This window comes from Pseudomonas sp. 2995-1 (assembly GCF_002742505.1).
In the GTDB taxonomy this organism is placed as follows: Bacteria; Pseudomonadota; Gammaproteobacteria; order Pseudomonadales; family Pseudomonadaceae; genus Aquipseudomonas; species Aquipseudomonas sivasensis.
In genome coordinates, this window is record NZ_LJSA01000438.1 from 1 (window position 1) to 56,127 (window position 56,127).

Annotated in this window: 51 protein-coding genes and 1 pseudogene (1 of these 52 only partly in view); 23 read left to right on the forward strand and 29 right to left on the reverse strand. The window is 60.6% G+C overall.

Translation table 11 applies throughout. The annotated features are described in order from the left end of the window. The coding region (locus tag AOA61_RS23475; protein WP_143521242.1) for a ribonucleotide-diphosphate reductase subunit beta at nt 1–749 on the reverse strand (749 nt) is incomplete at its 3' end. A 337-nt stretch (nt 750–1,086) separates the two neighbouring features. Here AOA61_RS23475 and AOA61_RS23480 point away from each other — a divergent pair. The 5 genes from AOA61_RS23480 to AOA61_RS23500 all read left to right on the forward strand — a co-directional run bounded on the left by AOA61_RS23480 (nt 1,087) and on the right by AOA61_RS23500 (nt 5,986). Beyond that, the gene (locus AOA61_RS23480; RefSeq protein ID WP_095185848.1) at nt 1,087–2,124 is read left to right on the forward strand and encodes an isopenicillin N synthase family oxygenase; all 1,038 of its coding nucleotides are present in this window, start codon (nt 1,087–1,089) and stop codon (nt 2,122–2,124) included. A 14-nt stretch (nt 2,125–2,138) separates the two neighbouring features. Continuing rightward, nucleotides 2,139–2,933: a MetQ/NlpA family ABC transporter substrate-binding protein gene (locus AOA61_RS23485; RefSeq protein ID WP_099602817.1), complete on the forward strand. Its 795-nt coding sequence runs from the start codon at nt 2,139–2,141 to the stop codon at nt 2,931–2,933. Next, nucleotides 2,930–3,676, forward strand: coding sequence for a methionine ABC transporter ATP-binding protein (locus AOA61_RS23490; protein ID WP_099602818.1), 747 nt, complete (start codon nt 2,930–2,932; stop codon nt 3,674–3,676). Before AOA61_RS23485 ends, AOA61_RS23490 begins: the two co-directional genes overlap by 4 nt. Then, complete coding sequence (locus tag AOA61_RS23495; RefSeq protein WP_032891095.1) at nt 3,673–4,338, forward strand: methionine ABC transporter permease; 666 nt, start codon at nt 3,673–3,675, stop codon at nt 4,336–4,338. Before AOA61_RS23490 ends, AOA61_RS23495 begins: the two co-directional genes overlap by 4 nt. Before the next feature lie 223 nt (nt 4,339–4,561). After that, nucleotides 4,562–5,986, forward strand: coding sequence for a M10 family metallopeptidase C-terminal domain-containing protein (locus AOA61_RS23500; RefSeq protein ID WP_099602859.1), 1,425 nt, complete (start codon nt 4,562–4,564; stop codon nt 5,984–5,986). 1 nt (nt 5,987) lies between these two features. On the opposite strand, the gene AOA61_RS23505 is transcribed toward AOA61_RS23500, so the two are convergent. Then, nucleotides 5,988–7,412, reverse strand: a complete 1,425-nt coding sequence (locus AOA61_RS23505; RefSeq protein WP_095185845.1) for a PLP-dependent aminotransferase family protein — start codon at nt 7,410–7,412, stop codon at nt 5,988–5,990. Between the two features lie 158 nt (nt 7,413–7,570). Between AOA61_RS23505 and AOA61_RS23510 the strand changes: the two genes are divergently transcribed. From AOA61_RS23510 to AOA61_RS23530, 5 genes are all read left to right on the forward strand, one after another. Beyond that, complete coding sequence (locus AOA61_RS23510) at nt 7,571–7,735, forward strand: rubredoxin (protein WP_016968943.1); 165 nt, start codon at nt 7,571–7,573, stop codon at nt 7,733–7,735. A 26-nt stretch (nt 7,736–7,761) separates the two neighbouring features. Next, nucleotides 7,762–8,631: a sugar phosphate isomerase/epimerase gene (locus tag AOA61_RS23515; RefSeq protein ID WP_095185844.1), complete on the forward strand. Its 870-nt coding sequence runs from the start codon at nt 7,762–7,764 to the stop codon at nt 8,629–8,631. Between the two features lie 70 nt (nt 8,632–8,701). Next, nucleotides 8,702–9,334, forward strand: a complete 633-nt coding sequence (locus tag AOA61_RS23520; RefSeq protein WP_032891099.1) for a LysE family translocator — start codon at nt 8,702–8,704, stop codon at nt 9,332–9,334. A 107-nt stretch (nt 9,335–9,441) separates the two neighbouring features. Then, entirely contained in the window at nt 9,442–10,500 is a 1,059-nt protein-coding gene (locus AOA61_RS23525; protein WP_099602819.1) for a diguanylate cyclase, read from the forward strand. A 44-nt stretch (nt 10,501–10,544) separates the two neighbouring features. After that, on the forward strand, nt 10,545–11,774 hold the full coding sequence (locus tag AOA61_RS23530) for a M20/M25/M40 family metallo-hydrolase (protein WP_032891104.1): 1,230 nt from the start codon (nt 10,545–10,547) through the stop codon (nt 11,772–11,774). A 96-nt stretch (nt 11,775–11,870) separates the two neighbouring features. Here the strand turns inward: AOA61_RS23530 and AOA61_RS23535 are convergent, their stop codons facing one another. The 4 genes from AOA61_RS23535 to AOA61_RS23550 form a co-directional block, all read right to left on the reverse strand. Then, nucleotides 11,871–12,284, reverse strand: coding sequence for a hypothetical protein (locus AOA61_RS23535; protein WP_099602820.1), 414 nt, complete (start codon nt 12,282–12,284; stop codon nt 11,871–11,873). Nucleotides 12,285–12,586: 302 nt separating this feature from the next. Then, nucleotides 12,587–12,973, reverse strand: a complete 387-nt coding sequence (locus tag AOA61_RS23540; protein ID WP_099602821.1) for a hypothetical protein — start codon at nt 12,971–12,973, stop codon at nt 12,587–12,589. A gap of 151 nt (nt 12,974–13,124) precedes the next feature. Beyond that, nucleotides 13,125–16,208: an efflux RND transporter permease subunit gene (locus AOA61_RS23545; RefSeq protein ID WP_099602822.1), complete on the reverse strand. Its 3,084-nt coding sequence runs from the start codon at nt 16,206–16,208 to the stop codon at nt 13,125–13,127. 2 nt (nt 16,209–16,210) lie between these two features. Next, a complete protein-coding gene (locus AOA61_RS23550) occupies nt 16,211–17,317 on the reverse strand; it encodes an efflux RND transporter periplasmic adaptor subunit (RefSeq protein WP_099602823.1) in 1,107 nt (368 codons plus the stop codon). Nucleotides 17,318–17,418: 101 nt separating this feature from the next. On the opposite strand from AOA61_RS23550, the gene AOA61_RS23555 reads away from it, so the two are divergent. Beyond that, on the forward strand, nt 17,419–18,624 hold the full coding sequence (locus tag AOA61_RS23555; protein WP_099602824.1) for an MFS transporter: 1,206 nt from the start codon (nt 17,419–17,421) through the stop codon (nt 18,622–18,624). A gap of 78 nt (nt 18,625–18,702) precedes the next feature. Then, nucleotides 18,703–20,640 carry a TonB-dependent receptor gene (locus tag AOA61_RS23560; protein ID WP_099602825.1) on the forward strand — a complete coding sequence of 646 codons (1,938 nt, stop codon included), beginning with the start codon at nt 18,703–18,705 and terminating at the stop codon, nt 20,638–20,640. Here AOA61_RS23560 and AOA61_RS23565 read toward each other — a convergent pair. Both AOA61_RS23565 and AOA61_RS23570 read right to left on the reverse strand, forming a co-directional pair. After that, the gene (locus AOA61_RS23565; RefSeq protein WP_032891494.1) at nt 20,637–21,956 is read right to left on the reverse strand and encodes an ATP-binding protein; all 1,320 of its coding nucleotides are present in this window, start codon (nt 21,954–21,956) and stop codon (nt 20,637–20,639) included. The genes AOA61_RS23560 and AOA61_RS23565 overlap by 4 nt on opposite strands. A 20-nt stretch (nt 21,957–21,976) precedes the next feature. Beyond that, entirely contained in the window at nt 21,977–22,720 is a 744-nt protein-coding gene (locus AOA61_RS23570; protein WP_032891113.1) for a response regulator, read from the reverse strand. 180 nt (nt 22,721–22,900) lie between these two features. Between AOA61_RS23570 and AOA61_RS23575 the strand changes: the two genes are divergently transcribed. Beyond that, nucleotides 22,901–23,767: a pirin family protein gene (locus AOA61_RS23575; RefSeq protein ID WP_032891114.1), complete on the forward strand. Its 867-nt coding sequence runs from the start codon at nt 22,901–22,903 to the stop codon at nt 23,765–23,767. Nucleotides 23,768–23,936: 169 nt separating this feature from the next. After that, nucleotides 23,937–25,382: a mechanosensitive ion channel family protein gene (locus AOA61_RS23580; protein ID WP_032891115.1), complete on the forward strand. Its 1,446-nt coding sequence runs from the start codon at nt 23,937–23,939 to the stop codon at nt 25,380–25,382. Between the two features lie 21 nt (nt 25,383–25,403). On the opposite strand, the gene AOA61_RS23585 is transcribed toward AOA61_RS23580, so the two are convergent. From AOA61_RS23585 to AOA61_RS23625, 9 genes are all read right to left on the reverse strand, one after another. Beyond that, complete coding sequence (locus tag AOA61_RS23585; RefSeq protein ID WP_099602826.1) at nt 25,404–26,726, reverse strand: carbohydrate porin; 1,323 nt, start codon at nt 26,724–26,726, stop codon at nt 25,404–25,406. 125 nt (nt 26,727–26,851) lie between these two features. After that, nucleotides 26,852–27,622, reverse strand: a complete 771-nt coding sequence (locus tag AOA61_RS23590) for an SDR family NAD(P)-dependent oxidoreductase (protein WP_099602827.1) — start codon at nt 27,620–27,622, stop codon at nt 26,852–26,854. Between the two features lie 28 nt (nt 27,623–27,650). Further along, on the reverse strand, nt 27,651–28,709 hold the full coding sequence (gene rhaT, locus AOA61_RS23595; RefSeq protein ID WP_032891118.1) for an L-rhamnose/proton symporter RhaT: 1,059 nt from the start codon (nt 28,707–28,709) through the stop codon (nt 27,651–27,653). A gap of 39 nt (nt 28,710–28,748) precedes the next feature. Next, nucleotides 28,749–29,069, reverse strand: coding sequence for an L-rhamnose mutarotase (rhaM, locus tag AOA61_RS23600; RefSeq protein ID WP_178075209.1), 321 nt, complete (start codon nt 29,067–29,069; stop codon nt 28,749–28,751). Next, on the reverse strand, nt 29,069–29,944 hold the full coding sequence (locus tag AOA61_RS23605; protein ID WP_099602828.1) for an amidohydrolase: 876 nt from the start codon (nt 29,942–29,944) through the stop codon (nt 29,069–29,071). Before AOA61_RS23605 ends, rhaM begins: the two co-directional genes overlap by 1 nt. A 69-nt stretch (nt 29,945–30,013) precedes the next feature. After that, complete coding sequence (gene aldA / locus AOA61_RS23610) at nt 30,014–31,447, reverse strand: aldehyde dehydrogenase (protein WP_099602829.1); 1,434 nt, start codon at nt 31,445–31,447, stop codon at nt 30,014–30,016. Between the two features lie 10 nt (nt 31,448–31,457). Continuing rightward, nucleotides 31,458–32,258: an aldolase/citrate lyase family protein gene (locus tag AOA61_RS23615; protein ID WP_099602830.1), complete on the reverse strand. Its 801-nt coding sequence runs from the start codon at nt 32,256–32,258 to the stop codon at nt 31,458–31,460. A gap of 10 nt (nt 32,259–32,268) precedes the next feature. Beyond that, nucleotides 32,269–33,453 carry an L-rhamnonate dehydratase gene (gene rhmD, locus AOA61_RS23620; RefSeq protein WP_095184994.1) on the reverse strand — a complete coding sequence of 395 codons (1,185 nt, stop codon included), beginning with the start codon at nt 33,451–33,453 and terminating at the stop codon, nt 32,269–32,271. Between the two features lie 16 nt (nt 33,454–33,469). Continuing rightward, on the reverse strand, nt 33,470–34,765 hold the full coding sequence (locus AOA61_RS23625) for an MFS transporter (RefSeq protein ID WP_099602831.1): 1,296 nt from the start codon (nt 34,763–34,765) through the stop codon (nt 33,470–33,472). Between the two features lie 115 nt (nt 34,766–34,880). Here AOA61_RS23625 and AOA61_RS23630 point away from each other — a divergent pair, with 115 nt between their 5' ends. The 3 genes from AOA61_RS23630 to AOA61_RS23640 all read left to right on the forward strand — a co-directional run bounded on the left by AOA61_RS23630 (nt 34,881) and on the right by AOA61_RS23640 (nt 37,343). After that, nucleotides 34,881–35,822: a LysR family transcriptional regulator gene (locus tag AOA61_RS23630; protein ID WP_032891124.1), complete on the forward strand. Its 942-nt coding sequence runs from the start codon at nt 34,881–34,883 to the stop codon at nt 35,820–35,822. A gap of 91 nt (nt 35,823–35,913) precedes the next feature. Then, nucleotides 35,914–36,432 carry a sigma-70 family RNA polymerase sigma factor gene (locus AOA61_RS23635; protein ID WP_099602832.1) on the forward strand — a complete coding sequence of 173 codons (519 nt, stop codon included), beginning with the start codon at nt 35,914–35,916 and terminating at the stop codon, nt 36,430–36,432. Beyond that, a complete protein-coding gene (locus AOA61_RS23640) occupies nt 36,429–37,343 on the forward strand; it encodes a FecR domain-containing protein (RefSeq protein ID WP_099602833.1) in 915 nt (304 codons plus the stop codon). The genes AOA61_RS23635 and AOA61_RS23640 overlap by 4 nt, the downstream gene beginning before the upstream one ends. 79 nt (nt 37,344–37,422) lie before the next feature. Here the strand turns inward: AOA61_RS23640 and AOA61_RS23645 are convergent, their stop codons facing one another. Genes AOA61_RS23645 through AOA61_RS23655 form a run of 3 tightly spaced genes read right to left on the reverse strand, consistent with a single transcriptional unit; the run spans nt 37,423 to nt 39,945 of the window. Then, nucleotides 37,423–38,139 carry an ABC transporter ATP-binding protein gene (locus tag AOA61_RS23645; protein WP_099602834.1) on the reverse strand — a complete coding sequence of 239 codons (717 nt, stop codon included), beginning with the start codon at nt 38,137–38,139 and terminating at the stop codon, nt 37,423–37,425. Continuing rightward, nucleotides 38,136–38,963: an ABC transporter permease gene (locus tag AOA61_RS23650; protein WP_099602835.1), complete on the reverse strand. Its 828-nt coding sequence runs from the start codon at nt 38,961–38,963 to the stop codon at nt 38,136–38,138. Before AOA61_RS23650 ends, AOA61_RS23645 begins: the two co-directional genes overlap by 4 nt. Nucleotides 38,964–38,973: 10 nt before the next feature. After that, entirely contained in the window at nt 38,974–39,945 is a 972-nt protein-coding gene (locus tag AOA61_RS23655) for an aliphatic sulfonate ABC transporter substrate-binding protein (RefSeq protein WP_095184988.1), read from the reverse strand. 319 nt (nt 39,946–40,264) lie between these two features. On the opposite strand from AOA61_RS23655, the gene AOA61_RS23660 reads away from it, so the two are divergent. Further along, nucleotides 40,265–40,480, forward strand: coding sequence for a molybdopterin-binding protein (locus AOA61_RS23660; protein WP_003173733.1), 216 nt, complete (start codon nt 40,265–40,267; stop codon nt 40,478–40,480). Between the two features lie 44 nt (nt 40,481–40,524). Here the strand turns inward: AOA61_RS23660 and AOA61_RS23665 are convergent, their stop codons facing one another. The 4 genes and pseudogenes from AOA61_RS23665 to AOA61_RS31905 form a co-directional block, all read right to left on the reverse strand. Beyond that, on the reverse strand, nt 40,525–41,670 hold the full coding sequence (locus tag AOA61_RS23665) for a MalY/PatB family protein (protein WP_095184987.1): 1,146 nt from the start codon (nt 41,668–41,670) through the stop codon (nt 40,525–40,527). A 182-nt stretch (nt 41,671–41,852) separates the two neighbouring features. Further along, entirely contained in the window at nt 41,853–45,557 is a 3,705-nt protein-coding gene (locus tag AOA61_RS23670; RefSeq protein WP_099602836.1) for a hypothetical protein, read from the reverse strand. 248 nt (nt 45,558–45,805) lie between these two features. Then, complete coding sequence (locus tag AOA61_RS23675; RefSeq protein ID WP_099602837.1) at nt 45,806–47,116, reverse strand: MFS transporter; 1,311 nt, start codon at nt 47,114–47,116, stop codon at nt 45,806–45,808. Between the two features lie 64 nt (nt 47,117–47,180). Next, nucleotides 47,181–47,354, reverse strand: a pseudogene (locus AOA61_RS31905) (isochorismatase); the annotation flags it as partial. A gap of 217 nt (nt 47,355–47,571) precedes the next feature. Between AOA61_RS31905 and ggt the strand changes: the two are divergent. Continuing rightward, on the forward strand, nt 47,572–49,296 hold the full coding sequence (gene ggt, locus AOA61_RS23685; RefSeq protein ID WP_032891134.1) for a gamma-glutamyltransferase: 1,725 nt from the start codon (nt 47,572–47,574) through the stop codon (nt 49,294–49,296). Nucleotides 49,297–49,407: 111 nt separating this feature from the next. Here ggt and AOA61_RS23690 read toward each other — a convergent pair whose 3' ends face one another. From AOA61_RS23690 to AOA61_RS23700, 3 genes are all read right to left on the reverse strand, one after another. Further along, entirely contained in the window at nt 49,408–49,929 is a 522-nt protein-coding gene (locus AOA61_RS23690; protein WP_032891135.1) for an AAA family ATPase, read from the reverse strand. Beyond that, nucleotides 49,926–50,489, reverse strand: coding sequence for a nicotinamide riboside transporter PnuC (gene pnuC / locus AOA61_RS23695; RefSeq protein WP_032891136.1), 564 nt, complete (start codon nt 50,487–50,489; stop codon nt 49,926–49,928). The genes AOA61_RS23690 and pnuC overlap by 4 nt, the downstream gene beginning before the upstream one ends. Before the next feature lie 175 nt (nt 50,490–50,664). Then, the gene (locus AOA61_RS23700; RefSeq protein ID WP_099602838.1) at nt 50,665–52,299 is read right to left on the reverse strand and encodes a methyl-accepting chemotaxis protein; all 1,635 of its coding nucleotides are present in this window, start codon (nt 52,297–52,299) and stop codon (nt 50,665–50,667) included. A 232-nt stretch (nt 52,300–52,531) separates the two neighbouring features. Here AOA61_RS23700 and AOA61_RS23705 point away from each other — a divergent pair, with 232 nt between their 5' ends. Together AOA61_RS23705 and AOA61_RS23710 are read left to right on the forward strand one after the other, a co-directional pair. Beyond that, nucleotides 52,532–53,362 carry an undecaprenyl-diphosphate phosphatase gene (locus AOA61_RS23705; protein ID WP_032891138.1) on the forward strand — a complete coding sequence of 277 codons (831 nt, stop codon included), beginning with the start codon at nt 52,532–52,534 and terminating at the stop codon, nt 53,360–53,362. Further along, entirely contained in the window at nt 53,359–53,742 is a 384-nt protein-coding gene (locus tag AOA61_RS23710; RefSeq protein ID WP_099602861.1) for a DUF1294 domain-containing protein, read from the forward strand. The genes AOA61_RS23705 and AOA61_RS23710 overlap by 4 nt, the downstream gene beginning before the upstream one ends. On the opposite strand, the gene AOA61_RS23715 is transcribed toward AOA61_RS23710, so the two are convergent. Together AOA61_RS23715 and AOA61_RS23720 are read right to left on the reverse strand one after the other, a co-directional pair. Continuing rightward, entirely contained in the window at nt 53,731–54,087 is a 357-nt protein-coding gene (locus AOA61_RS23715) for an MmcQ/YjbR family DNA-binding protein (RefSeq protein ID WP_012723994.1), read from the reverse strand. The two genes, AOA61_RS23710 and AOA61_RS23715, sit on opposite strands and share 12 nt — an antisense overlap. Beyond that, nucleotides 54,084–54,992, reverse strand: a complete 909-nt coding sequence (locus AOA61_RS23720; protein WP_099602839.1) for a LysR substrate-binding domain-containing protein — start codon at nt 54,990–54,992, stop codon at nt 54,084–54,086. The genes AOA61_RS23715 and AOA61_RS23720 overlap by 4 nt, the downstream gene beginning before the upstream one ends. A 125-nt stretch (nt 54,993–55,117) precedes the next feature. On the opposite strand from AOA61_RS23720, the gene AOA61_RS23725 reads away from it, so the two are divergent. Next, nucleotides 55,118–55,729, forward strand: a complete 612-nt coding sequence (locus AOA61_RS23725) for an FMN-dependent NADH-azoreductase (RefSeq protein WP_032891140.1) — start codon at nt 55,118–55,120, stop codon at nt 55,727–55,729. 211 nt (nt 55,730–55,940) lie between these two features. Beyond that, a protein-coding gene (locus AOA61_RS23730) for a dienelactone hydrolase (protein WP_032891141.1) crosses the window boundary here: on the forward strand, nt 55,941–56,127 show its 5' portion. It continues 851 nt past the right edge of the window; the window shows 187 of its 1,038 coding nt (coding positions 1–187); its start codon is at nt 55,941–55,943; its stop codon lies beyond the right edge, outside the window.

Sequence of the window (56,127 nt, forward strand, 5' to 3'; positions counted from 1 at the left end):
AGCAGTTCTTTGTCGGTCTCAACGGTGCCGGTTTCGAACTTCGGATCGGAGATCGAACGGGTGTACTTCAGGCCCCAGGCTGCCTTTTTGGCGACCGATGGGATCTCGTGGTACATGTTGAAGATCTCGCCTTCATCCATGGCCAGCGATTCGATGCAGTACTGGTAGGCGTGGGTGTGGATCGCTTCTTCGAAGGCCTGGCGCAGGATGTACTGGCGGCACTCAGGGTTGGTGATCAGGCGGTACACGGCGAGCACCAGGTTGTTGGCAACCAGGGAGTCGGCGGTGGAGAAGAAGCCCAGGTTGCGCATGACGATGCGGCGTTCGTCGTCGGTCAGGCCTTCGGGGTTTTTCCACAGGGCGATGTCGGCGGTCATGTTGACCTCTTGCGGCATCCAGTGGTTGGCGCAGCCGTCGAGGTACTTCTGCCAGGCCCAGTCGTACTTGAAGGGCACGAGTTGGTTGAGGTCGGCGCGGCAGTTGATCATGCGTTTTTCGTCAACGGCGACGCGGGCGGAGGCGCCTTCGAGTTCGGCGAGGCCTTCGGCGACGTCGAGTTTGTCCAGGGCAGCCTTGGCGCGCACGATGGCGGCGGAGTCGTTGGCAGTCACATGGCGTGCTTCCAGCGCGGCAGCGGCGCCGGCACCGTCGAGGCGGTCCATGTTGGCTTCACTGGCGTGGCCGGCGTTGGCGCCCTTGATCACCGCTGCACCGGTGTCTTCGTTGTCGACTTCATCCCAACTCAGCATTGAAATACTCCCTTCTGTTCTGTTTTGACGGCCTGTAAAGCCGTCCAAAAAATATGCGATTTGCAGGCTACTAGGCATTGAAATAGTGCGCATAGTGTGGTCGGTAAATACCGATACTGCACACTATGTAGTGGTCTGTTCTGTTTGTGGGCACACTATATGGTGTGTAACAAGGTTGGTCAACGAACAACAATGGCTTGACTGTCGCAGGGGCCATGGGCCGCGGGAAGGCTCTACGGCGCGCCTAAGCTAATTCCAAAAAGATATTTATTGGAGGTTTTTAAGATCGTTTAGCTTGGATGCTTCTAACGGATTCTGTTCAAGGAGCGAGCCGCCGATGGCCCACGTGCAGTCAATCACCACTTTGCCGCTGTTGGACCTGTCGCAACTCGACGGCAGCCCGCAGCAGCGCCAGCAGTTTCTCGATGAGCTGCGCCTGGCAGCGCGGCATATCGGATTTTTCTACCTCACCGGCCACGGCATCGACCCGTCGCTGCTGGCCGAGGTGCAGCAGCAGGCGCGCGCATTTTTTGCCTTGCCCGAGGCCGACAAGCTGGCGGTGGGCATGCTCAATTCGCCGCATTTTCGCGGTTACAACCGCGCGGCGTCCGAGATCACCCGTGGCCAGCCGGACCTGCGTGAACAGTTCGACGTCGGCGCAGAACGAGAGCCGTTGGCGGTGGATCAATACCCGGCCGCCTGGGCACGCCTGCAAGGCCCCAACCAATGGCCGACCGCGTTACCCCAACTCAAACCGCTGGTACTGGGCTGGCAACAGGCGATGACACAAATGGCCCTGCGCCTGCTGCGCGCCTTCGCCCAGGCCTTGTCCCTGCCGGAAAACGCTTTCGACGCGTTGTATGGCGACAAACCCAACGAGCACATCAAGCTGATCCGCTACCCCGGCCGCCACGCCCAGCAAAGTCGCCAAGGCGTGGGCGCACACAAGGACTCGGGTTTCCTCAGCTTTCTGCTGCAAGACCAGCAGGCCGGTTTGCAGGTGGAAGTGGAAGAGGGCCGTTGGATCGATGCCGCGCCGCGCCCCGACACCCTCGTAGTGAACATCGGCGAGCTGCTTGAACTGGCCAGTAACGGTTACCTGCGCGCCACCGTGCACCGGGTGGTGTCGCCGCCGGTGGGCAGCGAGCGCTTGTCCCTGGCGTTTTTCCTAGGTGCGCAACTGGACGCGGTGGTGCCGGTGTACCAACTGACGCCCGAACTGTTGCGCGACGCCCATGGCCCGGAGAGCGATCCGCGCAACCCATTACTGCGTGACGTGGGCTGGAATTACCTCAAGGGCCGCCTGCGCTCCCACCCCGATGTCGCCCAACGCTTCTACGCCGACGCCACGTTACCCCACGCACTGTCCGCCTGATCAGGAGATCATCCATGTTGAAAACCACCACCCTTACCCTGGCGGCGTTGCTGGCCTCATTCAGTGTGTCGGCCGCTGATGCATTGCGCGTGGCCGCTGACCCGATTCCCCATGCACAGATCCTTGAATACGTGCAGAAGCTCGACCCGAGCCTGAACCTGAAGATCATCGAAATCCCCAGCGGCGTGAATTCCAACGAATTGCTGGCCCATGGCGATGTGGACGCCAATTACTTCCAGCACTTGCCGTACCTCAATTCCCAGGAGCAGGCCCTGGGCCAGAAGTTCGCGGTGGCCGCCACCGTGCATATCGAGCCACTGGGCATCTATTCCCGCCGCCATACCCGCTTCGCTCAAGTGCCGGACAAAGGCACCGTCGCTGTGCCGAACAATGTCACCAACCTCAGCCGTGCCCTGTACTTGCTGCAAGCCAATGGCTTGATCAAGCTCAAGCCCGGTTTCAACGACGCTTCCAAGGACCAGGCTACACCTAAGGACATTGCCGAAAACCCCAAGCATTTGAAGATTCTGGAAATCGAATCGCCGCAGATTCCTCGCGCTCTGGACGATGTAGACCTGGCTGTGATCAATGGCAACTTCGCCCTCGAAGCTGGCTTGGAACCGGCCAAGGATGCACTGGGCCTGGAGCAGGCCAAGGGCAACCCCTACGCCAATATCCTGGTGACCACACCGAAGCTGCTGCAAGACCCGCGCATCCAACAACTGGCCAACGATCTGCGTTCGCCAGCGGTGGCCAAGTTCATTACTGAGAAATACGCCGGTTCGGTGATTCCGGTGGCCGTCGAATGATCGTTGTCGAGGGCGTCAGCAAAACCTACGCCGACGGCCAGCCAGCGGCGCTGGATAACGTGTCGTTGCAGATCGCCGACGGCGCGATTTTTGGCATTGTGGGGCGCAGTGGCGCAGGTAAAAGCACCTTGCTGCGCTGCCTGAATCTGCTCGAACGGCCCACATCCGGGCGCATCCTGCTGGATGGCCAGGACCTGACCCTGCTGAACGACAAGCAACTGCGCCAGCAACGCCAACGCATCGGCATGATCTTCCAAGGCTTCAACCTGCTGCATTCGCGCAACGTGGCGGATAACGTCGCGGTGCCGCTGGAAATCGCCAATGTGCCCAAGGTCGAACGTGCGGCGCGAGTTGCAGAGCTGCTGGCGTTGGTGGGGTTGAGCGACAAGGCCCAGGCGTTTCCGTCACAGTTGTCTGGCGGACAGAAGCAGCGCGTGGGCATTGCCCGTGCATTGGCGGCGCGGCCGGCGTATCTGCTGTCGGATGAGGCCACCAGCGCCCTCGACCCGGAAACCACCACCTCGATTCTTGAGCTGTTGCGCGACATCAACCGACAGCTCGGCGTGACCATCGTGCTGATCACCCACGAACTGGACGTGGTCAAGGCGATCTGTGACAGCGCGGTGTCCCTGGCGGATGGCCGCGTGGTGGAAAGTGGCACGCTGCTGCAGTTGCAGGCCGACCCATCCTCGCGCCTGGGCCGCTCGCTGACGCCGAGCCCGCAAGTGGTGAGGGCCGTATGAAAACCGATTGGAACGACATCCTGCAGTTGCTGCTCAACGCCACCGGCGAAACCCTCTATATGGTGCTGCTGGCCGGGCTATTCACTCTCTTGATCGGCCTGCCCCTGGGCGTGTTGCTGTTTATCAGCCGACGCGATGGCTTGTTACCGTTGCCGCGCCTCAACCGGGTATTGGGCGGGGTGATCAACCTGGGGCGCTCATTGCCCTTCGTGGTGATGTTGATCGCGCTGATCCCACTGACGCGCCTGATCGTCGGCACCACCCTGGGCAGCACCGCCGCCGTGGTGCCGATCACCATTGGCGCGTTTCCGTTCTTTGCGCGCATTGTCGAAACCGCCCTGGATGAAGTGGACAAGGGTCGTATCGAAGCCATCGTGGCCATGGGCGGTGATATTCGCCATGTGATCCTCAAGGTCCTGTTGCCCGAAGCCTTGCCGGCACTGGTGGCCGGAGTGACCTTGACACTGGTGATGCTGATCGGTTTTTCGTCCATGGCCGGGGTGATCGGCGGTGGCGGCTTGGGCGACCTCGCTATCCGCTACGGTTACCAGCGCTTCAACAACCAGATCATGGTAGTCACGGTGATTGTGCTGGTGGTGTTGGTGCAGGGCGTGCAGAGCCTGGGGGATCGTTGCGTGCGGTCATTGGCCCATCGCCGATAGAGGTGCTGCGCCGGGTAGGGTGTGCCGCACGCCAGCGTCGTGCGGGTCAATCACTGCATGCTCAAGGGACGCGCGGGGCGGTGATTATTTCCTACCGTCTGGAGCGTCGATTGCAAGGCTGTTATCAGCGCGAACGCTTGGTTGTTGCGCACAAGCCTGACATCGCAGCTCAGGCGCAATGCTGATGATCCGGGGACCTTCCTCGCCTGATCAGAGTATGAGCATGACGACTATTTCCCCCTACACCAGCACTACCTTCCAGAACCTCCAACACTTCCTGCAGCGCGATAAACGCGGTGAGGGCATCGAGCACAACGGATTGCCGTCCAAGTCGTCGGAGGACGCCACCCAACAGCTCTGGCGACAGAGCCCTGGTTGGCCGGACAAGAATGGTGACGGTCGTACCGATGTGACCTACGAGTTTCGTGTCCCGCCTGCCGGCACCGATACACGACGGTTCGGCAGAGTCGGGTTTACTCCGATTGGCGAGCACCAGCGGCAACAGACCCGGCTCAGCCTGCAATCTATCGAGGATGTCGCCAACGTCAGGTTTACCCAAGGGGCGAGAAGTCCCAGCAGCGAGGGGCATATCACGATCGGCAATTACGGCCATATGATCGATCGCAATGGCCGTCCCTATTCCTACACCAACCATGCTTTTTTGCCTTATCCCGGCAATAAAAACAGTGGTGATGTCTGGTTTGTGAACACAAAAACCCAGTCTGCGGTGGCCAACGCGGCCCTTGGCAATTCCGGTCGGCGCACCGTTGTTCATGAGCTGGGACACGCTATGGGCCTTAGCCATCCAGGGGCGTACGGTGCCGCCGGGTTGAAGCCAGGGCAGGTCGATTCCTCAGAGGACTCTCGTAGCCATACCGTCATGAGCTACAGAGGCGAGCGCAGTACGTACATGCACCACCGCGGCTTCATGTCGTCGGCGCCGCAACTGGACGATATCAGCGCTTACCAGAAGAAATACGGTGCCAACCGTGACACCCGCAAAAATGACACTACCTATGGTTTCAACGCCAATTCGGATCGAGACTTCCTGAGTGTTCATGCCCCTGAAGACAAGATGGTGGCTGCCATTTGGGATGGCGGTGGTGTTGATACGCTGGACTTCTCCGGCTACAGGCAAGATCAGCAAATCAGCTTGAAAGAAGGGACCTTCTCCGATGTGGGCGGCCTCAAGGGCAATATCGCTATCGCGTACGGGACAACCCTTGAGAACGTCATCAGCGGTGGCGGCAATGACTTGTTGGTGGGCAATGAAGTTGCCAACACGCTGAAAGGCGGCGAGGGCGACGACCGATTATACGGAGCAGAAGGGGCCGACATACTGTGGGGAGAAAAGGGCAAGGACGTATTCGTCTATGGGCATACCCGTGAGTCTACTGAGGTCGCCCTCGACCGGATCATGGACTTTGTCAGTGGCGAAGACCGGGTCGATGTGTCTGGCCTTACGGCAGCGCTGGGCAAGTCAGCGCTGAGCTTTGTCAGCGAATTTTCCGGCGCCGTCGGTGAGGCAAAGCTTGTGTATGACCCGGTTCTGGAAATGAGCGCGTTACAGATTACCGGCAAGCCTGGTGAGGCGAACTTTGTCCTTGTCGTGGAGGGCAAACTGCAACGCGGCGATATCGTAGGTTGATTCAGGCAGGGGCGTGATCCTGCCCGATACTCTGGCGCAACAGCGCTTCAAACACCCGTTGCACCCGTGGCTCATCGCTGTGGGCCACGTTGAAACGCATCGAATCGCGATGGGCCGGGTCGTAGCCAAACAGCGCGCCCGGCGCCAGCACCATGCTGCGTTTCAAGGCCTCCTGAGCCAACAGCTCGCCGTTGACCCCCGGCGGCAGCCGCGCCCAGATAAACATCCCGCCTTCATACGCCATCGGCAATTCACACCCGCAACGCTTGAGCCATTGCTCGACGCGGCCACCGGCTTCCATCAAGCGCTGGACCATGCGCTTGCGGTGCTTGGCGTAGCTGCCTTCGCTGAGCATGCGGTAGACGATCTGCTCGAACAGCTCCGAAGTCACGCCGCCGCTCATTAACTTCATATTGGTCAAATTGGCCGCCAGTTGCGGTGCGGCCACCACAAAACTGACGCGGGTGTTGGCGCTCAGAATCTTCGAGAACCCCGACAGATAGGTGACTTGCTCCAGGCCGGCGACGGCAGCCAGGCGCGGTGGCGGGTTGGGGTGCAGGTCGCCGTAGAGGTCATCCTCGACGATATGGCAGTGATACTGCTGGGTCAGTTGCAACAGCCGAAACGCCTGGCTGGGACTGAAGGAGTGACCTGTCGGGTTATGCAGCACGCTGGTGGTCAGGTACAGGCTGGGACGGTGTTCGGCCAATAGCTGTTCGAGGGCGACGAAATCGAAACCATCGGGACGGCGCTGGATCGTCACCACCTTGACCCCATGCAACGCCAGGTTGGCGTGAAAGTTGAAGTAGCACGGCGCGTCGAGCAGCACCGTGTCGCCGGGACGGGCGAGCAGGCGCATCAGCATGTCCAGGCCCTGCACGGTGTTGGGGGTGGTGATGATCTGCTCCACCGGCACCGACAAACCTTCGCCGTGCAGCTTCTGTTGCAGGGCCTGGCGCAAGGGCAGTAGTCCGGCCGGTGTGCCCAGCCCGGCGATGCGCAGCGACGGCGCGCGCACCACGCTGCGCATGGCCTGGCGGATAGCGTCGGCGTCCAGCCATTCTTCCGGCAGGTGGCCCCCGCCAGGGCGCAGTTCGCCGCTTGCGGTGACCAACGGGCGACGCAAGACGCTAAGCAGGTCCTGGGGCAGCAGGTCGACCCACGCCACCGAGGCCGGGCGCGCGCTGTCCATCGCCACGAAGTAGCCACGGCCCTGGCTGGAGGTGAGCAGGTGGCGCCCGCGCAGGCGGTCCAGAGCTTCATTGAGGGTGAACTTGCTGACGCCCAGGGTCTGGGTCAGTTCGCGCACCGACGGTAATTTGCTGCCGGGCGCCCATTCGCCGTTTTCGATGGCTTGGCTGAACGCCTCGACGATCTGCTGCACCTTCGGCGTGCCGTCCACAAAGGCGATGGCGGATACAAACATAAACCTTCCTTGTGTTTGCTGGTGATTTTACCGGTGAAGTTAGGCCGGATTAGGCATCACTTCACCTGCCTTGTGCAATGCCGCTCCCCTAGACTGCGCGCCATCTCGCCCGGAATTGGCGAACTTTCCTACCAGCGAACCATGGATTTCGCATTCTCATGAAGACTTATATGTGTGCGCCCTGCGGATTTATGTACGTAGAAGAATTGGGCATTCCTGAAGACGGAATCCCGGCCGGTACCCCTTGGGAAGAGGTGCCGGAAGACTGGACATGCCCGGATTGCGGCGTGACCAAGGCCGATTTCATGGCCATTGAACTGTAACGCTCCATCACGAAAGGAATCGCTTCATGGAAAGCAAACTGATTAACGCCGCCGTGCCGTTCTGTACCGGTGTGGCCCACCAGAAATACCTGGCCGCCGAGAAGGGCCTGGACACTGCCATCGAAGGCGGGTGCACCCACTGGTATATCGATGGCAGCCTGTTCGGCGAAATGGTCGATGACTGGACCGATGAGCGCATCGCCAGCCTGCAGGAGCAGATCGCGGCCACTGGTGTGAAACCGGTGTACCACGGCAACTTCAAGGCGCCGCTGGGCAGTGATGTGGACGCCTTTCGCGTGGCGGCCGTCGAATACGTGAAGAAAGAAGTTGATATTGCCAGCCGCCTGGGCGCGCCGCTGATCATCCACGGTGGCTGCATCGTCGAACCGAAAATGGTGCTGATGGCCAAGAAAGTCGCCCTGGAGCACTACCTCAAGTCGGTCCAGGAACTGGCGCGTTACGCCGAGTCCAAGGGCGTGGACATCTACCTTGAGAACCTGTCGAACTACGTCAATTACCGGCCGTTCCACTACATCTTCACCCATGAAGCGGAATACGCCTTTGTGTTCGAGCGTCTGCAGGCCCACCCCAACGTGTACTTCTTCCTCGATGCGGGCCACGCCAATATCGAAAACGGTCTGCCGGCCGAGGTGGTGCGTAAGTATCACCACCTGATCAAGGGCATTTCCTTCAGCAATAACAATGGTGTGCAGGACCAGCACTTTGGTATTCATGACGGCAACTGCGATTACGCCGACGTGGTGCAGGCCATTGTCGAAACCAACTGGAAAGGCCTGGTGGCCTTCGAAACCCGCAACCAGACCGCAAAGGCCGCCCTTGGTGAGCTGGCGGTGATGTACCGCGAATCCCTGACCACCGAGATCGCTGTCGCCTGATGGATACCGGGGCGGGCGCCGGTGTGCCCGTCCCACGGCTTTCGTTTCTACCTACTCAAGGCCCTGGCCCATGACCACTGCGTTAACGCTGTCTTCGTTTCTCTATTTCCTGCTGTTCTGCGCCACCATGACTTTCAGCCCTGGCCCCATGACCCTGTTGCTGCTGAGCCTGGGCTTGAAGGACGGTTTGCGCAGCTCGATCCCGGCGCAGATCGGCGCCAGCGTGTCTTACCTGATTTCGATCCTGATCTTTGCCGTGGGCTTCTCGGAGCTGATCAAGGGCAACCTTGCCATTACCCAGACCATCCAGTTTGTCGGTGTGGCCTACATTCTCTACCTGGCCTACAAGCAGTGGACCAGCAGCGGTGTGGCGATCGGCAAGGCCGGCGCCGTGGAGGGCTCACGCAGCCTGTTCGGCAAAGGGCTGCTGACCGGGTTTTCCAACCCCAAGACCATCATCATGTTCAGCGCTGTGTTCCCGCAGTTTGCCGGGGCAGGGGAGCACAGTTCGGCGGCGGATATCGCGATACTCGGCGCGACGTTCCTGATGCTGCAATTTGCCAGTGGCTGTCTGTATTGCTACTTCGGCCAACGCATCAAGCACGTCTTGGAAAACCCCAAGCGCCGCGTGTTGTTGCAGCGGGTCACGGCGGTGTTGCTGCTGGGTGTGGCGTTGATGCTGGCCCGGGGCTTTTCTCACTAAGCGCTTTGGCTCGTGCATTTGCGCCGTGGAATGAGCTTATGAGTGGTAGTGGCGAATTACTGGCGCCCTGATAGACTCCAGGCATTCATCCAGGATGACACCCAACCATGCCAGCCGCCGGAGGAAAGGGACTTCCGCTTGCTACCCGCTTGTATAAATCCCGCACGTTGGGGCTGACGCTCGGTTTAGTGTGTGTGGTGTTTGGCATGTATCCACTTAACCCCTCTGCGTGGGTATGGGCGTGGATGCTGATTAACGCCGTCGTCTGGCCCCATCTGGCGTACCGACTGTCTCTACGAACCGCCAACATGCTGCGCAGTGAACACCGCAACGTGTTGTTCGATTCGTTCTGCGGCGGGTTCTGGGTTGGGGCCATGCACTTCAACCCACTGCCCAGCATAACCACGCTGTCGATGATGACCATGAACAACGTCGCCCTCGGCGGCCCGCGCCTTATGTTGGCGGGGTGGGTGGCGCAAGCGCTTGGCATCGGCACCTCGTTGCTGATCTTCGCGCCGGCCTTTGTAGCCACGACCACCCAAGCTCAAGTCTATGCATGCTTGCCGATTCTGATGCTCTATCCCCTGGCGCTTGGCTGGATCTGCTACCGCCAGGCCGTGAATCTGTCCCAGCACAAACGTGAATTACTCGCCCTGAGTCGCACCGACAGCCTGACCGGTCTGCTCAACCACGGCGCTTGGAAAGATCATCTGGAGATCGAGTTCCAACGCTGCCGTCGCGAGCAGCAGGGCGCCGCGATTGCGTTGATCGACATCGACCACTTCAAGACCATTAACGACACTTACGGCCACGTCACGGGCGATATCGTCCTGCGCCAACTCAGCAAAATACTGCGCCAGAACCTGCGCGCCACCGATCTGGCCGGGCGCTATGGCGGCGATGAGTTCTGCGTGATCCTGCCGGGAATGCCGCTCAACCATGCCACCGAAGTGATGGATGCCTTGCGTGACCGCTTCAATGCCTTGGCGTACGCCCAGGACCCAACTCTGCGTGCCAGCTTGAGCATCGGCCTGTCGCGGTATCAACCGGAACATGTCGACTCCACCGGCTGGCTCAACGATGCCGACCAGGCCCTGTATGAAGCCAAGAGCAGCGGGCGCAACCGTGTCAGCGCGGTGCATGGGAGTTGGTTGCGCTCCGTTTAGTGGGGTAGGGTGGCTGCACCTCAACAAAAAACAAGGATCGGTCTATGCGCTTCGCCTTCCCCCGTACCCTCCTGGCCGCCACGCTGGCCTTGTCCTTCGCACTTCCGGCCTACAGCGCCGAACCCCACAAACAGATCCAGGCGGATGCCGAACAGTACAAGGCCGAGGCCCTGAAACTGCTGGAGCGCCTGGTGAATATCGACTCGGGCTCCGGCTACGGACCGGGCCTGACCCAGGTCAGCGACATTGCCGTGGATGAGTTGAAGCAGTTGGGCTTCAACATCGAACGCATACCGGATGCCGCCGCCAACAGTAGCCATGTGATCGCGACCCTCAAAGGCACCGGCAAAGCGAAGATTCTGCTGATGGCCCACATGGACACCGTGTTCAAGGAAGGCTCCGCGGCCGAGCGCCCGTTTCATATCAAAGACGGTCGCGCCTATGGCCCCGGCGTGATGGATGACAAGGGCGGCATCGTCGCCGGCATCTACGCGCTCAAAGTCCTGAAGAATCAGGGCTTCAAAGACTACGAGCGCATCACCTTCCTCCTCGACGCCAGCGAAGAAACCGGCTCCGACATCGCCTCCGAGCTGATTCGCAACACCGCCAAGGCCCACGACGTCACGCTGAACCTGGAACCCGGCCGCCCCGCCGACGGCCTGGTGGTGTGGCGCAAAGGCAGCGCCACCGCGGTGGTCGAAGTCAAAGGTAAAGCCGCCCACGCCGGCGTCGCCCCTGAACTGGGCCGCAACGCCGCCATGGAAGCCGCGCACCAGATCCTGCAACTGGGCAAGCTCGGTGATGAAGAAAAGAAAACCACCATCAACTTCACCGTAATCAAGTCTGGCGACCGCACCAACGTGATTCCTGACCAAGCCACCGCCAAGGCAGATGTCCGCGCAGCATTGCCGGAAGAGTTTGATCGGATCGAGAAAGACCTGGTGCGGGTTTCCGCGAACAAACTGATCCCGGAAACCGAAGTGACCACCACCCTCAAACGCGGCCTGCCGCCGATGCCGCAGACGGCGGAGTCGGACAAGTTGGTAGCGATTGCCCAAGGGATTTATGGGGAGTTGGGTAAGAAGCTGACGATTGAGGGCAGCGGCGGCGCAGCGGACGCGAGTTTGTCAGCCGGGGTAGGGACGCCGACGTTGGATGGGTTTGGGATTGTGGGAGGCAATATCCATACGGCGGACGAGTACGCGGAGGTGGAGAGCGTGGCGCCTCGGGTTTACTTGTTGAGTCGGATGATTATGGAGTTGGCGAAGCGGTGATTTGACCCGGTACGGGGTTCATTTTGATCGGTGAACCCCTGCTCACCAGAGAGTGGCTGCGATACCTGAAATGTGAGTGGCCAGATGGAAAAACGCTCAGTTGAATTTTTCATAGTCTTGCGAATTTAAGGACGCCAACCACATTTTAAAAAAATCGATTTGCTCTTTTGGGTTGTTCGTAAGATTGTTTTCCTCATAGTCGAATATATGAACGATGTCTTCACGAGATGCCTGTTTGCCCAGTGTCATTTCATAGGCGACAAGCCCGGCACTCATTTGAGACGCCATCCTCGATGGCATAACGTTTATCTTTGCGCCCTTGCAGAGAAATACGATATGAGGGAAATCGGTTCTGACTTTAGCAAAGCAAGCATAAATGTCTTTTTCACGGTAAACCTTATTAAAGTTATCGGCTTCAGAAAATGTCATTACCCGTTTGTCGAGGTCGTATCTTACCGTGACCTCCAATTTCTGCTCGCCGATGACTACCTTTATCACTTGCGCGTCCATTTTATTTCCTGTTTGGGTTAGGCACTGAATGCCCTAAATAACGTCCGCCGTACTTAAAAGGTGTTACGTCCGAAATGTCTTCAGGGTCATATTTTATGATGGGCAGCGAATTTTTTTTGCTTGAGTAGATCGAGAAAAACCTGATACGGGTTTGCGCGAATAATCTGATCCCGGAACTGAAGTAACCACCTCCCTCAAGCTCGGACTGCCACGCAAAGAGTTCATTTTAATGAGTGAACCCCTGTGGTGAGCAGGCTTGCCCTGCGCAGGGCAAGCCTGCTCACCACAGGGCTTGGGGGCTTTTAGTCTTTAATTGACTCGGACCAGCGCTGGCAGAAATCGCGTTGCTCCTGAATATCGTTGGTGAGGTCGCTTTCCTCATAAGCAAAAATACTGGTGAGTTCACCATCAGGGTTTCCCATAGTCAGCTCGTAGGCAACAAGACCATTCGACATCTGTGAAGACATTCCAGACGTGTGAACATTGATTTTTGCGCCTTTGCACAAAAATCTAATATCTTTCAAGTCTGCTCTCAATAAGCCAAAGCTCTCGAACAGGTCTAATGCGGTGTACGTTTTCCGTTCGCCATTACTCAGCAATAGACTAAGCGTTGGCTTTCCTCCCGCGTATTCGACGACTGCGCATTCACGTATACCGTTATTGATAATGGTTATTTCACGTGACTTCATGGGTGTTCCCTCTGGGGGTTCAATAGTGTGTATCCCTTGGAGGAGCCGTCGCAATAATCAGGGCCTTAACGAAAAAAACCATCTGCAATCCCTCTCACTGTGTATTCAGGCGAGGGACTTTGCAGGCGTTTTCCGCAGCGGGGAGTAGCGCTTATCCGGCGCTTGCGTGGGAAGTTTCGACAGCTTTTATCTTCTGCCGCCCCAGCACCAAACTGCATAGCGCCGGTAAAAACAGCAGCGTCAACACGGTGCCCACCAGCACTCCGCCGATCAGCACGTAGGCCAGGGATGACCAGAACACCGACAACGTCAGCGGAATGAACGCCAGCGCCGCGGCCAGTGCGGTCAAGATCACGGGCCTGGCACGTCGCACCGTGGCTTCGACGATGGCTTCGCGAATCGCCATGCCGTGTTCCTGGTTCTGGCGAATCTGGTCGGTGAAGATCAATGTGTTGCGCATCAGAATGCCGCCAATGCCGATCAGCCCCAATATCGCGTTGAACCCGAACGGCTGATTGAACAGCAGCAGCGTCGGCACAGCCCCGATCAAGCCCAAGGGCGCGGTGGCGAAGACCATGAACATCACGCCGAAGGAGCGCACCTGGAACATGATCACTGTGAGGGTCAGCAGGATCATGATCGGAAACAGTGCGGCCAGGGCGACGTTGGCCTTGGCGCTTTCTTCCACCGGTCCGCCGATGTTGAGTTGATAGCCGGCTGGCAGCTTGGCGATCAGCGGTTGCAGGTCTTTGTAGACGGCCATTTCGACGTCGGGCGGTTGCACGCCGTCGATGATGTCGGCGCGCACTTCCACGGTGGTCGCTCGGTTACGGCGCTTGAGGATCGGCTCTTCCATCACCGCTTGGAAATGCCCGACCTGGGCCAGCGGCACTGAGGTGCCGGCACTGTTGGTCAGGGTCATGTTGTTAAGGTTGCCGAGGTTCTCGCGTTGGTTGCCCTGGGCGCGGGCCACCACGGACACGGTGCGGTTGCCTTCACGCACCTCGGTGATAGGGTTGCCGCTGAGCAGGGCGTTGAGCTGGGACTTGACCTCGTTGGGCGTGAAGCCCAGCAGGCGCAGGCGGTCTTGATCGAGTACCAGGCGATAACCGCTGGTGCGCTCGCCCCAATCGAGGAAGGCGTCCTTGGTCAACGGGTTAGCGGCGACGACTTTGCGCACGTCTTCTGACAAGCCGCGCAGCACTTCCAGATTCGGGCCGGACACACGGAATACCACCGGGAAGGGCACCGGTGGACCGAACAGCAATTGCGTGACGCGCACCCGCGCCGCAGGGAATTCGCCTGCCGCGATACGCTCACGCATGCGCAGTTTGAGGGCATCGCGTGCGTGGGAGTCAGGGGTCTGCACGATCAGTTTGGCGAAGGCCGGATCGGGCAATTCAGGGTTCAGCGACAGGAAAAACCGTGGCGCGCCGCCGCCCACGTAGGTGTCGACCATGCTCGTCTGGGGTTCTTGCATCAGTGCTTTTTCCAGTTGCGCCGCGACTGCCTCAGTGCTTTTGAAGGCGCTACCGGGCGGCATGTACACCTCCAGAATCAGCTCGGATCGGTCGGAGTTGGGGAAGAACTGCTTCTTCACCACCCCCATGCCCAGCCCGCACAGCACAAACGCCGTCACCACCAGCCCGGTCACCAACCAGCGCCTGCGCACGCACAGCTCTACTACCGCACGCAGTTTCTGGTAGTAGCGCTCGGCATAGATGGCGTCGTGGCCACCGGGCACCGGTTTGATGTTCGGCAATAGCTTGACGCCCAGGTACGGGGTGAACACCACCGCCACCAGCCACGATGAAATCAGCGCGAAGCCGACGATCCAGAAGATATTGCCGGCGTATTCCCCGGCGCCCGAGCGCGCAAATCCTACCGGCAGAAAGCCGATGATGGTCACCAGTGTGCCGGTCAGCATCGGCGCCGCGGTGGAGCTCCAGGCGTAAGTGGCGGCGTGGATGCGGTCAAACCCTTCTTCCAGTTTCACCACCATCATCTCGATGGCGATGATCGCGTCGTCCACCAGCAGGCCGAGGGAGATAATCAGCGCGCCGAGGGTGATGCGGTCGAACTCACGCCCAGTGACCAGCATGATCACGAACACCACGGACAACGTCAGTGGCACCGCCGCCGCCACCACCAGGCCCACGCGAAAGCCCAAGGCCAACAGGCTGATGATCATCACCACTGCCAGGGCGACGAAGAATTTCAGCATGAATTCATTCACCGCCAGGCTGATGTTTTTCGCCTGGTCGGAGACCTTGGCGAAGTTCACGCCCAGTGGCAGGTCTGCCTGGATCCGGGCTTCCTGGTCCTTGAGGCGCTTGTCCAGTTCCAGGCCGTTCCAGTGTTTCTCCATGATCACACCGAGCATCAGCGCCGGGTCGCCCTGATGGCGGATACGGTAGCTGGGCGGGTCTTCATAACCTCGGCTGACGGTCGCCACATCGGCAATGCGCAGCAGTCGGCCGTTGACTTCCAGGGGCACGTTTTCAATCAGCGCCAGGCTGTCGAAGGCACCGTCGATACGGATATAGGCGCGGGCACCGGCGGTTTCCACAAAGCCCGACGGCGCCACAGCGTTTTGCGCAGCGAGGGCGGCGAAGATCTGGTCGGGCTTGATGCCCAGGGTCGCGAGGCGCTCATAGGAAAACTCGACGAAAATCCGCTGGGCCTGCTCGCCGAGGATATTGACCTTCTTCACCCCCGGCAGATTGAGGAAACCCTGGCGCAGCTCTTCAGCCATTTGCACCTGCTGGCGATGGGGCAGGTGTTCGGCCTCCAGGGCGTACAGCGCAAAGTACACATCGGAATATTCATCGTTGAAAAACGGCCCGATCACTCCCTTGGGCAGCCTCGACGCTTCATCGCTGAGCTTTTTGCGGGTCTGGTAGAACAAGTCCTGAATCTCGCCGGGGCGGGTGGATTCGAGGAATGTCATGCGCATCGACACAAAACCTGGCTGGGCGATGGTCTCGACGCGGTCGTAGTAATCCAACTCCTGCAGGCGTTTTTCCAGGCGGTCGGCGACTTGCTCCTGCATTTCCTGGGCAGTGGCGCCGGGCCAGGCGGCCGTGATGGTCATCACCTTGACGGTGAAGGATGGGTCTTCGGCTCGCCCCAGTTTGCCGAACGAGAAAATGCCGGCGGCAAGGATCGCAATGATCAGGAACAACGTGACCGCACGGTGCTTGACCGCTAGTTCAGAGAGGTTGATGCCGCGCATGCTCATTGGTCCTGTTTGCGGTTGAGGGCCAGCGCCTGGGCGGGCAGCAGGCGCACCGCATCCCCGCTGTGCAGCAGGTGGGCGCCGAGGGCGACGATGACGGTGTCCGGGTTCACGCCGCTGTTGAGCAGGGCATCTTCCTGGCCGAGGCTGGCGACGTTGACGGGGGCAAAGGCGACTGTGTTATCGGCGCCGACCACCCACACTCCGGTGCCTTGCCCTGTATCGTGCAGCGCACCAATGGGCACGCGGGTCTGTTGCATCTGGCCGTTACCTTGAAGGCGCACGGTGATGGTTGAGCCGAGGGCGAAGCGGTCGACGGCGCCGTGCAGCACATAGCGCGCGCGGTACGTACGAGTGACGGGATCGGCACTGGCGGAGAGTTCGCGCAGCGTGGCCGTTACCGCCTGGTCAGGGGCGCCGAACGGGAAGGCCAGAGCTTTTTGCGAGGCCAGGTCGCGCTGGTTTTCCGGCAGGTTAACGATGGCTTCGCGGGCGCCATCACGGGCCAGACGCGCGACGATCTGCCCTTCGGCGACCACCTGGCCGCGGTCGACGCGTACGTCGGTGATGATGCCGTCGCCGTCGGCCTTGAGCACTGAGTAAGTGCGGCGGTTCTCGATTTGGCTGGCGTCGGATTGGGCCGAGGCCAATTCCGCTTCGGCGACGCGCAGGTTGGTCGCCGATTGGTCGAAGATCTGCCGCGACACAGCACCGGTACTCGCCAGACGTTCATAGCGGTTGGCATCATCGCGGCGCTGACGCAGTTGTGCCTGGGCGGCATTCACGCGGTTCTTGGCCGAGCGCAGGGCCAATTCGAAGTCGCCGATATCCAGTACCAATAAGGTGTCGCCACGAGAGACATGCTGGCCGGGATCGACCTTGCGCTCGATCACCTTGCCACTGACGCGAAAGCCCAAGTCGCTTTCCGTACGCGCCGCGACCACACCGGTGTAGGCGCTTTGTTGCGTGCCGGCAGCTTCGACCTTGGCGACGAGTACCGGGCGCGGTTGGGGCGCTTGGGCGGCGGTGTCGGCCTGACTGTTACAGCCGCTGAGGATCATCAGCAAAGCCAGGGGCGAGAAAAGACGCAGGGGAAGAGGGTTCATGTCGGGCTCCAGGGGCTGACCAGTGGGCAAAAAATTATGGACATAATTTTTTACGCATATTATGGTCGAAATATAAATTAAGCCAGCCCCGGATAATCCCCATGTCGAATGCCCCGGTTCCGTCGCGAAGCTTGCTGTTGCTACTGGTGGCCTTAACGGCACTCGGCGAAGTCTCGACCCAATTAATCATCCCCGGCCTCGGCGCCATTGAGCAGGCGCTGGTGGCGCCGCCGGGGTCGGCACTGATGGCGCTGTCTGCCTTTGTCGCAGCGTTTGGACTGGGGCAATTACTGTTTGGGCCATTGTCGGATCGCATCGGCCGGCGTCCGGTATTGATCGGCGGGTTAGTGCTGTATGTGATGGCGACTATGTCGATGCTGCTGGTCAGCGACATGCATCAATTTATCGCCGCCCGCGTGCTGCAAGGCCTCGGCGCCTGTGCGGCGCTGGTGTTGGCGCGCACGGTGGTGCGCGATGTGTGGAAGGTCGAAGCGGGTCCGGCCCTGGCGCTGACGATGATCGGCATGCTCTACGCGATCGTCGTCGCGCCAATGGTCGGCGGACTGCTGATCAACGTGGTGGGCTGGCGTGCGCCGATCCTACTGGCGCTGGTGATCGGCAGTGTGGTGTTGCTGCTGGTGCTGCTGTTCTTTCGCGAAAGCAACCCTTACCTCGACCCCAAGGCCGGCCACTGGCGCACCCTCGGCGGGCAGTACCTGGATTTGCTCAAGGGCCGCCCATACCGCGCATTCGCCGTGGCGTTGGCGTGCACTTACGGTGCGATGTTCGCGGTGATTGCCGGATCATCTGCGGTGTTTATCAACCTGCTCGGCTTGAGCAGCCTGGAGTACGGCATCGATTTTGGCGTGATCGTCTCGATGCTGATCGTCGGGTCCACCTACACCCGGCGCAATATCCTGCGCCTGGGGGCGCAGCGGATTGTGGCGATGGGGGTGACGCTGGTAGCCCTCGGCGGGGTATTGGCGGCGGTGATTTACGGGCTGTTCGGCTTGTCGGTGTTGGGGTTGGATATTCCCATTGCCCTGGCGACGCTCGGCGGCGGGCTGGTGTTGCCCGGCGCGGTCACGGGCGGGGTGATGCCCAACGCGCACCGCGCCGGGTTGGCGGCAGGCCTGATGGGCTTTGCGCAGATGTTCGGCGCCACCTGCAGTGGCCTGCTGCTGAGCCAACTGCGCGACGGCAGTGCCTTACCGATGATCATGATCCAGGCGGGTTTTGCGGTGATGGCGTTTGTGGCGTTTCATCTACTGCGTGAACGGCGTGTGGCGCTGGTGCCGGTGGCTTGAGCTGTCACACTTTGTCCAATTTAATCGGGGCTAGATGATTACGATTCTCTTTTGAGTCTAATCCTAAGGTCTACGCCCATGCTTCCTGCCTTTCGCGTTACGCCCCTGGCTCTGCTGGTCGCCAGCAGCTTCAGCGCCCATGCCGACGAACCTGTTGCCCTGGAACTTAACGACGTGGTGGTGACGGCCGCCGGTTATGCCCAGAGTGTGGAGGATGCGCCGGCCTCGGTGACGGTGATCGACGGCGAGGAATTGCGCCGCAAGTCCTACCGCGACCTCGGCGACGCGGTGCGGGATGTGGAGGGCGTGACGGTCAACGGTGGGGCGAATGAAACCGACATCTCCATCCGTGGCATGCCGGCCGATTACACCTTGATCATGGTTGACGGCAAACGCCAGAGCGCGCGGGAGTCACGGGTCAACGGCAACAGTGGCTATGAACAGAGCTTTGTACCGCCCGCCGCCGCCATCGAGCGGATCGAAGTGGTGCGGGGCCCGATGTCGTCGCTGTACGGCTCGGATGCGATCGGCGGTGTGATCAACGTGATCACCCGCAAGGTTTCACCGACCTGGGGTGGTTCCATCGGCTATGACTACTCGGCCCGCCAGCACAGCGACCAGGGCAATGCGCGCCAGACGCAGTTCTACCTCAGCGGCCCGCTCAAGGAAGATTTCCTTGGCTTGCAGGTGTGGGGCCGTTACCTCGATCGCCAGGCCGACGATGACATCGAACAGACCAATGGCTTCAGCCAGGCCGACCACCGCGACCTCACCGCGCGCCTGGCTTTCACTCCTAATATTGACCACGACATCCTGCTGGAAGCGGGTGCCACGCGCCTGAAGAACGGCGACGGCATGAGCGCCAACTGGGCCACTCGCGAGCAGGAAAACAACCGCGATCACTGGTCCCTGTCCCATCAAGGCCGCTGGGGCTGGGCAACCTCGGACATCGCCCTGTCCCAGGAAACCTCGACCCGCGAAGGCAAGGCCACCCCGGCCCAGACCGATATCTACGGGCGCAAACCCGAAATCAAGAACACCGTATTCGACGCCAAACTGGTGGTGCCCACCGCTCAAAACGTCAGCACCGTGGGCGTGCAATGGAACGAAAGCGAGCTGACCGACTGGAACCAGGGCCTGGGTGATCGCGTCGACTATAAATTCTCGGTGGTGCAAAAAGCCCTGTTCGCCGAAAACGAATGGTCAGTCACCGACAGCTTCGCCTTGACCACCGGCCTGCGTCTGGATGAGCACGAAGAGTACGGCGCGCACCTGAGCCCGCGGATCTACAGCGTGTGGCGCGCCACCGATCAGTGGACCCTCAAGGGCGGCATCGCCCGTGGCTTCAAGGCGCCGGAACTGCGTGCCGTGGTCGAGGATTACGCTTACCTGCGCCGCAACCGCTTCGTGATGTTCGGCAACCCGGACCTCAAGCCCGAAACCAGCACCAACTACGAAGTCTCTGCGCTGTGGAGCAACCGCGATGACTTGTCGGGCGGCGTGACGCTGTTCTACAACGACTTCCAGGACAAGCTCTCTACCGTCACCACCGACCAGCGCTGGAACGGCTACACCATCATGGAACGGGTCAACGTCGACAAAGCGATCATCCAGGGCGTCGAGCTCAACGGCCAATGGGATATCAACGCCAGCGTGCTGCTCAAGGCCAACTACACCTACACCGATTCCGAGCAGAAAAGCGGCGCCAACAAAGGTGCACCATTGGCTCTCACGCCGAAGCAGAAAGCCAATGTGCGCACCGAGTGGAGCATCAACGACCGCACCCAGGCCTGGGCGTCGCTGAGTTACTACGGCGAAGAAACCGGCAACACCATCACCGACGAACCCGCACCGGGCTACACCACCGCCGACCTGGGCGGCTCTTACGACGTGAGCGACTCGCTGACCCTCAACGCCTCCCTCAACAACCTCACCGACAAGCGTTTGGACGATGAAACCTACGGCACGGTGAACTACGGTCGTACGCTGTGGATGGGTGCCACGCTCAACTTCTAAAGTGCCGCCGGCAATCGCACCACCGCGCACAGGCCGGCCGGTGGGCGATTCTGCAACACCAGTTCGCCGCCATGGGCCTGGATGCACGAACGTGCAATCGCCAGGCCCAACCCCACGCCACCGTCGCTGACGCCGCGTTGCACAAAGGGTTCGAAGACTTTGTCCAGCCAGGCCTCGGGCAAGCCTTGGCCGTGGTCGAGCACCTCGATGCGCAGCCAGCCGTTATCTTCCTGGATCAAGCTCAGGTGGGCATCCCCAGCGTGGTGCAGGGCGTTGTCGATCACGTTGGTCAGCGCGCGCTTGAGCGCCAGAGGCCGGCAGGTCAGCATCAGGTGTGGCGCACCCGCCCAACTGACAGGTTGCCGCATGCGCTGATAACGCTTGGCCAGGTCATCCAACAGGCCGCTCATCGACATCGTGGCGGTCGCTTCCTGCACCGCGTCATCGCGCACGAAATTCAGGGTTTCACGCACCATCGCACTCAATTGCGCGAGGCTTTCGAGCATGTCATCCCGGGCGTCGCCGGGCTCCAGCAATTCCACTTGCAGGCGCAGTTCGGTGATCGGCGTGTTCAGGTCGTGGCTGACCGCTGCAAGCATCCGCGTACGGCCTTCGACATGCCGGGCAAGATTGGCCTGCATGGTGTTGAAGGCGGCGGTGAGGTCGCGGGCTTCCTGTGGGCCGATTTCCGGCAGCGGAGCGATCCATTCACCACGGCTGACGCGCTCCGTGGCCTGGGCCAGGGTCTTGATCGGGCGCACCACGCGGGCAATGAAAAACATCACGATCAGCAGCACTGGCAGCGTTGTCACGGGCAGGCTGTAGGCCAGAACGCGGCCCCATTCATAGGCGCCGGCGGGGTATTGCACGGCATTCAGGTAGGTACCGTTCGGCAGTGGCACGCTGCTGCGCAAGCGCAACGGCGCCCAGCCGGCGGGGCTGAACACATGGGTGCGGGCGTCGGCACCGCTGATGCGTTCCAACTGCATGCCGATGGCGGCCGCGTCATCCAGGTGCAATTGGCGACGCAGCTCACTGGCCAGTCTCTGCTCCTCCGGGCGCAGTTCAAACGGCGCCACTTCGGGCGTCGGTGCAATCCAGAAGCGCGTGTCGTCGTGGCTCATCCCGGCCAGCAGGTGCTCGGTTTCAGTGGGCGTCAGGTCGATTGCCGTGTGGTGGGCAATCCCTAGGCGCTCCAGGCTGAAACTGCGCGACAGTGGGTGGATCAGGCTGCCGGTGCGTTGCAAAAACAACATCGCGATGCCGTTGGATGCGAGCAAGGCCAGCAGCAACAACAGGCTCAACTGCCGCGCCAGGGTGCGCGGCCACAGCCTGTTCAGGGCGCGCATTCACTGACCTCGGCCGCCAACAGATAGCCGCCGCCCCAGATAGTGCGCAGCAGGTCCGGCGTGGCATCGCCGTGGGCCAACTTGCGGCGCAGGCGGCTGACCTGGCGGTCGATGGCGCGGTCGCTGACGTCGCTGTCGGCGGCAGCGGTGAGGTCGATCAAACGTTCGCGGGGCAGCAACGTATTGGGGTGGGCAAGGAACACCTGCAGCAAACGGCTTTCCGCTGTACTGAGCTGGATTGCCGGGCTGGCGTCGCGGCACAACGTGGCGCTGCTCACGCTGAACTGCCAGCCAGCGAACCGATAAGCCTGTGGGCCACCGCTGGGCGCGGCCGGCCCGGTGTTGCGGCCTTGGCGGCGCAGCACACTGTTGATGCGTGCGACCAGTTCGCGGGGTTCGAAGGGCTTGGTCACGTAATCGTCCGCGCCGAGGTCCAGGCCGCGGATGCGGTCGGCGGCGGTATCGCGGGCGGTCAACAGAATCACGGGGGTATTGCTGCGCCGATGCAACTGGTTGCACAGCTCGAAACCATCGCCATCCGGCAGCAGCACGTCGAGCACTACGACGTCGAACGCCTGGGTCTTGAGCAATTGCCACATCCCAGCCGCGTCTTCGGCGGTGCGCACATCGAAGGTGTGGCGACGCAGGTAAGTGGCCAAGGGTTCGCGGATTTTGCGGTGGTCATCCACCACCAGCACGCGCGGTGCGACAGGCGCAGGGGCAAACGGCATTGCGGCCCTCGGAAGGTTGAGCGGGAGAGGGTGGATATTACTACGAGTCATTATCATTAACGCGGTTTTTATGGTGGGGCACTGGTACTCCGTTCCATCAATAGGACGCTCTAGGGTGTTTTAGCCGTCTACCGCTCAATTGTTATCGGTTTTAAGGTGTATGCACTTTGGAGGATCACCATGAAAAAACTCATCGGCATCTACACCAGCCCTCGCGCCCATTGGGTCGGCGACGGTTTCCCGGTGCGCACACTGTTTTCCTACGACAACCTGGGCAAACACATCAGCCCATTCCTGCTGCTGGACCACGCCGGCCCGGCCGAATTTTCCCCCACCGAACAACGTCGCGGCGTAGGCCAACACCCCCATCGTGGCTTTGAAACCGTGACCATCGTCTACGACGGTGAAGTCGAGCACCGCGATTCAACCGGCGCAGGCGGCACCATCGGCCCCGGCGATGTGCAATGGATGACGGCCGCAAAAGGCATTCTCCATGAAGAATTCCACTCCGAAGCGTTCGCCCGTAAAGGCGGCGCGCTGGAGATGGTGCAACTGTGGGTCAACTTGCCCGCCAAGGACAAAATGGCCGACGCCGGTTACCAGACCATTGTCGATGGCGATATTCCCGTGCTTGCGCTGCCCCATGACGCCGGGCACCTGCGCCTGATCGCCGGAGCGTTCGACGGCGCCAAAGGCCCCGCACGCACCTTCACGCCGATTGACGTGTGGGACCTGCGTCTTAACGCCGGCAAGCCCGTGACCCTGGACTTGCACGCCGGGCGCAACACCGCCCTGGTGATCCTACGCGGCACTGTGCTGGTCAATGGCGAAGAAGTCGCGCGCCAAGGCCAACTGGCGTTGTTTGAGCGCGATGGCACGCAACTGGTCCTGGAGTCCAACGACGCCGCCAAGGTGCTGCTGCTCAGCGGCGAACCGATTGACGAGCCCATCGTGGGGCACGGGCCGTTTGTGATGAACACCGAGCAGGAGATTCATCAGGCGTTTGCGGATTTCCAATCGGGTAAATTTGGGCAGATGCATGCCTGACAGTTAGCCGTAAACAAAAGGGTAGGAGCCGGCTTGCCGGCGATAGCATCACCGTGGTGTCCCTGGCACACCGAGTCGATACTTTCGCTGGCAAGCCGGCTTCTACATTTTGTTTTCCAGTGTTCTCAATTCATGCGATCTTCCCGTCATTCGCCCTGGAGTCGCCTGGATGCCCTCATTTATCTCCGATCACCCGATGCTGTGCGCCCTGGCGCTGATCCTTATCGACATCGCCGTGTGGCGACTTATCTCCGCCAACCTGGCTAATTGGAAACTCGCAGCGCGGTTGGTGATCTTTGCAGTCTTCAGTGCCGTGCTGTTCAACGACGGCATGAACCCCATGCTCGTCGCGCCCTACGCCGACAACACCGCGTTGCACATGGCCGCCACGGCGTTGCAGATTGGTTGGTGGTTGTTCGCGGCGCGTACGCTGACGGTGTTGCTCGGTGCGTTGATGATGCAGCGGGTTGGCCACACCGGGCGGCTGTTGCAGGATTTGATGGGCGCGGTGATTTTCCTGATCGCGATCATTGCCGCGCTGGCCTATGTGCTCGATCTGCCGGTCAAGGGCGTGTTGGCCACGTCCGGCGCGGTGGCGATCATTGTCGGCCTGGCGTTGCAAAGCACCTTGAGTGATGTGTTTTCCGGGATCGTGCTCAATACCACCAAGCCCTATCAACTGGATGACTGGATTTCCATCGACGGCACTGAAGGCCGGGTCACGGACATCGACTGGCGCGCCACGCGCCTGCAAACCTCCCAGGGCAGCATGGCGGTGATTCCCAACTCCCTGGCGGCAAAGGCCAAGATCATCAACTTTTCGCGTCCGGCCGATATGTTTGGCCTGGCGGTCAGCCTGCAGGTCAGCCCTCATGCACGGCCGCAAACGGTGATCGAAGCGCTGGAGCGGGCCATGCAGGGTTGCCGTCCGCTGCTGGCCAAACCGGCGCCGAGTGTGGCGTTCAAGACTTCCGCCAGTGGCGGTGTGGAGTATGAAATCAGCGGGTTCGTGCCGACCATGACCCTCAAGCGCGAAGTGCGCAACCAACTCTACGACTTGGCGTTCCGGCACCTGCAGGCAGCGGGCGTGAGCCTGTTGTCCGCCGTCGAAAGCGCGACCCCAGTGCCGACCTCTCCGGCGCGGGCACTGTTGGACAGTTCGTCGATTTTCTCCACTTTGCGCCAGGAGGAAAAGGACACCTTCAGCCAGAACATGACCCTGCACACCTATCGCGCCGGCGAGATGATCCTGCCGGCGGGGGAGGTCAGCGATCATTTGTTTATCGTCGAGTCGGGTGTGGTGTCGGTGATGCTGATCAAGGGCGGCCACGCGTTCGAAGCCGGGCGCATGGGCCCCGGCGAGGTGATCGGCGAAGCGGGGATTCTGACTGAGCAAGCGGCCTTGGCGGACTTCACCGCCAAGACGTTCTGCACGTTGTACCGCATCGAGAAGGCGTACCTGACGCCGTGCCTGGACGCGCGACATGACATCGCCGACGCCATGAAAACCCTGTTGGATTTCCGCTTGCACGCCGCTCAGGTGCTGACCCAAGACGCGCCAGTGGTACCGGTCAAGAAGGGCTTTTTGCAATGGCTTCGCCAGCGCGGTCTTTGAGGTGCGCGCTGGCACGGGTATCTAGAAATCAACAATAAACTGCACGCCACCGACCACCGCGCCGCTGGTTTGTGTGAGCCCGCCGGGGTATTTCACGTATTGCAGGTTAGGCCGCACCATCAGCCATTGGGTCGCCTGCACGCCATAGTTGATCTCGTAGCTGTACTCGCGGCGCTGCTCGGGCACGTAAAGCGGATCGTCGATATCGCTGACGCCATTGGCCGCGTTGAGCGTCTGCGTGTTGCGGGTATAGCGGTCGCTGACCTGCAACTTCGACGCGCCAAGGCCGATGGTGTCGTTCGGGCGTGAATCGAACGGGCCACGGTAGATCAGGCCGATTTGGATCAGGTTCTTGATCACGCTTTTGTCCGGGGCATTCACCGTCAGGTTGGCGAATACGTTGAGCCCGCGCGCGCTGTTGCCGTCGACGGTGGTCAATTGTTGCTGTCCCGACAGCCACCAGCCGCTGTTGCTGGAATACATCCGATAGGGCTTTTTCGAGCTGGCAGCGTAGTTCCCGTCTGCGTCCTTGAGCATGTCCTTGGTGTCGGCGTTGGCGTAGTAGTAACCGGCGTGGTACTCCGAATTCAGGCCTTGGATCTGACCTTTCCAGATGGCTTCGATAGGGAAACTGGTGCCCTGGGAGCCGCTGATAAACGGCTTGAAGCCATTGCTGGCCTCGGCGTTGCCAGGGTTCTTGTCGTAGGCGCCGACCTGCATGGCGAACTCATCGGTGAATTGGTACTTGGCGCGCACTGCCCACTGGCTGATCGGGAAGCTGTTCCACACGCCGTTCCAGTTACCTTCCTGGGAACCGCACAGGGTGACGTTCTGGAATTCGCAGGGGAACTGATCGAAGTCTTCACCATGGCCGAAGCGACCGAGTTTGAGGGCTAATTTCCGGTCGAAGAACTTTTGCTCGTACCAGAACTGCGACAGCCGCCAGGCGTTGCCGCCGCCGAACACTTCCATGGTGGACGTCAGGCCCGTGGCGTTGGGTTGGTGCACGCGGTCGTTGGTGATGTCCTTGCCATGGCGCTCGCCGATGCCGATGCGAAAGGTCGCGTCCTGCCAGCCGAGGAGTTTTTGCAGGTCCATGTTCACGCCCAGGATCAACTGGTCGCTCCAGCGCGCGGTGGTGTGGGAGTTGTAGCCACCGCCCAGGTTGGAGCCGACTTCGCCGACGTATTTGAGGGTGAAGTCGTAGCCTTGTTCGGCCAATTGGGGGCGCAGGCCGCTCCAGTCGCCGAGCATGGCCGGGGAGTTGGGATCGAGCAGGCCGGCGCTGAAGGCACAGGTGGACATGGCGCTGCAGAGCAGGGCCAGGGGGAGGGTGGTGCGCATGGACGTACTCCTGGGATTGTTGTTTTTATCAGGTACAACACAAATTTCAGGCACACAGAGACCCCCTGTGGGAGGCAGCAAGTCCCTTCCCACATTGGTTCTTGGGTGTTTGAGAGGGTGCGGCTTTACTGGAGGTTAACGAACAACCCGCCATCCACCAGCAACGAGGCGCCGGTCACATAGCGCGCCATGTCCGAGGCGAGGAACACGATTGGCCCAGCCACATCATCCGGTTCGCCCAAGCGACCCAGCGGCGTGCGCGAGGTCATGTAGGCGAGCTTTTCCTCGTCGGCCAGGTCTTCCTTGTTGATGTCGGTGGCAATGGTCCCCGGCAGTACCGAGTTGCAGCGAATGCCATAGGGCCCCAGTGCAATTGCGCAGGACTGCATCAACGAATGCAGGCCGGCCTTGGTCGGCGTGTAGTGGGTTTGCATGCCGCCGCCGACCAGCGCGCTGATGGAGCTGACGGCAATGATCGCGCCGCCACGGTCCTGGTTTTTCATTTGGTTGGCCGCCGCCTGCACGGCGAAGTAGGCGCCGTTGAGGTTGGTGTTGACGGTTTTCAGATAGACCTCGCGGGGCATATCCAGGAACGAGTGGAACGGGCAGATGCCGGCGTTGTTGACGAACACGTCGACACTGCCGAAGGCTTGCACGGCGCCGGCCACCAGCTTGTCGCCGGTGTCCGGGTCGGCCGCATCGCCTCCCACTTCAACGGCCTGGCCGCCAAACGCCTTGATCTCTTCAATCAGCGAATACGCCGCCTCGGTGCCTTGGCCACTGCCACTGTGGCCGATCACCACACGGGCGCCCTGGCGCGCACATTCACGGGCGGCGGCGCGGCCGATGCCACGGGAGGCGCCGGTGATGATCACGGTTTTGTCTGCAAGCAACATAAAAACACTCCTTCAAAAATTAGCGGCATCAGCCGAGGTAATTGCCGTAACCGACCATGGCGATGGCGCCGAGGATCACCGCGATCCCGGCCACCAGTACGCCCTTGTTGGCGGCGCTGGTGCCGTGCCATTCACGGAAATACAGGCCCCAGCAGTTGGACACGATGATGATGAATGACATGTGCAGCACCCAGGAACTGGCGTCGTTCTGCAGGCGGCTTTCGCCCATGCCGTAGAAGAAAAACTGCAAGAACCACAGCGTGCCGGCGATGGCCACCAGCAGGTAGTTGCCCAGCAGCGGCGTGCTGCGATCGGTGTAGTTATGGAAGGTACGGTTGCGCCAGTTCAGCCACAGGCACCAGATGCCGTTGGTGGTCAGGCCGCCCCACATGATCACCATAAAGGTCACGTTGTTCTGGAACAGGCTGTTGGCGCCATGTTCCACCGCCGCGGCGGCCAACGGGCGTCCGGCAGAAATGCCGTAGCTGAAACAGGCGCTGAGCACCCCGGAAATCACCGCCACCAGCATGCCCTTGCCCAGGGAAAATTCACTGACACTGGCGAACTTCACCGCCTGGGACACTTCCCGTTCCTTGATCAATCCAGCCTTGCCGCACACTGCGATACCGACCAGCGACACCGCCACGCCCCATAACACCCAATGCCCGCCCTGGGAGGCCAGCATCGAGGTCAAGGTGCCTTCGGTTGCATCGGTGAACAGGTCGCGGTACAGCGCCGGCATCAACGCTCCGAGGGCCGAGGTGAGGCCCATGATCAGCGACATGCCCAAGGACAGGCCCAGGTAGCGCATGGTCAGGCCGAAGGTCAGCCCGCCGATGCCCCACAACACGCCGAACATATAGGTCCACAGCAGCGTGCTGGTGTCGGCATTGCGCAGAATGTCCACCCAGCCCGGCACCGTCAGTTGCGCGGCGATCAGCGGCACGATCAACCAGGACACCAGGCCGCCGGTGATCCAATAACTTTCCCAGGCCCAGCCGCGGACCTTCTTGTAGGGGATGTAAAAACTGCCGGAGGCGAAGCCGCCGATGAAGTGCAGAATCACACCGAGGAGAATGATTTCCACGTAGTCGAATCCTTTTTATTGTTGTGTGGGTCAGTGAGATCAGGGGCGGGTCAGGTGGAACATGGGCAGCAGGTCGACACTGATCGGCGAGGCATCCGCGTGGCTGGGCATGATGTCCTGCATGTGGGTCCACCAGCGTTGCATCAGCGCGGTGCCGGGCAGCTCATCCAGGCCGTGGGCGTCTTCATGGGTGAGGACGGCGAACAGCGTGTTGGCGGGCTCGTCAAAAAAAATCCGGTAGTCCACCACGCCGGCGTCCAGCAGGGCTTGGGCCAGCTCCGGCCAGATTTCGTCGTGGCGTCGGCGATATTCATCGGCCTGGCCCGGGTTGAGGTTCATGCGAAAGGCACGGGTCTGCATCACGGCGCTCCATGGGTCGGGGTGTAGATACGCACTGCGTTGTGCAGAAAAAACTGGCCTTGCACCGCCTCGGATTTGTCCGCCATGCAGCTTTTTACGAGCCCCAGGGTGGTGGCGAAATCGGCCAGGTGATCGCTGTTGGGCCAGTCGCTGCCGAAGAAGCAGCGCTCGTCACCAAACGCCTCCCACAACACCGCCAGGCGGTCGTTGTAGAACGCCGTATCGACGATCAGACCTTGGGGGCCGAGCTGGGGGATTTCCGCGAGTTTGGCGAACACGTTCGGCCGCTGCGCCAGGCGCAACAGGTCGGCGTGATACGCCGCCTCTTCACCGGCCGGTATCTGAGCATTGGGCAAGTGGTCGACGATGATGCGCAGCTCGGGCAGCGTATCGCTGAGGTGCAACAAACCCTTGATCAAACGCGGGTTCGGGTTGGCGCTGTCCAGGCCCCGACCACAGGCGGCCAGTTGGCGCAGACCGTCGATAAAACCGGGGCGCGTCTGGTCTTGCAGCAGGTCGCGGTCCCACAGGTTGCCGTAGCGCAAGCCGAGGAACAGCGGCTCTTGCGCCAGGGCATCGAGGTCGGCGGCGAAGTCGGCGTGCAGTGGGTCCAGATTGCCAACGAACCCGAGCATACGCGGGTCGCTGCGTAGGGTTTCGAGCAACCAACGGTTGTCGTCACGCCATGGGCTGGCTTCCACAGCAATGGCGCCGACCACATTGTGTGAGCTGGCCAAGGCCCAATAATCGCTCGGTAAATGGGCGGCATACAGCTGATTGCCCGGCTCGGGCCACGGAATGCCTTGGGGGCGACGCGGGTCGAACAGGTGCAAGTGGCTATCGATGATGGGGCCGCTGTAAGGCATCAGAGGCATTGCGCAATCCTTGTGGGATTTTCTCAGGAAGGGCCAGCACGCTAACGCGCACCGGCCCGCTTCACCACCTCAGCTCTGTAGGTACACCACATGGGTATGGGTGTATTCGTACAGGCCATGCTTACCATCGGCGCCGCCGATCCCGGATTTACGCACCCCGGCATGGAAGCCCTGCATGGCCTCGAAATTTTCGCGGTTGACGTAGGTTTCACCAAAGTCGATCTCGCGCACCGCGTGCATGGCCTTGCCGAGGTCGCGGGTGTAGATCGATGAGGTCAGGCCGTAGTCGCAGTCATTGGCCATGGCGATGGCTTCGTCGAGGTCGTCGACAATCTGGATCGGCAGCACCGGGCCAAAAATTTCTTCGCGCATGATCTCCATGTCGGCGCGGCACCCGGCCAATACCGTCGGCTGGAAGTGAAAGCCCGCGCCGAGGTCGGCAGTCTGTCCGCCGCTGATCAGCGTGGCACCCTGGCTCAGTGCGGTGCGCACCTTACGGTTGACGTTTTCCAGGCCCTGGCGGTTGATCAGTGGGCCCATTTCCGCGTCGGCCATGGCCATCGGGTCGCCGTAGCGCGTGGCTGACATGGCCGCGCTGATACGCTCGATGAACGGGTCGGCGACCTTGCGCTCCACGTATACCCGCTCCGCGCAGTTGCACACTTGCCCGGTATTGATGATGCGCGAGTCGCGAATGGCTTTAACTGCCAGCTCCAGGTCGGCGTCTGCCAGCACGATGGCCGGAGCCTTGCCGCCCAGTTCCAGGTTGAGTTTGGTGATGTTTGGCGCAGCGGCGGCCATGATGCGCGAACCGGTGGCGACGCTACCGGTAAAGCTGATCATGTCCACGCCTTTATGGGCGGTGAGTGCGCCGCCGACCTGGCCGTCGCCGCAGACCACGTTGAACACACCGGCGGGCAGGTCGGTCTCGGCCACCAGCTTGGCGAACTCAAAGCAGTTGTTCGGGGTTTCTTCGCTGGGCTTGATCACGATGGTGTTGCCGGTGAGCAACGCCGGGGCCAGTTTTCGGGCGATCAAGAAGAACGGGAAATTCCACGGCAGGATGCCCGCCACTACGCCCAAGGGTTTGCGGAACAGGAAGATGTTTTCGTTGGGCCGATCGCTGGTGATGATCTCGCCCTCAATGCGCCGCGCCCATTCGGCCATGTAGTCGAGGTAGTCGGCGGTGAAATTCACTTCGACTTCGGCCAGGCCAGTGACCTTGCCCTGTTCCAGGGTGATGGTACGCGCCAGGTGCGCGACGTTTTCCCGCAGCTTGGCGGCGATGCGGCGCAAGTGCCCGGCGCGTTCGATGGCCGGCTTGCGCGCCCACGCTTTTTGCGCACCGCGCGCCGCAGCGAGGGCTTGGTCGACGTCAGCGGCGGTAGAGGCGGGCACCTTGGACAGCAAGGCGCCGCTGGCCGGATTGAGTACATCCAGATGGGCTTCGCTGGGAACGAAGCGGCCATTGATGAAGTTCTGGTACACGGGAACGGATGACATGGGCAGCTCCTCAGTAAGTACGTGATGGTGTGGGCGCGTCGGCAACCGGGCGATAGCGTGCGAGGGTGGCCAACGCGCTCTGGCGTAACAGGCTGATGTCGATGGCCACTGCGATAAAACGGCAACCCCAGGCTTGGTAACGGCGCGCGTCGTCTTCGTTGGGCGCCAGGATGCCGCTGACTTTGCCGGCGGCGAGGGTGGCGTCCACCGCGTACTTGATGCGTTCCTGAACTTCGGGATGGCCGGGGTTACCGGCGTGGCCGAGGCCGATGGAGAGGTCGGCGGGGCCGATAAACACTGCGTCCACGCCTTCCACGGCGGCAATGGCGGCGACGTTTTCCACGCCCAGGCGTGATTCGACCTGGACGATCAGGCACAGCTCCTCGTGGGCGGTTTGCAGGTAGTTCGTTACACCATCCCAGCGGGTGGCGCGGGTCAAGCCGCCGCCGACGCCGCGAACGCCATGGGGTGGGTAACGCATGGCGCGCACCAGGGCTTGAGCCTGTTCGGCGGTTTCCACCATGGGGATCATCAGCGTCTGGGCGCCGACGTCGAGCAGTTGCTTGATCAGACTGGCATCGCCATTCACCGCGCGTACCACCGGCGCGGTAGCGTAGGGCGCCACCGTCTGCAGTTGGTTGAGCACGCTGGGCACGGTATTGGGCGCGTGTTCACCGTCGATCAGCATCCAGTCATAACCGAGGCCAGCGACGATCTCGGCGGCGTAGCCGGTGGCGAAACCGGCCCAGATGCCGTATTGGGTGGCGTCCTTGGCCAGGGCAGCCTTGAAGCCATTACGGGGCATATTCATGGCGTTTTCCTCAGCGATTGTACGGACGGTGCAGTTGGCAATCCGGGTTCAGGTCTACGCCGAAACCGGGCTTGTCGAGCACCGACAAGCGCATGCGGCCATTCACCGGTACCGGTTCGCCGAGCAGTTGCGGGTGGAACATCGGCACCACTTCATCGGCCTTCGGCGCCATCATCAGGAATTCGGCGAACGGGCTGTTATGGCGGGTGGCGACGAAGTGGTAGCTGTACACCGACGAGCCGTGGGGCACGACCATCGCATTGTGGGCATCGGCCAAGGCCGAGATTTTCACCAGCTCGGTGAGGCCGCCGCACCAGCCGACATCCGGCTGGATAATGTCGCAGCAGCCCATTTCCAGCAGCATGCGGAAGCCCCAACGAGTGGCTTCGTGCTCGCCGGTCGTCACCAGCATGCCTTTGGGCACATTGTTGCGCAGGGCTGCGTAGCCCCAGTAATCGTCCGGGCTCAGGGCTTCTTCGATCCATTTGAGCCCGTGTTCATGGGCACCGATGGCGAGTTTGGTCGCGTAGTTGAGGTCCAGGCTCATCCAGCAATCGAGCATCAGCCAGAAGTCCGGGCCGACCCTTTCGCGCATGTCGGCCAATTGTTCGAGGTTTTTGCGCAGGCCTTCTTCGCCTTCGCTGGGGCCGTGGTGCAGGGGCATCTTGCCGCCGATAAAACCCATCTTCTGCGCCAAGTCCGGGCGGGCGCCGGTGGCGTAGAACTGCAATTCGTCGCGTACCGCACCGCCGAGCAACTGGTGCACGGGCTCCTGGCGGATTTTGCCGAGCAAGTCCCACAACGCCAGATCGACGCCGGAAAGGGTGTTGATCACCAGGCCCTTGCGACCGTAGTAGAGGGTGGACTGGTACATCTGGTCCCAGATCTTTTCGATATCAGTGACGCGGGCGCCTTCGATAAAGCGCGCCAGGTGTTTCTCGACGATATACGCCGCCGGTTCGCCGCCAGTGGTCACGGCAAACCCGACAGTGCCGTCGCTGGCTTCGATCTCCACCACCAGCGTGCCGAGTACGTTGATGCCGAAACTGCGGCGGCTCTGGCGGTACTCGGGGTATTTGCTCATGGGCGTCGAGATGTGATCGTCGATCCAGTGGCCGTCGGCCTGGTCGTGGTAATCGGCGCCGCCGCCTCGCAATACAAAGGCGCGCACGTGTTTGATGGTGAGATGACCCATGGTGTGACTCCTGACGTTAAACAGTGGCCTGCGTGTTCGATGCAGTGCGGCCGGGTGAATGGATGCCCAGTACCAGCAATGCAGCCAGTACCGTGGTGGCGGACAGCAGGTACAAACCGGCTGCCGGAGAATGGAAGGCGCCTTCGGCCCAGTGCTTGATGACCGGCGCGATGAAGCCGCCGAGGGCACCGAATGAGTTGATCAGCGCAATGCCCGCAGCAGCGGCACTGCCGGCCAGGTAGCTGGAAGGAAAGGTCCAGAACACCGGCTGCACCGCGATAAAACCCGAGGCGGCAAAGCACAAGGCGAGCATGCCCAGCAGCGGGTTGGCGAAGGTCACCGAGCAAGCAATGCCGGCGGCGGCCATCAATAAGGTCAGGCAAGCGGTGCGGCGGCGTTCGCCAGTCCGGTCGGAATAACCGGGAATCCACCAGGCGGCAAACAGTGCGCAGATCCAGGGAATCGCCGAGACCAGCCCAACCATCAAGCCGACCTTGGTGCCGAGCAGGCCGCCCACTTGGGTTGGCAGGTAAAACACCACGCCGTACACGCTGGCCTGGATCAGCAAATACACCAGGCACAGGTACAGCACCGACGGCTGGCACAGCACGTTGAGCAGGCTGCGGCCGTGGGAGGTTTTGTGTTGGTCTTCCGTGTCCAGCAAGGTCTGGATTTGCTGGCGCTCATCCACACTCAGCCACTTGGCGTCGGCGGGGCGGTTGTCCAGGTACCAGTAGGCCCAGATCCCCACGGCGCTGGCCATCAAGCCTTCCACGGCGAACAGCCATTGCCAGCCGTGAATACCGCCGAAACCGTCCATCTCCAGCAGCAGGCCGGACAACGGACTGCCGACAATGAATGCCAGGGGGGCGCCGAAGTAAAAGAAGCCCATGGCCTTGCCGCGCACGGCCTGGGGGAACCAGTAGGTGAGATAGAGGATCACGCCGGGGAAGAATCCGGCTTCGGCCACGCCCAACAAAAAACGCAGCACGTAGAAGCTGGTTTCGTTATGGGCAAACACCATCGCCGCCGAAATCAGGCCCCAACTGACCATGATGCGGCACATCCACAGGCGGGCGCCGACACGGTGCAGGATCAGGTTGCTCGGCACTTCCAGCAGCGCGTAGCCGACGAAGAACACACCGGCGCCGAAGGCAAACGCGGCATCGCTCAAGCCGGTATCGGCCTGGAAGGCCTGTTTGGCAAAGCCGACGTTGGCACGGTCAAGAAACGCCATGATGTACATCAGCAGCAGGAAGGGCAGCAGTCGCCAGGAAATCTTGGCGAGCAGGGGCGCGGGCAGGGTTTTCATGATGGAGTCCGTTGTTTTGTTCTTATGGAACGGACTGTACGGCGGCCGAGCAATACGCTACAAATCGAATCTCGCTTACAAGTGATACCCTCAGGGTATCGGTAATAAGGAATTTATGAGTAGTCCCGTCCTCTCCCGCAGCTTGTTCAACCGCCTGCGCTACAAGCATCTGCATATGCTGGTAGCGCTCAGTTCCAGTCAGAACCTGCACCGTGCATCCCAGGCCCTGAACATGTCGCAACCGGCGGCCACGCGCATGCTGCGCGAGATTGAAGACATGTTCGGCTGCGACCTGTTCGAGCGCTTGCCAAGGGGGATGCGGCCAACGGCGCTGGGCCAGCAACTGATCAACTTTGCCGAGTCGGCGCTGAGTGGCCTCGACCGTTGCGCCGAAGACCTGATGGCGCGCCAGCAGGGCGGGTATGGCTATTTGTCCATCGGCACCATCATGGGCGCCGCGCCGGACTTGGTGATGGACTGCATTGCGCAGATCAAGGCGCTCAATCCGCAACTTCGTATCCGCATCATGGGCGACACCAGCGACCAGGTGATCCAACTGCTGGAGCAGGGGCGCATCGACCTGGCCATCTCCCGGCGCACCGCCGCCACTGACAGCGAGCACTACAGCTTCGAACCCCTGGGCAACGAGCGCCTGCTGGTGGTGGTGCATGCCGGCCACCCATTGGTCCGACGCGGTCGGCTATCCCTGGCAGAGCTGGTGCGCGACTGGCCGTGGATCCTGCAACCGCAAACCAGCCCGGCGCGCATCGGTTTCGACCAGGCCCTGCAAGACCTGGCGCTGCCAAGCCCGGCGGACATCATCGAATGCAGCTCGGTGTACTCCATGCAGCAGTTGATCCAACTGACGGACGCGGTGATGGTGCTGTCGGAAAGTGCCTTGCGTGATTATCTGAAAATGGGCCTGGTGGTCGCGCTGCCGGTGGCCCTGGACGTGCGGCTGGCGCCGTTTGGCATCTTGTTGCGCAAGGGCGAGGGTGTGAGCCGCGAATTGGGCTTGTTTATTGACCTGCTGCGGCAGAGGGCGGCGATGCTGTAAACGCGAGGTTGAAAAGATCATGGTGTCCCGGCACGATATTAAATAGAATGAATCTCATTTGAGACTCAATCGCGCCGTGCAGGTTGTTGCCATGAATGATGCTGTTGTCCCCACGCACGCCCCCGAACTGACGCTATCGAGCCTATACCGCGACCATCGCAGTTGGTTGGAAAGCTGGCTGCGGCGGCGCCTGGGCAATGCCTGGGATGCGGCCGACCTGAGCCAGGATACGTTTCTGCGCGTACTGGCCAGTGCGCAGCCGATTGCACAGATGCAGGAGCCGCGTGCGTACCTGGTGACGGTCGGTAAGCGCCTGTTGGTGAACTTCCATCAGCGCCGCAGCCTGGAGCAGGCGTATTTGAACGCCCTGGCCAGCTTGCCCGAAGCTTGCGTGCCGTCCCCCGAACAGCGCTGGCTGATGCTGGAAACCCTGCAAGCCCTGGATGAGTTGCTCAATGGCTTGCCGGTGCTTGTACGCCGCGCCTTTCTATGGAGCCAGCTGGAGGGCCTGGGCTATCGCGAGATTGCCGAACGGCTTGAGGTGTCCGAGCGTACGGTGAAGCGCTACATGGCCCAGGCGTATGAACATTGCCTGCTGGTGGACCTTTGAGCCGCGACGTCGCCCGCGCTGCTGCCCAGTGGCTGGCGCTGCTGGAGTCCGGCGCCGCCACCGAGCGTGATCATGCCGCGCTACAGCACTGGCGCGACAGCCATCCCCAGCATGAACAGACTTGGCAGAAAGCCCAATCCCTGCGCCAACGCTTCAGCGCTTTGCCCCAGGCTCTGGCCATGGCCAGCCTCGACCGCCCGCAACCGGGCCGGCGTGCGGTGCTCAAGCGTGCGTTGGGTGTGGCGGCACTGTTGCCGACGGCGTGGCTGATCAGCCGGCAATTACCCATCGACACTTGGCGTGCCGACCTGCGTACCGCTACTGGCGAGCGCAAGCGCCTGCCGCTGGCCGATGGTGCCAGCCTGCAACTCAACACCGCCACGGCGGTAGACGTAGATATGGCCCAGCGACGGGTCAGCTTGGTCGACGGTGAACTGGCGCTGACGGTGCCGGGCGCGGCGGCGATGACGGTGCAAACCCGCTACGGCCAATTGCTCGTCAGTCACGCTGACGTGTGCATACGGCAACTGGCGTCCGGTTGTCTGGTCTCGGTGCTCAAGGGCACGGTTCAGGTGCGCGACCTGAGCGGCCAGATGGCGACCTTGCAAGCAGGCCAGCAAGCGCCGCTCAAGGCCGGCGGCCTGGGTGCCCGGGCGTTGTTTGATGTGCTGCAACTGGGCTGGCGCGACGGTGTACTGACCGCGCAGAACCAGCCACTGGGGGACTTCCTCAGGGAGCTGGAGCGCTATCGCCCTGGCGTGTTGCGCTGGGAGCCGCGCCTGGAAACGCTACGGGTGACCGGCAGTTTCCGCCTGGATGACACCGACCGCATTCTCAACCTGCTGGCCTCGACCTTGGCGCTGGACGTGCAATACCGAACGCGTTATTGGGTGAGCCTGCGCAAGGCGTGATGCGCTTTGTGGCGAGCGGGCTCGCCACAACAACCTGTGGGCCATGAAAGGCTCGCTCGTCTCGGGTTACGAGTAGTCCTCAGATCACATGGGCCCGCTGCAACTCGGTCAAGGCCAGCGCCTTGAGCTGCGCCAGCAGCGGGTCACGCCGATCCCTCGGATGCGGCAAGTCGACCGCCAGTTCCTGGCGAATGCTGCTGGGCCGGTTGTCCATCACCAGCACCCGGTCACTCAGGTACAGCGCCTCGTCCACATCATGGGTCACCAGTAATAAAGCGATGGCGTGATGCGCCGCCAGTTGCAGCAGCAAGTCCTGCAGTTTCATGCGGGTGAAGGCATCCACCGCGCTGAACGGCTCATCCAGCAACAACACCTGGGGGCGTGAATACAGGCCGCGAGCGATCGCCACCCGCTGCGCCATCCCACCTGACAACGCTTTGGGCAGCGCCTGGGCGAAGCCCTTAAGGCCGACTTCCTCGATCAACTGTGAGACCCAGGCTTTGTCGTAGTGGTTGTCATCACTGAAGCCGATGTTCTGTTCTACCGTGAGCCATGGCATCAGCCGCGGTTCCTGGAACACAAAGGCCACTTGGCCATCGGGGCTGCGCAGCTCGCCCAGGAAGTCCGTTTCCAAACCGGCGACGATCCGCAGCAAGGTACTTTTGCCGCAGCCACTGGGGCCCAGCAGGCTGACCGCTTCGCGAGGCTGCAAGGCCAGGCGCACGTCTTTCAATACGGTGGTGCTGGCGAAGCTTTTACGCACCACATGGATGTCCAATAACGACGGCGCACTCATTGTTCCGCTCCTTGGCCAGTGAAGGTGTCGCGCCAGGCGAGGCAGCGTTTCTCCAGCGCCGCGAGCAGGCCGTCGCTGATCTTGCCCAGCAGCGCCAACACGATAATGGCGGCTAGCACAATGTCGGGTCGCGAGGTTTCCCGCCCATCGCTGAGCAGGTAACCCAAACCTTTAGTCGCCGCTATCAGCTCGGCCGCCACGAGGAACATCCACGCCAGGCTCAAACCACTGCGCAGTCCGGTGAACAGGCCGGGCAGGGCGGCGGGCAGCAGGACGCGCCGCACCAGGCGGCGGCGACTGAAACCGTACATTTGCCCGACTTCCACCAGCTTGCGGTCGATGTCGCGAATCGCCGCGACGCCATTGAGGTACACCGGGAAAAACGCGCCAATGGCAATCAGCACAACCTTGGAGGTTTCATCGATGCCCAGCCACAGCAGCAACAGGGGTACCCAGGCCAGGCTCGGGATCGAACGCAGGCCGGCAAAGGTCGGCTCCAGGTAGGCTTCGGCTTCACGGCTCAAACCGACCCAGGCGGCGAACACCAGGGCCAGGCTAGCGCCGATGGCAAAGCCCAGCAGCACCCGTGCGAGGCTGGCGCTGATGTGTTTCCACAACACGCCTTCGGCCAGGTCGGTGAGGGTCACGGCGATCTCGCTGGGCGCAGGCATCTGGTAGGAAGGCAGCCAGCCCACCCGTACGACCACTTCCAGGATCAACAGGATCAGCACCGGCAAGACCAGGCCTTTTAACCGCCGTGGCCAGGCGCTGTGCTGGCTGACCACGGGTACCGGCAGGGGCAATGCTTGGCTTTTGCTGCTCATCAAAAGCCCCTTACTGCTGCGGCAGGGTTTGGCCAAACGAAGGGTCGATCAGTTGATCGATCACCTGGTCCACATTCACCCCACGGCGCACCAATTCCTCGGACACCAGAATCGGCGCCGCCGCCTTGGAAGACTGCACATCCTTGGCGCTCAACAACGGCGTGCTCAGGTCAGTGCGCGACAATTGCAGCTTGGCCACTTCCAATGGCAGCCCGGATTCGTCGGCCAGCAACTTGGCGAATTCATCCGGGTGCTTCACTGCCCAGTCACGCGCTTTTTCATAAGCGCCCAACACCTTGGTGATGGTCTGTGGGTGCGCCTTGGCGAACTTCTCGGTGACGCTCACCACGCCATAGCTGTTGAAGTCCTTGTTGCGGTAAAGCAGGCGCGAACCGGCCTGGATTTGACTGGCGGCCATGTGTGGATCGAGACCGGCCCAGGCGTCCACGTCACCCTTTTCCAGAGCGGTGCGGCCGTCCGGGTGTTGCAGGTGCACCAACTCCACGTCGTCTTTTTTCAGCCCGGCCTGTTGCAGACTGCGCAGGGTGAACAGGTAAGGGTCGGTGCCTTTGGTGGCGGCGATTTTCTTGCCCTTGAGGTCGTTGACGCTGTTGAGTGGCGAGTCCTTGCGCACCACCAGTGCGGTCCATTCCGCGCGGCTGTAGACATACACCGATTTGATCGGGCTGCCGTTGGCCCGGCTCAGTACGGCGGATAAGCTGGCGGACGACGCGAAATCCACGCCGCCGCTGTTGAGGTATTCCAGGGACCGGTTGCTGCCTTGGCTCAGTACCCAGCTGACCTTGCTGTGGGGCAGGGCCTGTTCCAGCCAGCCGAAGTGCTTGAGCACCAGGCTGACTGGTGAGTAGTAGGCGTAGTCGAGGTTGACTTCGGCGGGGTCGGTTTCGGCCGCGAATACCTGCGGTTGCAGGCATAGGGCGAGGGCGCAGGCGCCGAGTAGACGTTGGGTGAAGGGTTTCATGGAACAGCTCCGGACAAGGCGTTGAGAGAAGGTTTTTCTTATATTCAGAAAACTGATTGGGTGCGTTCAATCATGCTTTACAGGAATATGCAGTCTCTGTGCCATCGGGCAGGAGCCCGGATTTACAGGGTCAGGGGCATGTGTGGTTGTTGCAGGAGGTGGCAAATTGTTGAACCGATGTTTCCTGGGCAACAGTTTTCATATGTTTTTATGGAATAAATAAAGAGTTATATATTCCTTTTAATGTTCTCTCGAATAGCGCACTTTGAGGGCCTGCGCATTCGTGCGGATTGACCCAACAGCCAAAAGGAAACCCGACATGACCATTAAAGCGATCAACGTGCGCAACCAATTCAAGGGCGTGATCAAAGAGATTCTGCTGGGCGAAGTGGTGTCGGAAATCGACGTGCAAACCGCGTCCGGCATCGTGACGTCCGTCATCACCACCCGTTCGGTGCGTGACCTGGAATTGAAAGTGGGCAGCGAAGTGATTGCCTTCGTGAAGTCCACTGAAGTGTCTATCGCCAAGTTGTAAACGCCAGCCCCCGCCTTTGCAGCGGGGGCCATTTTTTGCGCGCTTCAGCGGTTGCGCAAACTGCGCTCCATGCGCTGCAGACCCTCTTCCAGCATCGCCCTCGGGCAACCGAAGTTCAGGCGCACGAACTGCTGGCTGTCATCCCCGAATTCGATACCCGCACTCAACCCGACCTTGGCCTGTTCCAGGAAAAACTGCTGCGGGTCATCCATGCCCAGGGCGCTGCAATCGAGCCAAGCAAGGAAGGTGCCTTGCGGCGCATGCATCACCACGCCCGGCAAGCGCGTTTGCACGGCGTCGAGCAGGTAATCGCGGTTCGCTTGCAGGTACTGCTTCAATGCATCCAGCCATTGGCCGCACTGGCTGTAGGCCGCGCGGGTGGCTTCCAGGCCCAGGGGGCTGACGCTGTCGACCATGCCGCAGCGGGCCTGGTTGAAGCGCTCGCGGATCTCGGCGTTCTGGATCACGGCAAAGCAGGTCTTCAAGCCGGCCACGTTGTAGGCCTTGCTCGCCGACATCAGCGTGATGGTGCGCTGTGCAATCTCCGGGCTGAGGCTCGCGGTGGGGATGTGGCGACGACCGTCGAAGCACAGTTCTGCGTGGATTTCGTCGCTGATGATCAGCGCATCGTTTTCCAGACAGGCAGTGGCCAATGCCAGCAGCTCTTCGCGGGGGAAGACCTTGCCGATGGGGTTGTGCGGGTTGCTCAACAGCAAGGCGCCGGCGCCGGTCAGTGCTTCGCGCATGGCGGGCATTGGGGTGATGTATTCACCGTCGGTCGATTGGAACGGCACTTCGATGCGCGGTAGGTTCCAGTTGCCTGGCGCCAGGCGAATCGGACGATAATTTGGGGTTTGCAGTACCACCGGCTGGTCCGGTTTTACAAAGGCATGCAGCGCCATATTGAAACCGGGTTCGACGCCGGGCAAAAACAGCAACTCTTCGGGCTGCACGCGCCAGGCGTACTTGGCCCACAGGTCGGCCACGATGGCTTCACGCACATCCGGGCCGGCCACGCTGTAGCCGAGAATCTGCTGGTCCAGGCGCTCGTGCAGGGCTTGCAGCACGGCGGGCGGCGCTGCGATGTCCATGTCGGCGATCCACATTGGCAGCACGTCGGCCGGGTAGCGGTTCCACTTGGTGCTGCCGGTGCCGAGGCGAGGGTGGATCGTGTCGAAATCAAAGCTCATGGAGGGGCTCGTGTCAGGGGGGCGGGTGCAAGAATGGCGCTGATTCTAGCGCCATTAATTGAATAATTGTATGGAGGCCGGGCCCAAAGGCCGTGGTTCTCCCAATCAAGTCATATGCCCTGCGCGACGGCCATGGTGTTGAAAACGTTTTGCCTGGCCGTGCGCAAATAGACGGGGTTTTATCAGATAGGTTGGGTTAATCCCCTGACACGATCGATATTGAATTTGCTGGCAACCACGTCGGCATCAAAGGCACTGACTTTGTATTTTTTTCCGGTCAGGATCGTACCAAATGCATCGAGGTTTTTGCCGGTGATGCCGTTGCTAAGGGTCTTTTCCAGGCCCTTGGCCATTGATTCTTGTGTGGGGAATATCGCTTTGCCGTAGTTGGGGTCGTAAAAAAACCAGCTCTTCGGGGTGGTGCCGGTGGGGTCGACCTTCACGCCCGCAAGCATTCCATGGTTAGTGCTGCTGATCATCAGCGTCTTTGAGGAAGTGGCTTCGCTCAATTCTTTAATGATCGACTTATAAGAAATCGGGTTACCCACGGCACTGCTATGAAATCCCAGCTCGTTGCCGACGGTGGACTGCAGGCTTGAAAGGTTTCTGATGAATTTGGCTGAGTTTTCAGCTTCCGGGTTTGCCATGGCAAATACCAGGTTGTCGAGCAGCGTGTCTTCATTGCCTTCGAGCAGCGCCAGGCCCATGGCGGTGGAAAGGGCCGCACATTCACCGGCAATGTCAGGGCTGGTCTGGCTCAGGTAATACGTTTGCGGCATGCCTCGGGTGGTTCCACCGGAGGCGGTGACTTCACGCTGGAATATCTGTGCGCTGCGTTGAGTATGGGCCAACAAAAGTCTTTCTCGCTGGCGCACAAGACTGCCGATTTGCTCTGTTGAAAAGTTGGACGTTGCAATAAGGTCCTCGATTTCCTGTACCCCCATGGACGGCTTGTAGCCAGGAACCGTATCGGGGCTCAGGTGTTTGAAACCTTCCGGGAAGCTGGTTGGTTCCGAGTACTTAGCGTTGATGACGTTGGCTTCATATTGTGCCAGCGCATCCGGATCGCGTTGTGGCGAAGCGGGTCGCTCAAAAAAGCCAATGCCACCCTCCGGTGCAAAGCCTTCGATGGGGGTGCCGTAAGCCTTGCCGGAGGCTGCGTCCACGGGGTACCACTTCTCGTCGATGATTTTGGCCAGGGTTCGTGCACCACCACCGGCGGCATCCACCCCTTCGGCTCTTCCGATCCTGACCGCCGTGCTGACACCCACGCTCTGGGTCAGGCCATTGCTCGTCGGTCGCAAGCCACCAAACGACGGAATGGTGGAATAAAAGGGTTTCGCTGTCTTGCCTGCGCTGCCCAGCAACCCGACCAGGTCATCTGTAGAGTGGCTGGCTTTTCTCAGCATGTTAAACAGGGTTTTGCTGGACTTGATGCTGTGGGCGAATGCACGAAGTGGTTGCGAAACAGGTATGGCGGTCGATACGCCGTCGATAATAAAACCGGTGAAGGCTTCTGCTATTTCACCATTGATCGCGTGCTTCAACGTGTTTGCAAACGGTACCAAGCTCAGCACCGCTGCCGCTCCGGTCTTCTGATAGCGCTCTGTTAATTCGACGGCACTTTCGCCACTAGCCTGTTGACGCAGGGTTTCCTCATCGTAGGCCAGATGTTTGGACGCGGCTGTCCTGGCCAGATCAAAACTTTTTCCGCCGTGGAAGGAGAGGTCGGGTGTCTTGTCGCTGGCGCCACGTTGCCACTTATCCGGCGTTGGTATGTGCTCGATCACCACCTCAGAAAATTCATTCTCGCGAGGGGGCGTCCCACTGTTGTAAGCCTCCCAATCAAACGGTTGCCGGATATTGTTCTCCACGTTACCCACGGCCCTGGTGTTGATACCTTCAGGCCACTCTGCTGGAAGATCGGTGCGGATCTGGATTTTCCCTTGCTGTGGGAAGACTTCATAGTAGGTGACTTTTGACTGGTGTTCGGAGCGAATGATGAACCCTTGTCGACCTTTGCTGGCTTCTTTTTCGGCCTTGGGGATGAGGTGGGCATAGTGCGAGGTAACGGCTTTTCTCAACGCATAAAATTTCTGTTCGCCCCATTGCAGGCTGCTTCGGTGTTCCTCTGGAAGCTGCGAGAGCAGGTTTCGGACCACCGCGGTGTGGCCCTGCAGCAGGTCGGTGTAGTAGTTGTTGAATGTCTGGGTGAACAGCCACTCAATGCTATAAAGCCGATGGAGTTCCTTCTCGATGGGGGCCATGGAAAAGTCGGAACTGATTGATCGCCACATACCTGCCTGGAGTTTTCCCGACATATGCACGTCCAGCAGGCTGTAGAAATGGTTCTTGTCGGACTCCAGATTGTCCGGCGTGGCTTGCAGCACTTTGCGGGTAAAATCGATTTGATTGCCAAAGACCCGTTTAAGGTCATCCAGGGCAATCTGTTCGCGGTTTGGGAGGGGGGTGGCCAATTGTTGGCCCGCTCGGACAAGAGATGAGGGCTGATGTTGAAAATCCTGGTGTGCCTGCTGTATCTCGGACTCTGAATAGTTGTTATCGGCGCGCTTGTCGAGTCGACCGTTGGTAATCGCCCAGTCCACTAAGGCGTCTCTTAGAGCAAGGGTGGCGAAGGTCTTGTCCTGCTCCGTGATCGGTGTCGTCGCGTCATAGTTCATCACTTGTTGATAATTCATAGTGGCGCTTGTGCCAGGCGCGGAGTGCTCGATGCGTGAGACAGCGGCGCTGAATGTGGCCCACTGATGGGTTCCATACAGCAACGAGTCAGGCAGGTCTTTGACTAGAAACTGTGGGGCGATACGGGACAGCATCAAGTAGCTGACTGTGCGGACGTTATCGGCCTTCAGATGTTGATGGGTGCGCAGCAGGTAGAGGTCCAGTGCTTCGACGATGGCTTCTGGTGACTTGCGTAAATGATCAGGCGCATCAAGGGCAAAATCATTGCCGATCAAGTTGCGTGTGGTGGGGAGCTGAGGCATCACGGATAACACCAGTGCGCTAAGGACCAGTTCAGCGGCACTTGTCACTGTGGGCAAGACGCCGAGTTCGGCCTCCAGCTTTTTCCCTAGCTCAATGGCTTTGGGCTCCAACAGCAGTCGATACAACGCGTAGCATGGCTCAGCGGTGATTTTCTTTGAGCACGACCGACTAGTGCCCATTACCCAGGCGGGATAAGTCTGGGCGTATAGGGGGGACTCGGTGCATGTTTCGGTTTGGGTGTAGGGCCCGAAGGTTTTTGTGGTTTGGGTGGTACTCCCAATCCTGGTTTGAACACCGGTCATTTTGGATAACGAGTCAAGCGTGTGTGCATCTGTCGTCGCAAGCCCCACCAGGTTCTCGATGAGTCCGCCCTTGGTTTTGTCCAGCCAGCCCTCGACAATCTCATTGATTCGTTGGCGCTGCTCCAGTGTCAGGGGCACCTCGCGCGACAACATTCCCCAATAGTCCCGGTGAGCGGGTTGTGGAGGGGGCGCGTAGGTGATTGCGTCGTAGAGATTCTGCAGCGCTTCTTTGTTTGTTGGGGCTATCCAGCCTTGGTGTTTGATAAACCAGTTCAAGCTGACGTGCGCCGGGTTGATGAGTTTAAGTTCGCGACCCAGCGAAGAGTGTGGCGAGACTGCAAAGCGGGTCAGATCAAGATCCGGCATATCAGTGGAGGCGCTGTTCAGGGTTTTGCCCAAGGCATCCAGCAATGATTTTCGGTCGTCCAGGTTGGCGTGTTCCTCCGATTTTTCCTGCCTTAGGGGGCTCTGATTTTCAGGGCGTGCTTGCTGCAAACGCTGAATAGGCTGCACAGCTTGCGAATGCAGCAAAGGTGCTTGGGCGCGGGAGGTGTGATCGACGATGGCGGAAGTAGATGTCATGAAAACTGATCTCTCGGATAAGAAGTAGGGAGGCTTCTGACAGGCGAAGTCTTCCCTGTGTGGTCCGAGAGTTCGGGTTGTTCCTACGGTTTAAAATGCATTTTATTTCACTGGTTTTAACGATACTGGCCGCGTGATCCATGTCAGGGCAGCCAGCCCGAAATCACTGTCGATCTATTTCAACACCGCTTTAGCGTTTTGCGTGCCCAGCGTGGCGCCTTTCTGCTAGCCATTACGCGACCGTGTTATCAACGATTCACCCGTTTCGCCGGCAAGGCGATGACCAGGAAACTGCTGAGAATCAGGCAGCCGGCAAAGAACCACAAGGCGCCCGCGCTGCTGCCGGTCACGTCGATCGCCACCCCCATCAACGAGTTACTCACCAGACCTGCGATATTCGCCAACGAGCACGCCAGGGCAAAGCCGGTGGCTGCCGCAGTGCCTTTGAGAAAGGTCGCCGGCAGGCTGAAGAACACCGGCACTGCGCCGATGATTGCGGCCGAGGCAACCGCGAACAGGGCGACGGTGGCCGCGACGTTATGGGTGAAGAACGTGCTGGCGGCCATCGCCGCTGCGCCGATGAAAAACGGCACGATGATGTGCCAACGGCGTTCGCGGTGTTTGTCGGAGCTGGCGCCGATCAAGAGCATGCCCAGCAGCGCGGCCACGCTCGGCAGTGCGGTGAGCACGCCGATATGGAAGGTGTCGGTGACCCCGGCGTTGCGAATAAAGGTCGGCATCCAGAAACCCATGGCATAGGCGCTGAGCAGGATCGAGAAGTCGATACCCCCGAGCATCCACACTTTGAGGTTGAAGAAGCCGTCACGGAAGCTGTGCTTGCTGCCGGCGCCATCGGCGTCGTCCTTGCGCAGTTCGCTTTCCAGCAGGGCTTTTTCTTCATCCGACAGCCATTTGGCTTGTTGGTAGGTGTTGGGCAGTGCCCAGAAGGTCAGCACGCCGAGCAACACGCTGGGCACCGCTTCGATCAGGAACAGCCACTGCCAGCCGCGCAGGCCACCCACGTGGTCGAAGTGGCCCATGATCCAGCCGGACAGCGGGCCGCCGATCACGCTGGACAGCGGCAGGCCGATCATGAACAGCGCAATGATGCGCCCGCGTCGATGGGTGGGAAACCAGGTGGTCAGGTAGTACAGCACGCCCGGCAGGAACCCGGCTTCGGCGGCGCCGAGCAAAAAACGCAGGATGTAGAACTGGGTCGTGGACGTAACCAGCATGGTGCAGGCCGAGAGCAGGCCCCAGGTGATCATGATGCGTGCGATCCAGATCTTCGCGCCGACCCGCTCCAGCACCAAATTGCTCGGCACTTCAAAGATGATGTAGCCGACAAAGAACAGGCCAGCGCCGAGGCCGAACGCGGTTTCGCTGAAGTGCAGTTGGTCGAGCATCTGCAGCTTGGCGAAGCCGATGTTGATTCGGTCCAGGTACGCGGCCAGATAACAGAAGCACAGGAAGGGAATCAGCTTCCAAGTGATCTTGTGGTAAAGCGTGTTGACCGGGTCGGCGACTGTGTTCGCGGGCACTGGATTCGCACTGGGCATTGGGTGTCTCCTGGCGGTGACTTATGGTTTTTATACAGTCGGCAGTTGTTGTAGGCGCGAGCTGCGCGCTGGCGTACTGCTTGGTAATCACCGCTTCATGCGCCAGAGGCAACACCTCGGCGCAGAACGCTGCCAGTGGGTTGCCTTCGACCATGTCTTTCATCACCGGGGCCTTCTTGACCTAGATCCCGCCCTCGACGAAGTGGCCGGGATGGTAGCGGATATTGGTGTGCACCACCGCAACTCTGCGAGCCAACCCCGGCACTCACTGATTAAACGCGGTTAAAAAAGTGTGGGAGGGGGGCTTGTCCCACGATTGCAGTGGGTCAGCTAAAGATTGGTTTTTTTCGGTCCGTTCTATGACCGACAAGTTCTGTAATAAAAACGCCATTGCGCTGGGGATTAAATTGCCGACGAGCTATTTTGGTGCATCTCAACAACCCGAGTAGCCATGGATGAAATACCAACCCTTCAGCCGTACCTTGATTGCCACTGCCCTGGTGTTGACGGTCAGTGGTGTACAAGCTGCTTCCCAAGCTCCGGTGGCCGGTGAAAATGGCATGGTGGTGACGGCTCAGCATTTGGCAACTCATGTGGGCGTGGATGTGCTCAAGGCCGGGGGCAACGCGGTGGATGCGGCCGTGGCCGTAGGCTATGCGCTGGCGGTGGTGTACCCAGCGGCGGGTAACCTGGGCGGCGGCGGTTTCATGACCGTGCAACTGGCGGACGGGCGCAAGACCTTCCTCGACTTCCGCGAAAAAGCCCCGCTGGCGGCTACTGCCAATATGTACCTGGACAAGGACGGCAACGTCATCGAAGGCCTCAGCGCCAAGGGTCACCTGGCTGTCGGCGTGCCGGGGACCGTGTCGGGTATGGAACTGGCCTTGAGCAAGTACGGCACCCTCAAGCGCGCCCAGGTGATTGCCCCGGCGATCAAGCTGGCAGAAAACGGTTTCGCCCTGGAACAAGGCGACATCGACCTGCTGCACACCGCAACCGGCGAGTTCGAAAAAGACAAGGACCTGCGCGCCATCTTCCTGCACAACGGCCAGCCGATGCAGGTTGGACAGAAACTGGTGCAGAAAGACCTGGCCAAGACCCTGAAGGAAATCTCCGCCAAAGGTTCGGACGGTTTCTATAAAGGTTGGGTCGCCAAGGCCCTGGTAGATTCCAGCCAGGCAGGCAAAGGCATCATCACCCAGGCCGACCTCGACAAGTACAAGACCCGCGAACTGGCGCCCATCGAGTGCGACTACCGGGGTTACCACGTCGTTTCCGCGCCGCCGCCGAGCTCGGGCGGTGTAGTGATCTGCCAGATCATGAACATCCTCGAAGGCTACCCGATGGCCGACCTGGGCTATCACTCGGCCCAAGGCCTGCACTACCAGATCGAAGCCATGCGCCACGCCTATGTGGACCGCAACAGCTACCTCGGCGACCCGGATTTCGTGAAGAACCCGATCGAGCATCTGCTGGATAAAAACTACGCCGCCAAGCTGCGTGATGCTATCGAGCCGCAAAAGGCCGGTGATTCCCAGGCGATCAAACCGGGGGTCTCGCCCCATGAAGGCAACAACACCACCCACTACTCCATCGTCGACAAATGGGGCAATGCGGTGTCCGTCACTTACACCCTCAACGACTGGTTCGGCGCGGGCGTGATGGCGAGCAAGACCGGGGTGATTCTCAACGATGAAATGGACGACTTCACCGTCAAGGTCGGCGTGCCGAACATGTACGGGCTGGTGCAGGGTGAAGCCAACGCCATCGCCCCGGGCAAGGCGCCGTTGTCGTCAATGAGCCCAACCATCGTGACCAAGGATGGCAAGGCCGTCATGGTGGTGGGCACGCCGGGTGGCAGCCGCATCATCACCGCGACCCTGCTGACCATTTTGAACGTGATCGACTACAAGATGAACATCCAGGAAGCCGTGGATGCGCCGCGTTTCCACCAGCAGTGGATGCCGGAAACCACCAACCTTGAGACCTTCGCGGTCAGCCCGGATACCCAGAAGCTTCTGGAAAGCTGGGGCCATAAGTTTGCAGGGCCGCAGGATGCCAACCACTTGGCGGCGATCCTGGTAGGCGCGCCTTCCCTGGGTGGCAAGCCGGTGGGTAACAATCGCTTCTACGGGGCTAACGACCCGCGTCGTAATACTGGGCTTTCCCTGGGCTACTAAACGTCTCGGTTCCCAAAAACAAACACCGCGGTCTGCCAGGCAGATCGCGGTGTTTGTTTTTGGGCGGCTTCGCCACCCGGTTCGCGCGATGCGACGATTCGACAAGCTCGCTCACTGCAACAGCTGTTTTACCGCAGCAAACGCGGCTTTGCAGCGTTCCTCCCAATTCCCGCGAATCACCACCACCGGCTGTTGATGCTGATGCATCCAGTCCAGGCTTTGCTGGAAAAACGCGCGACGATCCTCCAGTTCCGGCTGGCAGCGTTGGCCATCGGCCGTCCACTCCACATCTTCGGGGGAGAGCAACAGGTGCAGGTCGTAATGACGTGCCAACAACTCATCGTCGAGCCACGCCGGGTAGTCGCCGAACAGGGTCTGGCTCCACAGCTTGTTGGTGAGCAGATGGGTGTCGAGAACCAGTAGGCGAGGTTGTTCGGCGCGGGCCGCGTCTTCCCAGGCCAGTTGGCCGTGGGCGATGGCCGGGATATCCGCCAGGCAGGTATCGCGCTGATGGTGATCAATGAAATAGCGCACATACTCGCCGACCATCAACCCACCAAAGTGCGCGTGCAACTGCGCTGCGAGCCAGCTTTTGCCGCTGGATTCAGGCCCCGCCAAAACCACTACTTTCATGTGCGCAACGCCGGATCGGCGCGCCATTCACGCCAGCCCTGCACGGCGATCACGGTGAACAAGGCATAGAGCCCGGCGGTGAGGTACAGGCCTTTATAGAGGAACAGCCCGACGAAGATCACATCCACGGCAATCCACAACGGCCAGCATTGCACGCGTTTCTGCGCCATCCACATTTGCGCCACCAGGCTGAAGCCGGTGAGGGCCGCGTCGAGCCAGGGTTGCGCAGCATCGGTCCAGTGGGCCATGGCGGCACCGAGCAGCAGGCTGCCCACCGCGCCGATCGCGAGGCTGGTCATGATTGCCGGCACCCCCAGGCTCGTGACCTGGCGGCCTTGCTTGACCTCGCCCGCGCGGGTCCACTGCCACCAGCCATAGACTTGCAGCGCGGCGTAGACCACCTGCAGCAGCATGTCGGAATAGAGTTTCACGTCGTAGAACACCCAGGTGTACAGCAACACCATCACCAGCCCGATGGGCCAGCACCATGGGTTTTGCTTGACCGTCAGCCAGACAGCGATCACCCCCAGGGCAGCGGCGAACAGTTCAAGCCCGGACATGGCGGTTCCTTGGGGGAGTGGGAGAGGGCGGGGATTGTAACCACAGGCCAGCAATCTTCAAAACACAGTAGGGCAAATGTAGGAGGGGGCTTGCCCCGATAGCGAGAGGTCAGTTGCACCTATGCAGACTGATATATCGCCATCGGGGGCAAGCCCCCCTACATTTGGAGCAGTGTTAGACCTTGAACTGGCGCAAGAGGCCGTCGAGCTGCTCGCTCAACCCGCGCAAATGCGCGCTGGCCACACTGGACTGTTCCGCTGCCAGTGCCGTGCTGTGGGACAAGCCCGCCGCCTGGGTGACGTTCTGGTTGATGTCTTCCACCACATGGGCCTGTTGCAGGGTGGCACTGGCGATGGACGCGTTCAGGCCGTTGAGGTTGTGCAAGGCCTGCCCAATCGCAGTGAGGCTGGCACCGGCCTGACCTGCCTGCTCAATGGTCAGTTGGGAGGCGCTGTGGCTGTCGCTGATCACCTTGACCGCCGCTTCCGAGTGTCCTTGCAGGCGCTCGATCATCACCTGGATTTCGGCGGTGGACTTTTGCGTGCGTTGGGCGAGCAGGCGCACTTCGTCGGCCACCACCGCAAACCCTCGGCCTTGCTCCCCGGCGCGAGCTGCTTCGATGGCAGCGTTCAGCGCCAGCAGGTTGGTTTGGTCGGCGATGGAGCGGATCACTTCCAGCACGCCACCGATCTGGGTGCTTTCGCTGGACAGCGTGCGGATCACTTCCACCGCCTGGCTGATGGTGCTGGAGAGTTGGTCGATCTGTTGCAGGCTGCTGTCGATATTGAGCTGGCCTTGGTGCGCCTGGGCCTGGGCATCGCGCATTTCGCTGGCGGCATGTTCCGCGTTCTTGGCCACGTCCTGCACGCCGTAGGTGACTTCGTTGATGGCAGTGGCCACCAGCTCCATCTGCTGCGACTGCTGCTGGCTGCGGTCATGGGCCGAGCTGGCGTTGTTGCCCAAGTCGGTAGAGGACTGGCCCAGGGCGTTCGCGCACACCTGCAACTGGCTTACCACCTGACGCAGCTTGGCGGTGAAACTGTTGAAGTGCTGGGACAGTTGGGTGATTTCGTCACGGCCGTGGGTGTCGAGGCTGCGGGTCAGGTCGCTTTCACCGCTGGCGATATTGCCCATGGCATTCACCGCCGCCTGCAACGGGCGCACGATGCTGCGCGCAATCAGCGACACCAGCAGACCCATCACCAGCGCAATGCCCAGGCCGATCATGGAGGCTTTCCACACTTGGCCGCTGAACTCGGCCTGCACGTCGTCCACATAGACGCCGGAGCCGATAATCCAGCCCCAGGGTTCGAACAGCTGGATATAGGAAGTCTTGGCCACGGGTGCCTGTGCGCCGGGCTTGGGCCAGCGATAGTTGACGATCCCGGCGCCCTTGGCTTTTGCCAGGCTGACGAACTCGTTGAACACGGCAAACCCATCGGGATCGCGGATAGCCGAAAGGTTCTGGCCATCGAGCTTGGGGTTGGCCGGGTGCATGATCATCACGGGCGTGAGGTCGTTGATCCAGAAATAGTCGTCATGGTCGTAACGCAACCCCCGTACCGCGCTCAGGGCTTGTTTCTGGGCGGCGTCACGGGTCATCACACCGGTGGTTTCCAGGCCGTGATAGAACGTCAGGATCCCGCTGGCGGTCTGGACCACGTGTTGGGTCTGTTGGCGTTTGGCTTGGTAAAGGTCGTCATGGATCTGCTTGAGCATCAGCAAACCCAGGGCCAGCAGCATCAGCACGGCGACTATCAGGATCAGCCATAGGCGTCGGCTGATCGACATATTGCGCAAACTGTTCATCGTCCTGTCACTCCGGGCTTTTTATAATTGTGGGCGTCGCATCGACTTTTACGCCTTGTCTGATAGGCTTTCGGCCCGTAATCGAAAAACCTGAGTACTGCCTGATTTTCACAGAATTTTTGCAGACTGGTGTTGATCATCATCAACACTGGGCCTTCAGCGCGCTCGTCGTCAGTGAACCATTAAAAAAGACTAACAAGGCGTGCCATAGCGCATGACCTTTGGGGGAAGCATGGATTTTTGGACCGCCATTCAGGCATTGATTCTCGGCGTAGTGGAGGGTTTGACGGAGTTCCTGCCGATCTCCAGTACCGGCCACCAGATCATCGTTGCCGACTTGCTCGATTTCGGCGGTGAACGTGCGATGGCCTTCAACATCATTATTCAGCTCGGCGCCATTTTGGCGGTGGTCTGGGAGTTTCGGCGCAAGATTCTCGACGTTGTCACCGGCTTGCCAACCCAGCGCAATGCGCAGCGTTTCACGATCAACCTGCTGATCGCGTTCCTGCCGGCCGTGGTCCTTGGGGTGATTTTCGCCGACTTGATTCACCACTACCTGTTCAACCCGATCACTGTCGCCACAGCGCTGGTCGTGGGCGGCGTCATCATGCTGTGGGCCGAGCGCCGCGAGCATGAAGTGCATGCCGAGACCGTCGACGACATCACCTGGAAAGATGCACTCAAGGTAGGCTTTGCCCAGTGCCTGGCGATGATCCCGGGCACTTCGCGCTCCGGCTCGACCATCATCGGCGGCCTGCTGTTCGGCCTGTCGCGCAAGACTGCTACCGAGTTCTCGTTCTTCCTCGCCATGCCGACCATGGTCGGTGCTGCGGTGTACTCGGGCTACAAGTACCGCGACCTGTTCCAGCCAGCGGACCTGCCGGTCTTTGCTATTGGGTTTATCACCTCGTTCATCTTCGCGATGATCGCGGTCAAGGGCCTGCTCAAGTTCATCGCCAGCCATAGCTACGCGGCGTTTGCCTGGTACCGCATCGGGTTTGGCCTACTGATCCTGGCGACTTGGCAGTTCGGTTGGATCGACTGGGCGGCGGCAACGGCATGATCATCCAGCCCCCGCGCTTGAAGGCGGCGATCTTTGTGCTGCTGTGCGCCGCGCCGCTGTTGGGGTCGGTGCTGGTGTGGCAGCGCGGCGAAACCGTGATCCCGCTGGTGGCCTATGGCGTGGTCAGCGTGATCGCGTTTTTCCTGTACTGGAGTGATAAACGCAAGGCGCGCACCGACAGCTGGCGCACCCCGGAAAACATCCTGCACGCCGTTGAGTTGGCCGGCGGTTGGCCCGGGGCGTTGATTGCTCAGCAGGTGTTCCGGCACAAGACGCGCAAGGTGTCTTTCCAGGTGCTGTTCTGGGTGATTGTGCTGTTGCACCAAGTGTTCTGGTTGGACCAGTTGTTCCTTGGCGGCACGTTACTGTCAGTCCTCTAGCAACAAACCAATCTGCGTGCGCTTGGGTAGCTTGCTCACCACCAGTTGGTGGGAGCGCTGCAACAAGCCACGCAGTTCCTCGGCGCCCAGCGGGTAGGGCGTGTTCATGATGATCCACTGCGCACGCGCCAGGTATGGCGCGGGGTGGATACCGGGGCGGTCCACGTGGCCGAGAAACAGTTCCTTGTCGACCTTGAACGCCAACGAGTCGCCGCGCAGGTTTTGCAGGGCGAACATCTTGTTGCCGGCAATCGAGAACACTCGCACGCCGCCCCATTTGTAGTCCTCCCGCGCGCCGGGCAGGCTCAGGCAAAAGGTGGCGACTTGCGCTTCGGTCATCTTCATAGCAGGCGGTCTCCGCAGCTTTTAAAGCCTTCTTCCAGGTAATCGATCCAGGCACGAATGGCCGGCAGCACACCGCGCCGGTGTGGGTAGACGGCCTGCAACCAACCGCCGGGCAGTGACCATTCCGGCAGCAGTTGCACCAAGTGGCCGTTGGCCAATTCTTCCTCGCAGTACATCATTGGCAGCACGGTAAAGCCCAGGCCCATGATGGCGCTGGCCTTGCGCACGTTGAAGTCATCAACGCCCAGGCGTGCTTCCATGATCAGGTCGTGGGGGTTGCCCTGGGGATCGAGGATGCGCTGGTGCACCATCCGGTCCGCCTCCAATGCGCCGAGTATCGGCAGCTGCTTGAGGTCATCAAGGGTGCTGATAGATCGGCCATGCACGAAGTTCGGGCTGGCAACCAGGACGGTCTGGGCCGGGCGTAGGCGCTTGGTGACCAGCAGCGGGTCTTCATCGCCTTGCTCACGCACTCGCAGCGCCACATCGATGCCTTCGGCCACGAGGTCGACTCGGCGGTTAACCAAGGTCATTTCCAACTGCACCTGAGGATGTGCTGCCAGAAACCCGGCGACCACGTCCGGCATCATGTTCTGTGCCAGCCCCACCGGGCACGTCACCCGCAGACGTCCACGGGGTTCGCTGGACATGCTGGCCACGGCCTCATCGGCCATCTCGGCTTCCAGCAGCATCGCTTGGCAGTGGCGCAGGTAGCGTTCGCCGACGGCGGTGAGGGTCAACTGGCGCGTGGTGCGTTGTAGCAGGCGTGCGCCCAGGCGCTCTTCGAGCTCGGCAATGCGCCGCGACAACCGTGACTTGGGGATGCCCAGCAGCCGACCGGCGGCTGCGAAACCGCCGGCTTCGACGACTTTGGCAAAATAATAGAGGTCGTTGAGATCTTGCATGGTGAGCCTATTGTCCTGTCAGTGGGACAAACTATCGCATTACAGGCGGCTTATCGACTATTCGTTTCATGCGTAGCATCACCGCCATCTGATCGCCCTAGTCGATCCCACCTCGGAGATCCATCATGAAACTGTTGCATATCGATTCCAGCATCCTCGGCGACAACTCGGCTTCCCGTCAGCTCAGCGCTGGTGTGGTTAAAGCCTGGCAAGCGGCTGAGCCGAGTGTGGAAGTGACTTACCGCGACCTGGCCAGCGACGCCATCAACCACTTCTCCGGCGCCACCCTGGGTGCGTTGGGCACGGCCGCTGAACTGCGCGACGCTGCGCAAAAACACGAAGCTGAACTGAGCGCTTCGTCCCTGGCTGAATTCCTCGCTGCCGACGCCATTGTGGTCGGTGCGCCGATGTACAACTTCACTATCCCGACCCAACTGAAAGCCTGGATCGACCGTATCGCGGTCGCTGGTCAGACTTTCCGTTACACCGAAGCCGGTCCGGAAGGCCTGTGCGGCAACAAGAAAGTCATCATCGTTTCCACTGCCGGCGGCCTGCATGCCGGTCAAGCGTCGGGCGCTGCCCATGAAGGCTACCTGAAACTGCTGTTCGGCTTCCTCGGCATCACCAACATCGAAATCGTGCGGGCCGAAGGCCTGGCCTATGGTGATGAAGTGCGCAGCAAGTCCCTGAGCGACGCTAACGTACTGATCAACGAACAATTGTTCGCTGCCGCGTAAGGCTTTAGTAAATATCGCCTCCTCTCGGTTTCAATCTGAAGCCGAGTGTCTAAACTCTGTATTCTGATCGTCTGAACGCGACCGGAGTACGGAGTTTTTTCGTTTACCCGCTGTCTTCTTTGATGTGGCCCAGCTTGTGCAAGCATGGGGTCAATGCCCTGGACTTTTCATTCGACATGTCGGTTCTCACGCAGCAAAGGTGGACATCCCCATGATGCGTCTTTGTGCTGTTATGGTTCTTTCCCTGCTGGGCGGCCTGATTTCAGTGCACGCCGCGCCTGCGCCGCACCCCCATTGGAGCGTCGGCTTTCATCGCATGACGTTTCTCGATCCGCTCGACTTGCAACCAATGAAAGCCGTGGCGTTCTATCCGTCAACCGGCCTTGAGCACACCACGC

What these genes read in the sequence shown, in the direction of transcription:
- AOA61_RS23480 (WP_095185848.1), top strand. Translation starts at nt 1,087, where the DNA reads ATGGCCCACGTGCAGTCAATCACCACTTTGCCGCTGTTGGACCTGTCG.
- AOA61_RS23485 (WP_099602817.1), top strand. Translation starts at nt 2,139, where the DNA reads ATGTTGAAAACCACCACCCTTACCCTGGCGGCGTTGCTGGCCTCATTC.
- AOA61_RS23490 (WP_099602818.1), top strand. Translation starts at nt 2,930, where the DNA reads ATGATCGTTGTCGAGGGCGTCAGCAAAACCTACGCCGACGGCCAGCCA.
- AOA61_RS23495 (WP_032891095.1), top strand. Translation starts at nt 3,673, where the DNA reads ATGAAAACCGATTGGAACGACATCCTGCAGTTGCTGCTCAACGCCACC.
- AOA61_RS23500 (WP_099602859.1), top strand. Translation starts at nt 4,562, where the DNA reads ATGACGACTATTTCCCCCTACACCAGCACTACCTTCCAGAACCTCCAA.
- AOA61_RS23505 (WP_095185845.1), bottom strand. Translation starts at nt 7,412, where the DNA reads ATGTTTGTATCCGCCATCGCCTTTGTGGACGGCACGCCGAAGGTGCAG.
- AOA61_RS23510 (WP_016968943.1), top strand. Translation starts at nt 7,571, where the DNA reads ATGAAGACTTATATGTGTGCGCCCTGCGGATTTATGTACGTAGAAGAA.
- AOA61_RS23515 (WP_095185844.1), top strand. Translation starts at nt 7,762, where the DNA reads ATGGAAAGCAAACTGATTAACGCCGCCGTGCCGTTCTGTACCGGTGTG.
- AOA61_RS23520 (WP_032891099.1), top strand. Translation starts at nt 8,702, where the DNA reads ATGACCACTGCGTTAACGCTGTCTTCGTTTCTCTATTTCCTGCTGTTC.
- AOA61_RS23525 (WP_099602819.1), top strand. Translation starts at nt 9,442, where the DNA reads ATGCCAGCCGCCGGAGGAAAGGGACTTCCGCTTGCTACCCGCTTGTAT.
- AOA61_RS23530 (WP_032891104.1), top strand. Translation starts at nt 10,545, where the DNA reads ATGCGCTTCGCCTTCCCCCGTACCCTCCTGGCCGCCACGCTGGCCTTG.
- AOA61_RS23535 (WP_099602820.1), bottom strand. Translation starts at nt 12,284, where the DNA reads ATGGACGCGCAAGTGATAAAGGTAGTCATCGGCGAGCAGAAATTGGAG.
- AOA61_RS23540 (WP_099602821.1), bottom strand. Translation starts at nt 12,973, where the DNA reads ATGAAGTCACGTGAAATAACCATTATCAATAACGGTATACGTGAATGC.
- AOA61_RS23545 (WP_099602822.1), bottom strand. Translation starts at nt 16,208, where the DNA reads ATGCGCGGCATCAACCTCTCTGAACTAGCGGTCAAGCACCGTGCGGTC.
- AOA61_RS23550 (WP_099602823.1), bottom strand. Translation starts at nt 17,317, where the DNA reads ATGAACCCTCTTCCCCTGCGTCTTTTCTCGCCCCTGGCTTTGCTGATG.
- AOA61_RS23555 (WP_099602824.1), top strand. Translation starts at nt 17,419, where the DNA reads ATGTCGAATGCCCCGGTTCCGTCGCGAAGCTTGCTGTTGCTACTGGTG.
- AOA61_RS23560 (WP_099602825.1), top strand. Translation starts at nt 18,703, where the DNA reads ATGCTTCCTGCCTTTCGCGTTACGCCCCTGGCTCTGCTGGTCGCCAGC.
- AOA61_RS23570 (WP_032891113.1), bottom strand. Translation starts at nt 22,720, where the DNA reads ATGCCGTTTGCCCCTGCGCCTGTCGCACCGCGCGTGCTGGTGGTGGAT.
- AOA61_RS23575 (WP_032891114.1), top strand. Translation starts at nt 22,901, where the DNA reads ATGAAAAAACTCATCGGCATCTACACCAGCCCTCGCGCCCATTGGGTC.
- AOA61_RS23580 (WP_032891115.1), top strand. Translation starts at nt 23,937, where the DNA reads ATGCCCTCATTTATCTCCGATCACCCGATGCTGTGCGCCCTGGCGCTG.
- AOA61_RS23585 (WP_099602826.1), bottom strand. Translation starts at nt 26,726, where the DNA reads ATGCGCACCACCCTCCCCCTGGCCCTGCTCTGCAGCGCCATGTCCACC.
- AOA61_RS23590 (WP_099602827.1), bottom strand. Translation starts at nt 27,622, where the DNA reads ATGTTGCTTGCAGACAAAACCGTGATCATCACCGGCGCCTCCCGTGGC.
- rhaM (WP_178075209.1), bottom strand. Translation starts at nt 29,069, where the DNA reads ATGCAGACCCGTGCCTTTCGCATGAACCTCAACCCGGGCCAGGCCGAT.
- AOA61_RS23605 (WP_099602828.1), bottom strand. Translation starts at nt 29,944, where the DNA reads ATGCCTCTGATGCCTTACAGCGGCCCCATCATCGATAGCCACTTGCAC.
- aldA (WP_099602829.1), bottom strand. Translation starts at nt 31,447, where the DNA reads ATGTCATCCGTTCCCGTGTACCAGAACTTCATCAATGGCCGCTTCGTT.
- AOA61_RS23615 (WP_099602830.1), bottom strand. Translation starts at nt 32,258, where the DNA reads ATGAATATGCCCCGTAATGGCTTCAAGGCTGCCCTGGCCAAGGACGCC.
- rhmD (WP_095184994.1), bottom strand. Translation starts at nt 33,453, where the DNA reads ATGGGTCATCTCACCATCAAACACGTGCGCGCCTTTGTATTGCGAGGC.
- AOA61_RS23625 (WP_099602831.1), bottom strand. Translation starts at nt 34,765, where the DNA reads ATGAAAACCCTGCCCGCGCCCCTGCTCGCCAAGATTTCCTGGCGACTG.
- AOA61_RS23630 (WP_032891124.1), top strand. Translation starts at nt 34,881, where the DNA reads ATGAGTAGTCCCGTCCTCTCCCGCAGCTTGTTCAACCGCCTGCGCTAC.
- AOA61_RS23635 (WP_099602832.1), top strand. Translation starts at nt 35,914, where the DNA reads ATGAATGATGCTGTTGTCCCCACGCACGCCCCCGAACTGACGCTATCG.
- AOA61_RS23645 (WP_099602834.1), bottom strand. Translation starts at nt 38,139, where the DNA reads ATGAGTGCGCCGTCGTTATTGGACATCCATGTGGTGCGTAAAAGCTTC.
- AOA61_RS23650 (WP_099602835.1), bottom strand. Translation starts at nt 38,963, where the DNA reads ATGAGCAGCAAAAGCCAAGCATTGCCCCTGCCGGTACCCGTGGTCAGC.
- AOA61_RS23655 (WP_095184988.1), bottom strand. Translation starts at nt 39,945, where the DNA reads ATGAAACCCTTCACCCAACGTCTACTCGGCGCCTGCGCCCTCGCCCTA.
- AOA61_RS23660 (WP_003173733.1), top strand. Translation starts at nt 40,265, where the DNA reads ATGACCATTAAAGCGATCAACGTGCGCAACCAATTCAAGGGCGTGATC.
- AOA61_RS23665 (WP_095184987.1), bottom strand. Translation starts at nt 41,670, where the DNA reads ATGAGCTTTGATTTCGACACGATCCACCCTCGCCTCGGCACCGGCAGC.
- AOA61_RS23670 (WP_099602836.1), bottom strand. Translation starts at nt 45,557, where the DNA reads ATGACATCTACTTCCGCCATCGTCGATCACACCTCCCGCGCCCAAGCA.
- AOA61_RS23675 (WP_099602837.1), bottom strand. Translation starts at nt 47,116, where the DNA reads ATGCCCAGTGCGAATCCAGTGCCCGCGAACACAGTCGCCGACCCGGTC.
- ggt (WP_032891134.1), top strand. Translation starts at nt 47,572, where the DNA reads ATGAAATACCAACCCTTCAGCCGTACCTTGATTGCCACTGCCCTGGTG.
- AOA61_RS23690 (WP_032891135.1), bottom strand. Translation starts at nt 49,929, where the DNA reads ATGAAAGTAGTGGTTTTGGCGGGGCCTGAATCCAGCGGCAAAAGCTGG.
- pnuC (WP_032891136.1), bottom strand. Translation starts at nt 50,489, where the DNA reads ATGTCCGGGCTTGAACTGTTCGCCGCTGCCCTGGGGGTGATCGCTGTC.
- AOA61_RS23700 (WP_099602838.1), bottom strand. Translation starts at nt 52,299, where the DNA reads ATGAACAGTTTGCGCAATATGTCGATCAGCCGACGCCTATGGCTGATC.
- AOA61_RS23705 (WP_032891138.1), top strand. Translation starts at nt 52,532, where the DNA reads ATGGATTTTTGGACCGCCATTCAGGCATTGATTCTCGGCGTAGTGGAG.
- AOA61_RS23710 (WP_099602861.1), top strand. Translation starts at nt 53,359, where the DNA reads ATGATCATCCAGCCCCCGCGCTTGAAGGCGGCGATCTTTGTGCTGCTG.
- AOA61_RS23715 (WP_012723994.1), bottom strand. Translation starts at nt 54,087, where the DNA reads ATGAAGATGACCGAAGCGCAAGTCGCCACCTTTTGCCTGAGCCTGCCC.
- AOA61_RS23720 (WP_099602839.1), bottom strand. Translation starts at nt 54,992, where the DNA reads ATGCAAGATCTCAACGACCTCTATTATTTTGCCAAAGTCGTCGAAGCC.
- AOA61_RS23725 (WP_032891140.1), top strand. Translation starts at nt 55,118, where the DNA reads ATGAAACTGTTGCATATCGATTCCAGCATCCTCGGCGACAACTCGGCT.